This is a genomic window from Hymenobacter wooponensis, from assembly GCF_004745865.1.
Classification (GTDB): domain Bacteria; phylum Bacteroidota; class Bacteroidia; order Cytophagales; family Hymenobacteraceae; genus Hymenobacter; species Hymenobacter wooponensis.
In genome coordinates, this window is record NZ_SRKZ01000001.1 from 922,530 (window position 1) to 980,200 (window position 57,671).

Consider the following 57,671-nt stretch of genomic DNA (forward strand, 5'->3'; position numbering starts at 1 on the left):
TTTTGCCGCCGAGCTGCTCCTGGGCACCGCTGAACAGCTTCTCCAGGTCTTCCATGGAGGTAGCATCGGCCGGAATGATGGGCGCGTTGCACTGCTCCGAAAGCTTATTGATTTCGCCCATACGCATGGCCAGGGGCGCGTTGGTGAGTACAAAGCGGGCACCTTCGGCGTGAGCCTTCAGGGCTACTTTCCAGGCAATGGATTCTTCGTTAAGAGCACCAGAAATGATGCCGACCTTGCCAGCGAGTAGGTTATTGGACATTGGAATCTGAGTAGATGACGAGTGCTAAGATAACGGAGCTACACCAATTAGCCTTACAGAGCCATTCCCTTGCTTATGCAAATAGACACCACCAAATAGAGAGCCCCACTCCTGTTGCCATCAACCCAACGAGAAGAAGCAAAAGACTTGTCTGCCTCTTCATAAATAGGACGTAAGCGTTCAACAGATTCAAAATCAAGCCACCTGCTACAACTGCTTGGTCCTGTCGGTTGGAAAGCAGATTCAACGGCCGCCCTGTAAACATGTAGACTAGACAGAAAAATGGGTACAGCTTGGCAATCGGCCTCAGCACGCGCAGTATACCTGTTGCTGCCGCAGAATTTATCACTGTCTGACTCATAGAAGGCAATATAACCATTACCTCTCTAGCTCATAGCAGCCCTATCCCACCAACTCCTCCCCACGCATGGCGAGCAACTCGCGGGCACTCTGGAATGCGTTCTGGCTGGGGTTGGCGCCGGAAATCATCTGGGCAATTTCCTGGATGCGCTCGTTTAATTCCAGGGTCCGGATGCGGCTCACGGTGCGGTCGGCGCGGTCTTCCTTGTACACGAAGTAATGCGCGTCGCCGGCGGCGGCCATCTGGGGCAAGTGACTAATGGCAATAAGCTGGTGCTTTTTGGCCATTTGCTGCATCATGCGGCCTACTTTCACGGCAATTTCCCCACTGATACCGGTGTCAATCTCATCGAACACGATAGTCGGCAGGGCAGTTTTGTCGGCCAGCATGTATTTGATGCACAGCATGAGGCGCGAGAACTCACCGCCTGAGGCCGCTTTGCTCAGCGTCTGGGGCTGGGCACCTTTGTTGGCCGTGAATAGGATACTGATGATATCAGTACCACTAGCAGCGGGTGCGCCGGCTTGGTGCTGCACCACAATGCGCGAGTGCGGCATGCCCAGTTCGGCCAACAGGCCTACCAACTCCTTCTCAAACTTGGGGAATACCTTACGGCGCGACTCTGACAAGCGGGCGGCCTGCTTGGTAACAGTAGCTAGAGCAGCTTCGGCGTCGCGGCGGAGGCGAGAAATTTGCTTGTCCAGGTTAAGCACCGACCCTACTTTGTCGCGCAGTTCTGAGCGCACGGCCAAAAGGGCTACCACGTCGCGCACCTGGTGCTTACGCTGCAGGCTGTAGAGCACGTTCAGGCGACCCTGCAGCTCGTCAATGCGGGCGGGGTCGCCCTCGGTGCGGCGCTCGGCGGCCTCTATCTCATCAGAGATGTCATGAATTTCGATCAGGCAGCTATCTAAGCGCTCCTTCAACTCCTTAAACGAGTCAGAATAAGCGGCTACCTGGCCTAAGAGTGTAGCCGTTTCTTTTAAGGAGCTCGTGGCGCAATACTCGCTTTCTGTTAGGCTTTGCAGGGCTTGGGTCAGTTTGTACTTGATTTCCTCGGCGTGCTCCAGCTGCTTTACCTCCTGCTCAACTTCCTCCTGGTTTTCGTTGTCGAGGCGCGCATCTTCCAGCTCATTGAGCAGGAATGTGTGGTAGTCGAGCTCCTTGTTAGCCTGGGCTACTTGGTCTTCCAGCGCTTTCAGGTCGGCCTCCAGCTTGCGGTATTGGCGGTAGGCGTTGCTGTACTGCGCCCGGGTGGGCACTAGGCCAGCGTACAAATCCAGTAGGTTTAGCTGGAACACGGCATCACCCAGCAGCAGCGTGTCGTGCTGGGAGTGAATGTCCATCAGGTTGGCGCCAATGTTTCGCAGCGTTTCCAGCGTGACCGGCGTATCGTTCACAAAGGCCCGGGATTTACCGGCCGGACTTATCTCGCGCCGCAGAATGCACTGGGTATCGTAGTCGAGGTCTTCGGATTCGAAGATATCTTGAAGCTGATAGTTGGAGATATCGAACTGGCCTTCAATCACGCATTTCTTCTCGGTATCGAAGAGCATGCGCGAGTCGGCGCGGTTGCCGAGCAGTAGGCCTATAGCGCCGAGCATGATGGACTTGCCCGCGCCGGTTTCACCGGTGATGATATTAAGTAAAGCCGAGGGTCGCAGCTCCAGCTGCTCAATCAGGGCGTAATTGCGAATGCGAAGGTCAACCAGCATAGCAAACCAAATGAGGGCCGGGCATACGGCCGTAGCTGACAAAGAGAAAAGCTACTACGCCAGCCAAAACAAAGCGGGCGTAGTAGCTTTACAAAGCTACTAACTCATTTAGCTAATTACCAATTAAATTCGCAACAGAATTTTTCAACGGCTTACAGCTGCTGCATAATTGCCTGATACTTTGCGGAGTTAGTCGGGTCAACTTCCGTTAGCATGGTTGCTACCTGTACCTTCTGCTGCTGGTCGGGGCTGCTGCGAAATACGTTAGCTATTTCGTCGGATTTTGTGGTGAAAAAGGCCCGGGCCAGCAAAGTACCTGGCCTACGCTGCACGGCTTGCTGCACTCCTTGTAGCGCCGTAGCAATGTTAGCGCGGGCTTCTTCGGGCTTGGTGATGAAGATGTCCATACCCTGCCGGTAGTAAGCGTACATGCCACTCCGGAAAGCTTCCAGCTGCGGGTCCTGCAGATTATTCAGCAGCCAGTAACGGTTGCCCGACTCAGTATCTTTCCAGCCAGCATCCTGCTCATTGGTGGAGTTCTGCGAAGCGGCATTGGTAAGCACAATCCGGGCCCGGTCGTAATAGGGGGAGCCGCCGAGGGGTGAGAAGCTGTCTTGGTCCATACCGATAATGGTAAAGGCATAGAAAGTCAGCAGCGAGGACAAGTTACCGACGAACGTATTCTCGGAATAGTCAATCGGGTTTTGCGGTGTGTAATTGAAGATCCAGCCTTTATCGGCGTAGCTCAGCAGGTTGGTCTCGTAGCCGGTACCATACACAGGGCGCGTGCTTAGCACCCGCACGGTAGCGCGGTAGGTGCCGTTCTGCGGAATCTCGGTAATACCGACAAAAAAGCGGCACCGGATTTTTTCCTGAGGGCGGTAGGTCTGCCGGGTGAAGGAGCGCGTGTTGAGGAACGTCTGCATGTCGTTCTGCATCTGCTGCACCAGCTGGCGGTCGGCAATGGTCACGTTTTCAGTCGTGACGCGCACCTCGGCCAGGAGTTCTTGGGCGCGGGCCGGGGCAGCCAGCAGCAGCGGTAACAGAAGGAGTAGCAGAGAAAACTTACGCATGATGGGAGTAGCGGGCAAGAACAGTCTGAACAATGTCGCGGGCCACGGCAACTTTGGGCTTTAACTCAAAGATAGTCATTTGCCCTCCGGCTTCCAGCAGCGTTACCTTGTTGGTATCGTGGCGGAAGCCCGCTCCGGCATCACGCAAGGAGTTCAACACCACGAGGTCGAAATTCTTGCGCCGGAGCTTGTCGAGGGCGTAGGCCTGCTCGTTATTCGTCTCCAACGCAAAACCCACAGAATATTGTTCAGGGCGCTTGGTGTGGCCTAGCGTACCGGCAATATCTACGTTCTTCACCAGCTCCAGCGTGAGGGTGTCTCCCTCCTTCTTAATCTTGTTTTCAGCGATATGACGCGGCTTGTAATCGGCCACGGCCGCCGCAAACACCCATATGTCTGCCTGCGGCGCCACGGCAGCGGCGGCGGCGTACATCTCATCGGCGGTTTGTACGCGCTGGATGGCGATGCGCGGGTGCGCGGGATCAGGCAAACTAGTTGGCCCACTCACCAGCGTTACTTCTGCCCCTTCTGCAGCAAACGCCTCGGCTAGCGCGTAGCCCATTTTGCCAGTGCTATGGTTGCCGATGAACCGAACGGGGTCAAGGGGTTCATACGTGGGGCCAGCCGTGATAAGGACGCGCATTATGGTGGGTAAGAAGTAAAATAGCACGTCATCCTGAGTGCCGGATGGATCTTGTCACGTCAGCACGAGATACTAGGCCACTCGCTCAATCGTAACTGTATCCATCCGGCACTCAGAATGACGTGCTTTGCGATAGAAAAAATTGCTCCAGCTCAGCCTGGATTTCTTCCGGCTCCAGCATGCGGCCGGGCCCGGCTAGGCCACTTGCTAGCTCACCGGCAGGCGAATCCCAAACGGTATTGCCGTACTGGCGCAGGCGCGCTATGTTAGCCTGAGTGGCGGGGTGTTGGTACATATCCAGATCCATGGCGGGAGCCAGAAACACGGGGCAGCGAGCCGATAGATACACCGCATCAAGCAGGGTATCGCAGAGGCCGTTGGCCAGGTGGCCTAGGGTATTGGCCGAAGTGGGCGCTATCACCAAGGCATCGGCCCAGAGGCCGAGGTGCACGTGGTTGTGCCACTCTCCCGCTCGCTCATCCTTCAGGAAGCCCTGCAGTACTGGGTTCTTGGACAGCGTACCCAACGTTAAGGGCGTGACAAAGGCCGGGGCCGAGGGTGTCAGGATAACCTGTACCTCCGCCCCGGCCTTCACCAGGAGCCGCACCAAAAACGCCGATTTGTAGGCCGCTATGCTTCCGCAAACGCCCAGCAAAATCTTACGCCCGTGCAGCGACGACATATGTGCTTGTGTAGAAACCGTGCAGACTACTCAGCCCGACGAGCTTCTGGCAGCTGGGCCACTTCCTCTTCGGTGCGGTACATCACTTTGCCTTCCAGGAACTCCTCAATGGCCAGGTTAGTAGGCTTGGGCAGGCGCTCGTAGTGCTTCGAAATCTCGATTTGCTCGCGATTTTCAAATACTTCTTCTAGGTTATCAACAGTAGTGGCAAACTCGGCCAGCTTGCCGTTCAACTCCTCTTTCAGCTTCACAGCCAGTTGGTTGGCGCGCTTCGAGATAATGGCGATGCTCTCGTATACGTTGCCGGTATCGTTAGCGAATTCCGACATGTTGCGGGTCACGATGGAAGCGGAGACGTTGTTAGGAGTTTTCATATGACTTGATCTTCTGATGTGCTGATGATTGATGTGGGGGTGCTAATGTGCTGATTTTTGAGAATCTACTAGTGTTTACCTAACAGCTCCCAACACCAGTGCATTTACTTGGCCGCAGTGGTTTCGGCGGGCTTCAGCTTGTCTACTTCAGCGCGGGCGGTGGTGTACATCCGCTCGGCGTCTTTGAGGTTTTTGCTTTGCGGATACGTGTCAATGAAGCTCTGGTAGAAGGCAATAGCCTCCAGGTATCGCTCACGTTGCTTTTCCGGTACGCTTTCCTTAGCCAGATCGTACTGAGCACTCAGCTTGTAATAAGCAGCCTGCTCATTCAAGGCCGAGGCAGGAAACTGCTGCTGGAAGCCGGTGAAAGCCGTTACGGCCGACTGGTAGTAGCGCAGGTCGTAGTAGAGGCGGGCGCTGAGGAAAGCCTTGCTCTCCAGCTTCTTCTGTAGCTCCTGCGACATGCTTTCCGTTTCCTGCCGGAACTTGCTCTCGGGGTAGCGGTTCAGGAATTCCTGAATGCCCTCCAGCGCCGTGAACGTGTTGGTCTGATCGAGCTGAAACTCCGGCGAGTCGCGGAACAACGACTTAGCGTGCAGGAACATGGCCTCCTCCGTTAGGGGCGAGTTCGGGTACGTCTCGTAGAAGGTCTTAAAGTAGTAAGCGCCCAGCGTGTAGTTGCGCTGCTTGAAGTTGGTATTGGCGAAGTAGAACTGGGCCTTTTCTGCCTCGGGGCGGCCTTTCAACAGCGGAATCAGCTCTTCGAGCAGCGTGCCAGCCTTGAAATAGTCGCCTTTATCGTAGTACTGAATAGCGGCTTCGTACTTCTTGTTCACGTCGCTGCTCTTGAGCAGCTTCTGATAGCCCGTGCAAGAGCCGAGCAGCAACGCGCTCAATAACAGAACAAAGAAGGTAGGGCGAAAAGAGAGCATAAGGGGCGCAAAGGTAACGAAATGGTCTTAATTCACAGATAGTCGGAAGGAGCCCACCGGAGCAGACATCGGATAAACCGGCTATTCGTCAATTTACTTTTTTAGCGTAACCGCTTTTGGAGCGGGAGTAGCAGGTTTTGGCTGTTTCTTATTGGACTTAACAGGTGCTTTTTTCTTAGCGGGGGCTTTCTTGGCCGGAGCCTTTTTCTTGGGCGGAGCGGCAAAGTGCTTTCCTAACGTTTGGCGGCGGGTGGGGCGTTCCTTAGGTCGCCACCGAAAGCCGGGAAGCTTGCTGTCCTCTGGTTTCAGCTCATTAGGAGGAATGAAGCTGGCATCCGGATTGGTGAGAAAGGTAATGGTCTGCAGCTTGCTTTCGGCAAACCGCATAGCCATAGTGGCGGAAAGTGCCCGGTTAACGCCCGACACAGCCGTGTCACCTTCAAGAGCATAGTAGAGGCTCTCGGCGTTGCCAAGCACGTCAATTTTTTTTATGGCCTTCTCCCCGAAGTAGGCCACCATGTTGCGGCCTTTCACCTGGTTGAAGTTTAGCAGGGTGTCTTGGCCAATACTGAAAGCGTGGCCGTAGAGGCGCATCTGGTCAATCTTGCCCTTCCGCTGCTGAATCTCCATGCTGTCGGCGGTGAGCTGGTTCTTATTGTTCCAGAGCACCGGGTCATGGCTCAGATAGATGATGGAGTCCTGCCGGTCGTAGGTCAGCGAGTCGCAAATACCCTGCAGGTCGGCGCGAAAAATGCGGACTTTCCGGTAGGCATAGATTACGCCGGCCTTGTTTAGAGGTGGCCTACCTTCCAGGCTCACCAGCGTATCGGCGGCCAGGTACAGCGTATCTTTTTCGTTAATGTTGCGCATCACTGGGGTGCCATAAATCTTGGCTCTCCCCTGCCCCCGCCAGTAGCGCCCCACGTCGCCGCGAATCACAATGTTGTCCTTCTTGGCCGTCATAGAGACGTTGCCGGTGGCTACGCCGTACTGCCGGGCTTCGTCGTAGAACAGCTTGTCGCCGCCCAGCAGGTAGTTGGGCGTTTCAATTTTAGCGTTGCGGGCGAAGTTCGAGACTTTGGTTACGGTGTTGTAATTACCATTCTCGGCGTAAAGGTTACCCTGGGGCCCCTTGATGCGCGTGGGCCCGAAGAAGTAGGCCACCTTGGTAATGGTGTTGTACTGCAGCGTATCGGTATCGATGGTGTTTTCCTTGGTAATCAGCTTTACGTCGCGCTTGAAGCTGAATACTTTTGTGGCGGTGCTGTAGTAGCCAAACTGACTATCGAGCGTGTTCTCGGGGTCTTGGAGGTGTCCGCCGGTGCTGTAGTAGGCCAGGTTGCGGTTCAGGTCGTAATCGAGGAGCTGGGTGGTGAGCGTCATGCGCGGGTCGCGCAGCGTCACGTTACCGGTCATGCGGGCCTTGCGGGTATCACCATCGTAAAAGCCCCGGTCGCCGGTAATGGTGATGGTGTCGTTCTGGATGATGCGCACATTGCTGAACGCCTCCAGAGCGTTGCGTTCGGTGTACTGGTAGGCCGAGTCGCAGTAGAGCAGCGTGGTGCCCTGCCTCAGGCTTACATTGCCGAGCAGTTTCCGGATCTGGACGCCGTTGAACGAACCACCCTGCAGCTGGCCAGCACTAATCAGATCAATCGGCTGCCCTTTAGGCAGTGGCGAAGCTTGACCGCTGGTACGGTTCGCGGGCCGATTTTGGGCCATTGCCAGCAACGGCAGCAGCGCGAAAAACAGAAGAAAAAGTGACTTCGGGAATGACATTTCGGGGCAAAGGTACAGAAGGCCCGTCGGTAACGGTTTTCTTTGTGGAATAGTACAGGCCTAGGCCAGTTCGTAGCAACTCTGGCTGGCCTCTAAAGCTAGAGACTAAAGGCTAGTTCCCCTCCTCAGATGAGGAGAGGTTAGGGAAGGTCGACCGTAGCGTCAAACATCCTCTAGCAACTAGCTCTAGTCATCGTTCTAGGCCACCTATACCACCCCTAGCCCCTCCTCGTCAAGGAGAGGAACTAGCTTTTAGTCTTTAGCAGCCCAAACCTCCCCATGCTCGACCGCATTCAACATTTCATACAAGAACAAGACCTCTTCTCCCCTACTGATACCCTGCTGGTAGCCGTTAGCGGCGGCATGGACTCGGTGGTGCTGGCCGATGTGCTGCACCGGTTAGGCCAGCCGTTTGCCATAGCCCACTGCCACTTTGGGCTGCGCGGCGAGGAGGCCGACGCCGACGAGCAGTTCGTGCGCAAGCTGGCCAAGAAGTACGATGTGCCCTACTTCGCCGAGTTCTTCCAGACCAAGCAGTTTGCCGAGCAAGAAGGCATCTCCACGCAGATGGCGGCCCGCGCCCTGCGCTACGAGTGGTTTGAGCGCCTGCGCCAGACCCAGGGGCTGGCCTACATTGCCACCGCCCACCACCAGCGCGACGCCGCCGAGACCATACTGCTCAACCTGACCCACGGCACTGGCCTAGCCGGCCTGCACGGCATCCGGCCCAAGAACGGCTACCTAGTACGTCCCCTGCTGCCCATCGGCAAAATGGAGCTGTACGACTACCTGGTGGAGCACCACCTGATGTGGCGCGAAGATGCCAGCAACGACAGCCCCGTGTACCAGCGCAACCGCCTGCGCCTGGAGGTGCTGCCCGTGCTGCGCGACATTAACCCCAACCTCGACCAGACCCTGCAGATTACCGCCGAGCGGGTGGGCGGGGCCGAGGAAATTGTGCGCCGTTACGTAGAGGACACCGCCGCCCAGGCCCAGCGCGAGGAAGCCGACGCCACCTACCTGGACATCCGGATGCTACAGAAAACGGCCGCTACCACCCTGGTGCTGCACGAGCTGCTGCGCCCCTTCGGCTTCTCCTACATCATGACCAAGGACATCGTGCAGAGCTTCGGGGCCGAGCCGGGCCGCCGCTTTGAGTCGCCGACGCACCGGCTGGTGAAGGACCGGGAGCAGCTGGTTATCACGCGCCGCAACCTCACGAAGTTCGGCACCCACCAGTTGGTGCTAGGCCAGGAAGCACTCAAGATTGACGGCCTGCACCTGCGCACCGAGCTGCACGAGGTGGCGGAAGGCTTCGACATTCCGCGCGGCAAAGCCGTAGCCGCCCTGGATGCCGATGTGCTGAAGTTTCCCCTCATTGTGCGGGCCTGGCAGGAAGGTGACTGGTTTATGCCCATCGGCATGAAAGGCAAGAAGAAGCTCTCCGACTTCCTCATCGACCAGAAGGTGCCACTCAACCTCAAAGACAACGTGCAGGTGCTCTGCTCCGCCGATGGCAAGATTGCCTGGGTTATCGGCTTCCGCCCCGACGAGCGGTTCAAAGTGACCGAGGAAACCGAGCGCGTGTTGGTAGTTAAGCGGATGTAGTGGCCTAGGCCTAGTGGGTACTATATGCTCATAAGAACGGTCATGCTTAGTTTGTCTGAGCATGACCGTTTTTGGTTAGTATACACTCATGAGTAAGTCGTAGCGCTTTGGCTACTTAGCTTCCTTAGTGGCGCGGAGGCGCAAGAGCAACTCGCTTAGCCAGAATAGCACCACCGCGATGCCGGCGCCCAGCAGGGTATCCAGCACGCGCCCTTCTACTGTGACTAGCGTGTTACCGGCGTGGCCTGCAGTGGCGTTTAGCAGGGCAATGGGCGTGATGAAAAGCAGCGCAAAGGCATAATTCCGGGCTACCACTACTTCAGTGGCGCCTTGCAGCAACATCAGCGCGGCCACTAGGCCTAGGCCCGTCGGGTGTACTAAGGAGAGTAACTCAAACAGCCCTATTCCCAGCAGCGTGCCCACTACCCGGTGTGCCGCCCGCAGGCCGGTGAGCTGCCGCGAAGGACTGGATTGCAGCACCGCTACGGCCGCCAACACCACCCAGTACACCCGGTGCGCGCCTAGTGGCCTAGCTACCACGCTGGCAATTAATACGGCCGCCACTACCCGCAGCGCAACGGTCGCGGTATCTTTGTCAAAACCCAACCGCGGCAGTAACACGCGTAGCCCCACCGATGCAGGATAGTGCCTCCCTGGCAGCAACAGCGGCGTTATAACTACTAGGTAGGCCAGTCCGGCTCCTGCGGCCACCAGCCCCAATAGCCGTAGGCCAGGTTGGGCAGCCCCATCTAGCTCTACCGGTGCAGCAATGTGGCCGCTCACGGCAGCTACCAACACAAACATCATCGGGCCGGGCGGCCCTAGCCGAAAGCCTAGTACTAGTGTAGAGGCCAGCGCGCTTACCAGCACCAAGCAAGCTACGGTCAGCCATTCATGGCCAGCACATGCAATGCCCAGCGCTGCGACCAGCACCAGGCCCGCCGCAACAAAAGGCAGTAGCCGGGCTCGGTCTTGGCGGCCTAGTGAGGCCCCATAAAGTGACGTGAAGCTTCCTAGCGCCGCCTGCAAGCCCCATGACTGGTAACCTGCCAAGGTAAACGCCGCCACAGGTAAGCCAATGGCCAAGCTGGCCTCTAGGCCTACTTTCCAGCGCCATGGCGCATCGTGGAGCGTAAGTAAACTACCAACTGCTCGTCGGGTGCGGGGAACGTAACGGTCTACAGGCAATTTCATACGTGCGTAAACAGGCTAGGCCACCATGAGTACGCGGTTCTCCTGCGGATGGGATACGTTGTTTACTACTCCTGTCTAACGCAAGAAGCCCGAGCTACACGTAGCCCGGGCTTCATTCAGTACGCTTTTATAGGAATCTATACTTAATAGTCCGTTTGCTGCGGATCGAAGTTGGTCCAGTTAGCCATCCAGTTGTCTGAGGAAGCGCCCGAACCCGAGAAGGCACCTACGAAGTTTACTTTCGTGAAGAAGCTATCCGTCACTTTGCTGTCGGTGAAGTCAGGCGCGATACCACCGGTTGCTGCTACAATTGGCGAAGCACTACGCGGGATGAAGCTCGGCGTCGTCAAGCTGAAGGGATTCAGCAGTTGCACGTTATCTGACGTGGTGTAGCGCTTGTTGCCGTTCGCTTTCAGCCAAGTCAGCGGACCTACGGCACTGCCCCAAGCCGATGAGTCGGAGCCCATGACGTTGTTGGTCGTTAAGCTACCTCCACCACCGGTACCGGGGATGTAGATAATGCTGCGCTGGCCGCTGGCAGAGTTCGAATTTGTGAGGCTGCCAGCCACAATGTTGTTCTTAAAGCGCAGGTTGCCGTTGGCAGCATTGCCCGCCGTCATAGCGTTATCGATCAGCACGTTGGTGGGGTAGCCCATAATCACCGAGTTCAGAATGCTGATGCTCGAGTTACGACGGATATGGGCGCCAGCCGTATACTGCGGGCTATAGTTGCCGCCGCTTGCGTTGATGATGGGACCAACAGCAGTAATATTGGAGAATACTGCCGAAGTCTGGGGAGTAACAGGGTTTGACTTGCTGTCGTTGTCCGACTCAAAGGCTTTGGAGCCCGACTGGTCAGCCTGCAATGGGTCACGCAGAGAAACGGCGAACTGCACTTTGCCCGAGAAGCCGTTGTCGGTATCAAAGTCGTCGTCGAACGTGCGGTGCGACACTAGATATTTAGCGTTTACAGTACCGCCAAACCACTCGAAAGCATCATCGCCACTGAATGACACCTGAACGTGGTCGATGGTAGTACCGCTGCCTACGCCGGCTAGGGTCAGGCCGTTCACTTCGTTGTCGGGCGAGAAAGCCACGCCGCCAAACTCAATGCGCACGTACTGCAGTGTACCAGAGTTATCGTTGGCAACGTCACCGCCGTATTTGGTGTCTACGCCGCCTTCTACCACTGGCTGCGCAGTTGGAGTAACGGCGTTGTGCGGAGCGTTACCGGCAATGATAACGCCACCCCAGTCGCCGTAGTTGCGCGAGCCTTTGGGCTGATTAGAGGTGAAAACAATCGGCTTGTCGGCCGTGCCTACTGCCATAATTTTTGCACCGGGCTCAATAATCAGGGCGCCTTTGGTGTCTTTATCGCCTTTAATGATAGTGCCTGCCTCGATAGTAAGCGTAGCTCCAGATTTCACATATACAAACCCCTTGAGTAGGTACTTGTTGCTGGCCGACCACGTGGTGTTGGTAGTGATGGAGGTTTTGCCGCTACCACCTACGGTAACCAGCTGGCCCGTGCTAGGAGTAGTTGGGCCGCCGGGTGTGGTAGTACCTCCGCCTTGTACATTAGGAGCGGGCGTGGTGTTTTCCTTGCTGCACGATGCCAGGCCAGCTAGCAGAGTAGCTGCCAGGGCAAGGGAAAGGGTATTCTTTTTCATACGAAGGGGTGAAATGAAAAGCAGACTAGGAAGTGTGTTGGAAAGAAGAAGGTGTGCAGATTATGGAAGCGGGGTAAGCTGACGGGCGCGGGGCTCCAGGTTGAAGCGCAGGCCTAGGGTGTAATAAGTGCCCCGGCGGTAGCTGCTAAGCGAGGGGTCGTTCTTGGCTTCGTACTTTTTATCGCGGTTGAAGTCCTGCACCAGGTTTACTTTCTGGTTCAGCAAGTCCTGAATACCCGCGTTCAGGGTCAGGCGGTTAGATACCGTCTTAGTCAATGACAGGTCTACCGTGTGGCGGGGCATTTCTACCACGTCGGGGTAATCATTGCTACCAGCAAACAGGATGCGGGGGCCAAACACGTTGTAGAGGGCTGTTACCTGCCAGCTGTTATCCGGAGTGTTGTAGTACAGACCACCGTTCAGCACGTAGGGCGACTGACCTTGCAGAGCGCGTTTGTTGTCCCAGGCCACAAACTTGTCGCCGAGCTGTACTTGGCTCTTGATCAGTGAGGCATTGAATACAGCCGAGATGTTGCGCAGACCCGTCGTACCGAAGGCATCATCTAGGAAGTTCAGGCTCTTCTTCAGGTCCAACTCAAGTCCGTAGGCGTAAGCGCTAGGGGCATTGGCAAAAGTGTAGGCCAGGTTGGTGGTGAGAACTACCGTATTTTCAATGGGGTTGGTGAAGTTCTTATAGAACGCTCCGATGTGAATCAGTTCTCCACTTGAAGGGTACAGCTCATAGCGCAGATCGAAGTTATCGATGGTGGCGACTTTCAGCGGTGCTCCGGGGTTCAGGTATAGCGACCCGTAGTTGAGTACGCTAAAGTCAAAATCATAGTAGAAGAAGGGAGCCGCTTCGCGGAACTCGGGGCGGTTGAGGCTGCGGCCGTAGGAGGCGCGAAGCAGATTCTTCTCGTTGAAGTTGTAGCTGAAGTTGGCCGAGGGTAATACGAAGTTGGTGGTCACATCTTGCTGTACCGGCTCACCGTTGATGCCGGTGGAGATAGACTGCACGTTACGCTCGTAGCGGGCACCCGTAACCAGCTTTAGTCGCTCGGTCAGAGGGATGTTGAAGGACAGATAAGCAGCCTCGAGTTCGTTGGTAGCGTTGTAGCGGTAGGTCGAGTTCAAATCTTCCGTCAGGCGGAAACCGTCGGTGCCAATGTTTTGCGGATCGAAAATGTTACCCACGGCTTCATTACGCAGGCCCTGTAGGCCACCAGCGTTGAGGGAGTAGCCGAAGGCGCGGGCGCGGAAGTCGCGCTTGCGGTACTCTAAGTAGGTACCAGCGCCAATTTCTACTTGCCGCTCTCCTACTTTAACCTTCTGCTTCAGGTTAGCATTAATAGTGTAGCTGTACTCGTTCAGCTTCTGGTACAGACGGCCAGCGTTGTTTACGTCTACTTGGCCGCTGCCAGGAGTCAAAACCGTTTCAGTGGGTGCACCACCTTCCGTAGCCGCCGGAATCGACTGATATGACACGCGACGCAGGTCGGGCTCGTTTCGGTTAGAATAGCCATAACCCGCTACCCAGTCAAAGTTCGTTTTATCCTCGTTGAAGGCATGCTGGCCGGCAAGCTGGCCCGTGTACGTGGTACGACCCTGGTAGCCCAGCTGGTAGCTGTTGCGCACTGGGCGGCCATCGTTGTCGAAGCCCCGGCGAGTGGTTACCTGGTTGCGCGACTGTTGATTGAACAGGTTACGAAACTCCAGTCGGCCACCATTATCCAGCACCACGTTGAAGTTCTGGATAGCCCCTAGCCGGATGTTGTTCGACGACTGATCATCTTTAAGAGCATCCGTACGCTGACCTGCTCCGTCGTAGAGGTTGCGGTCGATGTGGAAGCGGGTGAAGGTGTTGGTGTAGTTCACCGACGTGATGCTACCGATAGACAGATTCTTGAGGTTGATCTGGTCCATGTAGGCCGCGTTGAAGCGGATGTCGGGCATGGCCTTCAGCTTGTAGATCGGGAAGGTGTTCTCGATTTGCCGGGCGTAGAAGTCACGCTCGTACTGCTGATAGGCCGTGCTCAGCTCGGGGAAGCCGCCGGGCAGCTGGCGCTTAACGGCCCCAAAGCCGAAGGCGTCGCCGGCCTGCGTTTTATCAGTGAAGAAGTCTTTCCCCGTAGTACCGTTGCGGTAGCCGGATGAATAGTTGGCCGTGAACAGTCGCTCGTTCTGAGCGGGCTTGCGCAGGTATACCTTTACTAGGCCACCCGCGAAGTCGCCGGGCAATTCTGGCGAGGGGTCTTTAAACACCAGCACGCGGTCGAGCAGAGAGCTGGGTACAATGTCAAAGGAGAAGGACTTACGGTCGGTTTCCGAGCTGGGTGCCGATACATCGTTCAGCCACACGGCGTTATACCGGTCGCTGAGGCCCCGAATCTGGATGAAGCGGTTATCCACGATGGTTACGCCCGGTATGCGGCGCACTACTTCGGCCGCGTCGCGGTCCTGAGTCTTTACAATCTGCTCCGAGGAAACCCCGCTAACTACTACGTTAGCCTGCTTGATTTCCGAGATAACCGAGACTTCGGTGTTAGTGCGCCGCACACCCGTTACCACAACCTCGTTCAGCTGCTGCTGATCTGACTCTAGTTTATAGTTAACGGTGGTGGTTTGACCGGCTTTCACCGCTACCTTTTGGATGGTAGCTGTCTTGTATGACACCGAGGACACGATAAGCGTGTACTCGCCCACTGGCACCTTTTCTAACGAAAAGCGGCCATCCACATTGGTGGGGCCGCCAATTGTTGATTTGTCCAGATGTACCGTGCCACCTACAATTCCCTCCTGGGTTTGGGCATCGGTGATGGTTCCTTTAATGCTGCCCGTACTCTGCGCCACTACCGACGACAGGGCCCCGAAAAACAGCAGAAAAACGAGTGTGATTTTGGTAATTGTGTCCTGCATAGTGGCGGCAAAGGTAGATCCGCCTTATTACCACAATGTGCCGCTTTGTTTACTGAATTGTTACGTCCAACTACCTGATTCGCAGAGTACTATTAGGGGGGCAAGCAAGCCAAAATTGTCTTATTTTCAATAAGTTAAACCTGTATTATCCCTATTTTAACATGCCGGTTCATGTAACGCCCAGGTTCTCTATTGTAGCCATATTGTTACGAGGCACAGGGCCCCTTATGGTCTCGCGCTAAACCATATTAGAGCTAATACGTATGGCCCCATCCTTAGTATAGCTATGAGATTCTAGTTAGGTCTTCTGCCCTCAGCATACTAAGAGCTAGTCCCCCTCCGTGAGCTCTTTGCTGGAAGCTAGGCCAGTATTTTTTTCGCTTTCTAAAGAGGAGGTTATGGGCTAGAGGCGAACTTTCGCCGGCTCTAACTTTACCAGAACCGGTTTTCGGTTAGCTTTACGGTCTAACCCACATCTCACACCCATATTCCATCCCAATGAAAGTTACCGTAGTTGGAGCTGGCAACGTAGGCGCAACCTGCGCTGATGTACTGGCCACCCGCGAAATTGCTAATGAGATTGTACTGGTAGACATCAAAGAAGGCTTCGCTGAAGGCAAGGCCCTCGATATCTGGCAGAAAGCCCCCATCATTGGGTACGATTCCCGCACCGTAGGCGTAACCGGCGACTACAGCCGCACCGCTGGCTCGGACGTGGTAGTAATTACCTCAGGCCTGCCCCGCAAGCCCGGCATGAGCCGCGACGACCTGATTTCTACCAATGCAGGCATCGTGAAGACGGTAACTGAGCAGGTGGTAAAATACTCGCCCAACGCCATCATCATTGTGGTTTCAAACCCACTGGACGTGATGACCTACCAAGCGCACCTCACTTCGGGTCTGCCCCGCGAGAAGGTGTTTGGCATGGCCGGCATCCTCGACACGGCTCGTTACCGCGCGTTCCTGGCTGAGGCGCTTAACGTAAGCCCCAAAGACATTCAGGCCGTACTTATGGGTGGCCACGGCGACACCATGGTACCCCTCCCCCGCTATACTACGGTAGGCGGTATCCCCGTAACTGAACTCATTGGCAAAGAAGAGCTCGACGCTATTGTGCAGCGCACGGCCGTAGGTGGCGGTGAGCTAGTAAAGCTGATGGGCACCTCGGCGTGGTACGCTCCGGGCGCAGCTGCTGCTCAGATGGTAGAAGCCATTGTGCGCGACCAGCGTCGCGTGTTCCCCGTGTGCATTGAGCTGCAGGGCGAGTATGGCATCAACGGCGTGTACCTGGGCGCACCCGTTATCCTCGGCAAAAATGGCATCGAGAAAGTTATCGAGCTGCAGCTGAACGACGAGGAGAAGGCGCTGCTGGAAACTTCGCGCGGCCACGTAAAAGAAGTAATGGACGCCCTCGACAACATGAGCAAGGCAACTGCTTAAGCTCCTTGCTTTTCCCGAAGGCTCTGAACCGGCCGTCTCACTCTCGTGGGACGGCCGGTTTTTTAGTAGCTATCTATTCTCACTTTGCTGATAGGCCTAGAAACATAAAAGCCAGCAGAACAAAATTCCGCTGGCTTTTATGTTTCTAATTTTTAATCACCCTACAGGCCTCTATTTCTGACTAGCCCGGAAAAGCTTCTGCTTTTCGTCTTTGGACAGGCTTTCATAGCCGGAGCGGGAAATCTTATCCAGAATTACGTCTATTTCATCCTGCTCGGGTTTGGGCATAGTGCCTTTCTTCACAGGCGCCGCGACGGGTGCCGCTTGGCTACGGTGCGTCACGCGCAGGCGAGGGCGGCCGCTCAGTAGGCCACCTACGAACTCACCCACGGCCTGGACAGGCCGGCCTAGGTCGCGGCCTGCCTGAAGCTGTTTGATGAACAGGAAGCCGACCAATGCTCCTCCGATGTGCGCAATGCCACCCCCAGGGTTGCCCTGGTTAATGGCAATAACTGAAAGCAGAATCACAACGGCCGCAATGTATTTAATACGTACCGGCCCAATTAGGATGAGATTGAAGGTATATTCTGGTAGCAATGTGGCGGCGGCCATGATAATGGCCGTTACTGCCGCCGACGCCCCCAACAGCGGAATGCCCAAGTGCATGCGTAGGGCCGGAATCAGGTTGAAGGCCAGCAGAAACAGAACAGCTCCGGCCAGTGCGCCCAGCACATAAAGGCTTACTAAACGCTTATCACCCAGATACTCGCGTACTAGCGCACCAAACCAGTACAGGTTCAGCAGGTTGAAGAGAATATGGAAAAAGCTCTCGTGGGTGAAAGCATAAGTCAGCAGCGTCCAGGGGTGCCGGAGCAGGGCGGGCATATCCGAGGGCAGCTGAAACTGCCGAATGACGTTGGGGTAGTACTCTAGGTAAGTACCAGTCAAACGCATTACGGCCTCAATCAGCACCAGCCCTACAAACACCAGCACATTAATCAGCAGCAGCTGATTGAGCGCATTGTCGCGGCGGCTGAAGGCAGTGCGGATGTCATTGGCAATACTCATAGGTGGACAAAGAGGGTTAGAACGGAAGAACTAGGCAGGCCACTACATAACGGCCCGCTATTCCGGATGATACGAGCAGATGCCGCAATTTTCAGGCAACCTTTCGGCGGGCGCAGTCTTCCTGCCAAGCTGACGGTAAGACTGGCAAGTATAGCACTAGGTTTTAGATATTGAGCAGTTGCCTGGCCTAGTACATCCGGTTGCGGTTGCGCTGCCAGATTAATAACACCACTAGCCCCACTAATAATCCCCCGAGGTGCGCGAAGTGCGCCACGTTGTCGCCTGGGGCCCGGTGCACGCCTTGGTAGAATTCATACAGACCGTACAGAAACACCAAATACTTGGCCTTTATGGGCACCGGCAGCGGAAAGATGATGAGCGGCGTATTCGGGAAATAGAAGGCAAAGGCTATCATAATACCAAACAACGCCCCAGAAGCACCCACCATGGGCCCGCTCAGGCTTCGCTCATACATGTACTCCATACTATCCAGGGCACTCTTGATTAAGCCCGGATCATCGGGGGTGGCATGTAGCTGGCGAGCTACCACGGCATATTGGTCGCGGTAATCAGACGCATTATGGTCCACGAAATCCATCAGGTTAACGTCGGTCGGTTCCGCCCGAAACGCCTCAATATCGTGGCGCATTTGCTTTACCTCATAGGTGCGCAGGCCGTTGTACAGCACGCCGGCTCCTAGGCCACAGATCAGCCAGTACGTCAGTAAGCGGTTTGCGCCCCACCGTTGCTCTAGCATGGGGCCAAACACCACTAAACCTAACATATTGGAGAAGATGTGTCCAAGGTTGGCGTGCATGAACATATAGGTCAGGAACTGCCAGGGCTGAAACAGCGGCGAGCCGATAGGGTAAAGAGCCAGAAACCCAAGCGGAGTTACTTGCATCGCAACGAAGAACACCACCACGTTGGCGATGAGCAAGTTGCGGACCATTGGAGTCAGTTGAAACATATATCGCGGAATTGCGCTGAGTGGTCGTGAGGCGCAGGTTTAATGAACAGTCGTTTTTGCTGCTCTTGCTGATTACGGCCCCACCCAACTTTTGGCCAGAACAGGCCTACATGGTAAAGCTAGAAAGTTAAACGGACGTCATGCTTCCCCTCTGTTCAGCATGGCGTCCGTTTATGACTTCAGTACTCTATTACCTGAGTGGCCTAGGATACTCAGCGGGTGAAGAAGGCCTGCAGTTCGCTGAGCTCTAAGAGCACCAGGGTGCGGCGACCATCGGGTGTGTAATTCGGAATTGAACAAGCAAAGAGCTTGTCTACCAACGCAGTCATTTCAAACTCAGAGAGGCGGCTGCCCGCGGCACTGGTAGCCACCCGCCGGGCCAGGGCGCGCGCCATTTGCTCTCGCCGGTCGAGCTTCACCGGGCCGGCGTGGGTCCGGAACTGTTCAATCAGGCCTTCCAGCAGTTCCTTCTCATCGCGGGCCGGCACATCCGCCGGGATGCCCTCCACTGCAATAGTATACTTACCGAAATCAGTGAAGCGGAAACCCAGCGCTTTCAAGGGCTCCTCCACCTCGCGCAGAATAGCAAAGTCCTGGGGCGTGAACGTAACCGTGCGCGGGAACAGTAGCGTTTGCGAAGCGCTGGTGTCTCGCTCGAGTGCCTGCGCGTACTGCTCAAACAAAATCCGCTCGCGGGCCGCTACTTGGTCAATCAGCATTACCCCCGATTTCACGGGCACCAGCAAATACTGCTGGTGCAGTTGCAGCACCTTGTTACCGGGCGCTGTGCTAGATGACGACTCCCGCAAGGGCAGTTCAGGGGATGCGGCCGACGGAGCCGGCAGCACAAAAGGCGCGGCCACCTGGCCTACTGGCTCCGTAGGCGTGGCTAGGCCACTCACAAAGCTACTCGGAAGCTCCGGTGCTGGCTGCTGGGCTGCCTCCTCGGCCTGGCGCGCGGCGGTGATGGCCGCAGCCGACGGCACAGGCACCCCAACAGCCGTGGCTTCCCGCTCAATGTCGGGCACCTTCACTTGCTGCAGGCTCTTGTAGAACTCCTCCAGCTCACGTTTGGCTTGGTCGGTGGGGCGGGGCGGCAGCTGGCGCTCATAGGCATCGGAGCGCCCCGGCTTCGATTCGGTCTTGCTAGGCGTGCTGGCGGCGCGGGCGGCGGCTGAGGCTAGTGCGTCGGGCTTGAAGTCGCCGGCGAAGGGGTTCTGCTCGTTGCCCGAAAGGCGTAGGGGCTGAATGGGTGCAAAGTTCACGTCCCCCTCAAAGTCCAGCGACGGCGCCATGTTATGCAGGCCTAGGCTCTGCTTCACAGCGGCCCGCACAATGGCGTACACGGTTTTCTCGTCCTCAAACTTGATTTCAGTTTTCGTGGGGTGCACGTTGATGTCGATGGTCTTGGGGTCGAGCTCCAGGAACAGCACGTAGAACGGGTGCGTATCTTTGGGCAGCAGGCCCTCGTAGGCCGTCAGCACGGCATGGTTGAGGTAGGCCGAGCGGATGAAGCGGTTGTTGACGAAGAAAAACTGGTCGCCGCGGCTCTTCTTCGCCGACTCGGGCTTGCCGATATATCCTTTCACCGATATAAAAGGCGTCACCTCTTCCACCTGAGCCAGTTGCTCTTTATACCCATTGCCCAGCAAGGCCACAATACGCTGGCTCAGCTTGCCGGCCGGCAGGTTAAACACCTCCAGATCATTCTGGAACAGCGAGAAGCTGATCTGCGGATTAGCCAGCGCCACGTGCTGAAACTCGTCGAGGATGTGGCGCATTTCTACCGCATTGCTCTTGAGAAAGTTGCGACGGGCAGGCACGTTGAAGAACAGGTTCTTCACGCTGATGCTCGTGCCATCGGGGCAAGCTACGGGTTGCTGGCTGGCAATCTGGGAGCCTTCTACCAGCAGCAGGCTGCCGGTATCCTGGCCGCGCTGCTTGGTGCGCAACTCCACTTGGGCCACGGCCGCAATACTGGCCAGAGCCTCGCCCCGGAAGCCCAAAGTGCGAATCCGAAACAGGTCGTCGGTAGTGCGGATTTTACTGGTGGCGTGGCGCTCTAGGCTCATGCGCGCATCAGTAGCCGACATGCCAGTGCCATTGTCCACTACCTGCACCAGTTGCTTGCCGGCTTCTTTAATGATGAGCTGCACTTGGGTTGCACCGGCATCTACGGCATTTTCCAGCAGTTCTTTCACCGCCGAAGCCGGGCGCTGCACTACTTCACCGGCGGCAATTTGGTTGGCTAAATATTCGGGAAGCAGCTGAATAATATCCGCCATAAACAACTAAAATCAGAAGAAAAAAGAGGTGAAGCGCTGGCCTGAAATTGACAGCTATCCGCCTGATAACAACCGGCGTCGGGAAAATATCCGTAAGTTTGCGGCCAACTTTTGTGTGTGCTGCATGGGACGGATTCTTCCGCGCATACGTTAGGAGCTTGGGAAGGCAAGGCACGAGGGCCAGTAAAAAGGGCTCCTCACCTAGCCGGAACACTCTCCTCACACGCTTCTAGGAGGAGGCAAAAGTAGGGCTTTTGCCTCGCTTTTCACCTTATATTAACCTCAGCACGAACTACGGGAGCCGATGCTCAAAGACTTTCGGATTGGACTCTTCTTGCTCCTCCTGGCCATCACGGGTCTAATCATCTCCTCCTCCGCTCCTCGGGTAGAAGAGGTACGCCCTATGTCGGTGGCGGAGCAAAACTGGGTCGATAGTGTATTCAACTCCCTGACGCCCGACCAGCGCCTGGGGCAGCTGTTTATGGTGGCGGCGTACTCCAACAAGGACCGCAAGCATGCTCAGTACATCGACTTCCTGGTAAAGAACTATAACATCGGCGGACTGATGTTCTTGCAGGGGGGGCCGCGCCGGCAGGCTCTTCTGGTTAACCGTTACCAGGCCAGTGCCAAGGTGCCCTTGCTGGTTGCTATGGATGCTGAGTGGGGCCTGGATATGCGCCTCGACAGCTCTATGCATTTCGCCAAGGGTATGACTCTGGGTGCCATGGACGACGACCAGTACGTGTATCAGATGGGCCGCGAAATTGCCCTGAAGATGAAGACCTTGGGGGTGCACGTGAGCTTCTCGCCCGTTATCGACGTCAATTCGAACCCCAGCAACCCAGTTATTGGTAACCGCTCTTTTGGCGAGAACAAGGAGCAGGTAGCTAAACGTGGAGTGGCCTACATCCGAGGACTACAAGACCACGGCATCATGGCCGTAGTGAAGCACTTCCCCGGTCACGGCGACACCGACGTGGACTCGCACGTGGCTCTGCCAGTTATCAACTCTGATATGGCCCGCCTGACCAGCGTGGATTTATACCCCTTCCAGAAGTCGTTTGAGGCGGGCGTGATGGGCGTGATGGTAGGCCACCTCTACATGCCCCTGTTCGACACTGTCCGGACTCTCTCGGCCACCATCTCCAAAAACTTGGTGACTGGCCTACTGAAGGATAAGATGGCTTACCGCGGCTTGGTGTTTACGGATGCGCTGAACATGAAGAGCGTATCCAACCTCTACAAGCCTGGTGAGCTAGATGCCCTGGCCTTAGCTGCCGGGAACGACGTGCTTCTGTTTTCGGAAGACGTACCGATGGCTATCCAGAAGATCAAGGACATACTAGCCGCTGGCAAAATTGAGCAGGCCGATGTAGATGCGCGGGTACGCAAGATCCTGCGCGCCAAGTACTGGGCGGGCCTCAACCGCTACCGCCCCGTTGATGTGCCTAATCTGATGACCAACCTCAACCGGCCCACTAGCCGCACGGTGCAGCAGCAGATTTATGAGCACGCTACCACGGTAGTTAAAAACGACGACGACCTCCTCCCCTTCCTGCGCCTTGATACGCTGCGCATCGCCGCCGTAACCATCGGCTCCGACGCCCCGACCTACAAGGAGATTATGGGCAAGTACCAAAGCGGCCCCGTATACGCCGTGCCCAACCGCTACGCCCCCGACTCGTCGTTTGCCCGTTTGCTCAACCGCCTCACGCCCTATAATGTGGTGGTGGTGAGCTTACACAACATGAACAACACGCCCACCCATAACTATGGTATTGGGGATGGGGCACTGAAGTTTTTAAAAGACCTCCAGGCTAACCCACGCATCAAAACGGTGGTAGTGGCCTTCGGCAACGCATATGCTCTAAAAAGCCTCGCCGACGCCCGGACCTTGGTGTGCGGCTATGAGGATAATTACGCTTCGCAGCTGGTGATGCCGCAGATTTTGTTTGGGGCTCTTCCCGCCAAGGGTAGGCTGCCCGTTACGGTATCAGAAACTCTGAAAGCAGGCCAAGGCCTTCCTACTCCGGATTACAAACGCCTGCGCTACGGAACGCCCGAAGCGGCCGGTCTGGACTCGCGGGTGCTGGCCCAGATTGATAACGTAGCACTGGAGTCGGTGGCCTACGCGGCCGCACCGGGCTGCCAGGTTCTGGTGGCCAAAGACGGGATGGTGGTCTTTGATAAGAGCTATGGCTACTGCACGTACGATAAGTCGCAGCCAGTAAACAGCAGCACCCTCTACGACTTGGCGTCGGTGACGAAAGTGGCCGGCACGCTACAGGCTATCATGTACCTGAAAGATCAGGGCAAGCTCAGCCTGGATGAGCGTGTATCGGCCTATTTGCCAGAACTGAAGAGCACAAACAAGCGCGAGATGACTGTGCGGGAAGTGCTCATGCACCAGGCAGGACTTAAGCCTGGCATCACTACTTGGGAGAAGACGGTAACGAAGAATGGCCCGAAGCCTACCTTCTATGCCAGCACTGCCTCCCCCGATTTCCCCCGGGAGGTAACGCCTGAGATGTACAGCCTAAAAACGGCCGATGACTCTGTGTGGGTGTGGGTGCAGCGCTCTAGCTTACTGCCAAAGGTGAAAGGCAAGTACCCCGTAGAGTACAGCGACCTGAGCTTTATTGTACTGAAGCGCGTGGCAGAAAAGCTGCTCCAGCAGCCAATTGACGCTTTCTTGCAGAAGAGCTTCTATCAGCCTCTTGGCTTGGGCACCATGACGTACAACCCACTGGAGAAATTCCCGAAGTCGTGCATTGCCCCTACCGAGAATGATACGTATTACCGCCATACCTTGCTCCAAGGCAACGTGCACGACCAAACGGCCGCTATGCTCGGCGGCGTTGGGGGCCACGCGGGCTTGTTCTCGAATGCCAACGACTTAGCCATTCTCATGCAGATGAACCTGCAGAATGGTCGCTACGGTGGGCAGAAATTCTTCCAGACTCCGGTAGTATCGGAGTTTGCCAACAGCAAAGAGGGCGGCAACCGCCGGGGCCTAGGCTGGGACCGGGGCGACCCATCGAAGCCAGAAGGCCCGACCAGCAACCTCTCGCCGGCCAGCACTTTTGGCCATACGGGCTTCACGGGAACCTGCGTGTGGATGGACCCCGAAAACAAAATCCTCTACATCTTTCTTTCTAACCGAGTGTACCCCGACGCTGGCAACAACAAGCTGCGTCAGTTCAACATCCGCACCCGTATCCACGACGTGATTTACAAGTCGTTGCAGAAAACATGATCTGTTGTCAGACTCTTTTGCTTCTCTGATCTGCCCCGGCGGCAAGGCATCCAAGCGGGATGACTTGCCGCCGGTTTTTTGTGCCGCCTACATTTCTGGGGTAGGTACGTAACCAAAATTTAATGCGGAGCTTCCTTTAGCTGCCGCAACGGTCCGGCTCCGGCTGTGTCCGTTGCACGTTGAGGTTACCCCGTTTCACTTTCTCACTCCCCTCTTCGCCCATACCCGCCGCGGTAGGGCGCTAGCTGAAGCTCCCATGAATATCGGCATTGTCTGTTACCCTACTTTCGGCGGCTCCGGCGTCGTGGCAACTGAACTGGGCAAGGCCCTAGCCCTAAAAGGGCATCGCGTCCATTTTATTACTTACAGCCAACCCGTTCGCCTCGATTTCTTTAACGAGAACCTGTTCTACCACGAGGTATATATTCCCCCGTACCCACTGTTCCAGTTCCCGCCCTATGAGCTGGCGCTGGCCAGCAAAATGGTAGACATTGTGCAGAATGAGAAGCTGGATGTATTGCACGTGCACTACGCCATTCCGCACGCTTCGGCGGCATACATGGCCAAGCAAATCCTCATTACCAAGGGCATTCGGGTGCCCGTTATTACCACCCTGCACGGCACCGATATTACGCTGGTGGGGAAAGACGCCAGCTACGAGCCGGTGGTTACCTTCAGCATCAACCAGTCAGATGGCGTGACGGCGGTTTCGGCGGACCTGCGCCGCGAAACGTACGAGTACTTCGCCATTGAGAAGGATATTGAAGTTATCCCCAACTTTATCAATCTAGAGCGCTTTAAGAAGCAGAATAAGGGGCACTTTAAGGCAGCCATTGCCCCCGATGGGGAAAAGCTGCTGGTACACACCAGCAACTTCCGCTCGGTGAAGCGTGTGGAGGATGTAGTACACATCTTCGACGGAGTGCGCAAGCAAATTCCAGCCAAGCTCCTGCTGGTAGGTGACGGCCCCGACCGGCCCCGCATTGAGAAGATCTGCCGCGACCTAGGCCTCTTGAGCAACGATGTGCGCTTCCTGGGCAAGCTGGAAGCCGTGGAAGAGGTGCTGAGCATTGCCGACTTGTTCCTGATGCCTTCGGAGAAAGAAAGCTTTGGCCTGGCGGCTTTGGAAGCTATGTCGTGCGAGGTGCCAGTTATCAGCACCAACGCCGGTGGCATCCCCGAGCTGAACGTGCACGGAGTAACCGGCATGGTCAGCAACGTAGGTGATGTGGCTGATATGGTAAAAAACTCGCTTTACGTTCTCGATGACGACAACCTGCCTCGGTTCAAGGAAGCCGCCCGCGCCCGCGCGGAGGAGTTTGCAGTCGATAATATCGTTCCTCGCTATGAAGCTTGCTACCAGCGCGCTATCGATGCTCAGTTAGCAACAGTATAGGCACAAGTTGAAGTTATTGTTGAGCCCGGAGGCCCAGCGAGGCTCTCTGGGCTCATTTATTATACTTTATTTGCATCATGGTATTCCGACGGGATACCACTCTATCCGTTTCCGGTGGGTTTGCTGCCGTATTTTACTTGCTTATGAAATTTCTCTCCGTAGCTATTTGCCTACTCACAGTGCCAGTGGCCGCCGCCATGGCCCAAGACAGCGCACCAAGCCTACAGACTCTCGATGAAACCTACGGGTTTCAGGGAGCCCGCTTCGAAACCCCGGTTTCTAGCTACAAGGATATGGTGCTGGCCGAAAAGGCTGGTAAAACGCAATACTACCGGCGCACCGGCGAGCAAAAGAAGCTTGGCAGCGGTGAGGTAGCCGATATCACGTATGGGTTTTATCAAGGCAAGCTTGCCGTGGTAATGCTGAAGACCCACGGTCAGATAAACAGCCAAAGTGTACTGGAAGCCTTGCAGGAGCAGGCTGGCCCCGGCGTGCAAAACAACCGCTTCGCTCAGCGCTACGCCTGGAATGCGAAACGGGTGCACATGAGCTATGACGAAAACGCCATGAGCGGCGACGCCCTCGTTCTCATCACCTGCAAAAAACTCAAGGAGCAGGAAATGAAGCAAGACCTTCGTTCCCGCCCTACTGCCCCCATGGGCAGCCGGTAAGATAGAAGCTGGTCTAACACAGTCATTCCGAGCGAAACGAGGAATCTGGATAGCCTCTCTAGGCAAGTCCCAGATTCCTCGTTTCGCTCGGAATGACTGTGTTAACGGGTGTTAAAACATGGCTACAGCCTCGCGCTTCACAGCCAGCAGGGCCTGTGCCGTGGGGTCGGCTTCATCGGTCATCAGGCTTTCTAAGATGCGCTTAGCTAGCTCGGGGCCACGCGCTTGCTGCGCGTTGGGGAGGCCACGAAACTGGTTATTGATCAGGTTTACCACATTTTCCTGGCCTTGCTTCACGTAGGCCCACGTTTCGGGCTGCATGTATAATTGTTGGCTCAGGTTGTGCTCTACCTCCGCCCGAATTTCCTGGAGTAACAGGCGGTGGTAGTCTACGGCCGAAATGCCGGCGCTGCTCACGCGCACCAGTAAGTTGCTGGGTGTAATACGCTCTAGCAACATTGTCACGCGCTCAAGGGCCTGCAGCCGCAGCGGCAGGGTGGTTTTGCTGGCTTCCATGCGCAGCTCAACCAAGCGGCGTTGCTGCTCTTTTTCGAGAAACTGCTGAAAGAGGAAGTAAATGATGCCAGCTACAATGAGTGCCGGCAGAATAATCTTGAGCAGGTCGAAGAAGTACGCGGTAGAATCCATGAGGGGCTATAGATGTAGAGGAGGCTGGAGAAATCAGAAAGATGCCTAGAAAAATTTCAGTGAGCAATGGCTGGCAACCTATAGTAACGGTAGCTGCCGCAGTATTCATGAATACGCTGAATAGTGGCCTAGGGCTGCACAAATATAGATGGTGAACCGTAGGCCCCTGTTTGTTGTTAAGGTCTCAAACGAAGTACGTACTCCGGTAGTGCCCCGCTCGTCCTCGACGAAGCATGTTGCTACTGCCGCCGTCTTTGTATCTTTGTCGCCTTACTTCTCTAACGACGAACACACTATGGCAACGGCCGTCTCCACGAAACTTGCTCCCATTACCCTCACCTCGCGCGCCTTGGTGGAGGTCCGGAATATTCTCACCGAGAAAAACGTGCCCGCCGAATACGGTCTGCGCGTAGGCGTTCAGGGCGGCGGCTGTTCCGGCCTGAGCTATCTGCTCGGCTTCGATAAAGCCAAAGACCAGGACGAAACCTTCGACCTCGACGGCGTTAAGCTCATCATGGATAAGAAGCACGCCATGTACGTTATGGGCATGGAAGTTGACTTCCAGGATGGCCTGAACGCTCGCGGCTTTGTCTTCAACAATCCCCAAGCTAAGAGCACCTGCGGCTGCGGCTCCTCGTTCTCGGCTTAATCAGCACTTGCATAAAAAACAAACAGGCCTGCCCTATCCGGGGCAGGCCTGTTTGTTTTCCACGGGCCCATTTAGTCACCATACAGGCTGATAGGCCTAGGCTGCCAGAAACATCTCCATGGCCGAGAGCGTTTGGGCGGGGGCACTTAGCTGTGGGCAGTGCCCCGTTACGGGCAACGTTACCAGTAAAGCATCGGGCAAGGCTCCTTCCAAGTACTCACCTACTTCTGGGGGAGCAATGAGATCTTCCTCACACTGCACTACTAAGCAGGGCTGTTGTAAGTTCATAACATCGATCCGGTTATCAGACAAGAACGTGACTCGGGCGAACTGCCGGGCAATGGCGGGGTTAGTCTGGCAAAAGCTATGCGTGAGCTCAGCAGCTAACGAAGGCCGATCTGGGTTACCCATAATAAAGGGGCCAAACGTATCGGCCCACCCTACGTAGTCCGTTTCCATGAACTTTAGCATAGATTCGATATCTGCCCGATCGAATCCGCCATGGTACCCTGCCTGATTAACGTAGCAAGGGGAAGGGCATAGCATCAGTAGTTGTTTGAAGAGGTTAGGCGTAGTGATTGCGGCCAGCATCCCAATCATACTGCCCACGGAGTGCCCAACCAGAATTACGTCATTCAAGTCTAAGTACTCGCAGATTTCAATGAGGTCCTGCGCATAGCCTTGCAGAGAGGCATACTTACTGGGCTCATACGCAGCCGCGGCAGACTGCCCGGCCCCAACGTGGTCGTAGAGCACGAGGGTAAACTGCTCCGGATTGGAAAAGGCCGGGGTGATATAGCGCCATATACTCTGATCACAGCCAAACCCATTCACGAATACCATTGTCTGCGGGCCTTGGCCTAACACGTGCACATTATTCCGTTGTAAAACCTGCATATAATTCCACTGAACATTAAGATCAACCAGCGAAATAGTTACAAATTTTATAACAAAAATTCTAGCGCGTATCAAAACAGGACACCTATACTCCTGCTGCTATCTGGTTTCGCGTATTAGCTCTGTACTCTCTCAATTTGAGAAGTGAACAGTACTACACTTTGGTGGGGCTTAGCAGCTCGATAACAGCCGTAGGGTTTTCTACCTCAATTATCAGTTCATCATATTCGTCGTGTTCAAGCTCGATAATCAGGGCATTTTCAGCGTGGTGCACGTCCCAGAAAATGCGTTTGTCTTGCTGCAAGAAAGTGCCCGCCGCAATGATGCCCGGAATGTGTGTGCCGGGAGCTCGAAAGCCTTTCCACCACCCTTTCAGAACCTCTGGGTCTTGGCGGATGCTCTTGATGTGGCCTAGCGGAATCTGCAGTTGATTTTTGAACGCCCAAAGCTTGTGCAAGCCCTTTACTTGGAACAAGACGTTGTCGCCGTCCTTGGCTACTTCGACCATGATACTTTGTTGTATTGAAGCGATAAAAGATATTGGCGGTAAGTTAGTGTTTCGGCCCGATCAGCTAGCATCTCTTGTGGCTGCTGAATATGCAGAAGCTCGAAATGCTACTTCCACTCTTCTTTCTTCCGATGCGTTCCTTCTTACCCCTAGGCCTCTTGCTGACAGCAGTAGGCGCGCAAGCCCAAACGTTTACTCCCACTGAAATAGCCCGCTGGCAGCAGCAAGCCAAGCAGGTCATCATTACCCGCGACAACTGGGGTGTGCCGCACGTGCAGGGCAAAACCGACGCCGACGCGGTATTCGGCCTGCTCTACGCGCAGTGTGAAGACGATTTCCCGCGGGTAGAAACGAACTACCTCGACGCCATTGGGAGGCTGGCGGAAGTAGAAGGCGAATCAGCCATTTACCATGACTTGCGGGCCCGCCTGTTCATGGACAGCACCCAGGCCATCAGCATCTACCAGAAAAGCCCGGCTTGGATGAAGCAGTTGCTGAATGCCTTCGCGGATGGCACCAACTACTACCTCTACTCCCACCCCACCGTGAAGCCCCGGTTGCTGCGCCGCTTTCAGCCCTGGATGCCGCTCATGTTCAGTGAAGGCAGCATTGGCGGCAATATCAGCGTGGTACCCTTGGAGCGGCTAAAGAACTTCTACGCCAACCGTAAGTCTACCTCCTGGCAGCGGCCCGACTTCGAGCAGGCCGAGCGGGAGCCGGTGGGCTCCAACGGGTTTGCCATTGCCCCGGCCAAAAGTGCCAGCGGCCACGCCCTGCTACTTATTAACCCACACACCTCGTTCTACTTTCGTCCCGAGGTGCAGGTAACCAGCGAGGCCGGCCTGAACACCTACGGCGCCGTGACCTGGGGGCAGTTTTTTGTGTACCAGGGCTTCAACCAAACCTGCGGCTGGATGCACACCTCCAGCCAGGCCGACTCCATGGATGAGTACCTGGAGACCATTGAGAAGAAAGATGGGAAGTACTACTACCGGTATGGCAAGAAGCTGCGCCCGGTGCAGGTGACTACCGTCTCGATTCCTTACCTGCAGGATGGTAAAATGGTGCGAAAAGAGTTTACCACCTACCGCACCCACCACGGCCCTGTGGTAGGCCAGCAGAGCGACAATAAGTGGGTGACCGTGCGTATGATGGATACGCCGCTGGAAGCCCTGGAGCAGTCGTACTTGCGCACTAAGGCCACCGACTACGCCAGCTTCAAGAAGACCCTTAAGCTCAACGGTAACGCCTCTAATAACACGGTATTTGCCGACAACAAAGGCACCATTGCCTACTGGCACGGCAACTTTATGCCCCGCCGCGACCCGCAGTTTGACTGGAGCCAGCCGGTAGATGGCAGCAACCCCAAAACCGACTGGAAAGGCCTGCATAAGCCCAACGACATAGTGCAGGTGATGAACCCAGCCAGCGGCTTCATTCAGAACTGCAATTCTACTCCTTACACCGTATCGGGGCCTAGCAGCCCTAGCAAAGCCAAGTACCCCACCTACATGGCCCCCGATGCGGAGAACTACCGCGGCATCAACGCTGTGCGTGTGCTCAGCCGCAAACCCATGTTCACGCTTGATACGCTGATTGCCGCCGCTAAAGACCCTTACTTGGCAGGTTTTGAGGAGCTGATTCCAGCGCTAGGCAAGGACTTCCAAAGCGTGACCGATGGCCCCAACCCGCCACAGGGGGAGTTGCTAGAAGCTATGAAGCAACTGCAGGCCTGGGATAAGCGCTACAGCAAAACCTCGGTAGCCCAGACACTGGCTACGTATTGGGGAGAGCGAATATTGCGCCTGAGCCGTCCCCGGGTGCCCGCCAACCAGGTGCTGGACTACATCAGCCTTGTCAAGTTCACCATCGCCAATACCACACCTCAGGAGAAGGTAGCGGCCCTGCAGGAAACCCTCGATGAGCTTACCCGCGACTTCGGCACCTGGCAAAAGCCTTGGGGCGATGTGAATCGCTTCCAGCGCCTCACCGGCAACATCCAGGAAACCTACGATGACCAGAAGCCCAGCCTGCCGGTAGCCTTCACCTCCTCTGCCTGGGGCTCGTTGGCCGCCTTTGGCTCCCGCTCCTACCCTGGCACCAAGAAGCGCTACGGCAGCGTAGGGAACAGCTTTATTGCAGTGGTGGAGTTTGGCCCACGGGTTAAAGCCCGCTCCGTACTAGCCGGCGGTAACAGCAACCAGCCCTCTTCTCCGCACTTCACCGACCAAGCAGGCCTATATGCCGAGGAAAACTTTAAGGATGTGCTCTTCTACCCCGAAGACGTGAAGCAGCATGCCGAGCGAACGTACTCGCCGGGGCAATAGTGGCCTAGGGTCAATAGAAGCAAGAAGCCCCAGCCATACGGCTGGGGCTTCTTGCTTTACCGGCTGCTCCAAACAGGGCTATACAACTGGCTTTTTTATTTTTTCAACACCCTATAGCTATAGGCAGGCAAGGTCATCCGGTTGCTTAGCGTTACGGAGCCGCCTTGCAGCGCATCCGTCCAGGTAGCATTCGCTAGTGCGGGAGGCACGTTGTATTGGGTGGCGCTGTTGCGCACATTTACCAGTACTAACACCTGCTCATTGCCAGCAGTTTTGGTGAATGCGCACACATCGGGGGCGTTATAATCGGTGGTGGTGCCGTGCTGCAGAGCGGGGCTTTTGGCCCTGATGGCCAGCAATTGCTTGTAGGCCTTCGTCACGCCGGGCTTCGCGCCCCAATTGATTTTCACGGAAGTAAATGGAAACGGAATAGCTGTGGTCATGCCTGCTTCCTGCCCGTTGTAAATCATCGGCACGCCTTTGTAGAGAGAGGCAATAACGAAGGCGGACATAGCCCCAGCCTCGCCGCCGAACAAGTATTCAGGAGTACCGTCGGAGCCGTTGACGTCGTGGTTGGTGGTAAAGCGCACCACTTGCTGAGTACCGTCGGCGCCTACGTATTCTTTGTTGTTGAGCCCATTGAAGGAGGACACGGGCTTGCCGCGGCGGTATACATCCCAGAACCCACCGTAAAACTCTGAGCCGAAGTTATAGTCAAAGCCGGCGGAGAAGTTGGCGTTGCGGGCACCTTCGGCCAGTAACAGCAGCTTGTGCGTTTTGATGTTGCGCAGAGAATCTACCGTCTGCTTCCAAAAGCCAACCGGCGGTCCATCGGCGTAATCGAACCGGAATCCATCCACGTTGGCCGTGTACACCCACGACTTGATAGCGTCAATCATGGCTAGGCGCATGGGGGGGCTGGCAAAATCCAGTTGGGCCACATCCGTGTAGTTCGTATTGGGCGGGCTCTGAATAGCGCCGGCAGCATTACGCAAGTACCAATCGGGGTGCTGGGTAATCCAGGCGTTGTCCCAGCTGGTGTGGTTGGCTACCCAATCCAGCATTACGCTCAGGCCCCGACTGTGCGCCCCGTCTACTAAAGCTCTTAGGTCGGTGAGGGTACCAAACTCTGGATTCACGGCCAGATAATCCTTCACGGCGTAGGGCGAGTTGACTCCCTTCACCGTCCCAATCGGGTAGATTGGCATCAGGTACACCACATTCGCGCCCAGCGCTTTAATGGAGTCGAGCCGGGCCGTTACGCCCGCAAAGTTGCCGCCTTGGCTAAAGGCCCGCATGTTTACCTGATAAATCACTGCATCCTCGCGGTTGGGCACGCCGGTAAACGGAGTACCATATTGCGTAGGCCTAGCGGGGGCCGGCGTCGGCGTTGGGTCTACCTGAGGGTCAGACTTGCAGTTAGTGAGCAGCCCAACCGCCAGAACCGCCATCAGGCCTTTTTGAAAAGCACTTTTAAGGAAATACACGTTGTAAGATTAGGTAGAAATGATAGGTAGGAAACGATGTTGTGGCCTAGGGCAGTAGTGTAAGTTACTTAAGCGGCTTAATGCTTACCGCCGCACCACCGCCGGGAGCAAGCTGCAACTTCAGTGTGGTTTTGCTATCTACTTTCTGCTTGCGGATCTGGTAGGCCTGCGGGTTCTTGTCCCAGGAGGCGCCTTTACCGTCGGCGTAGATGGTGGCTTCGTACTTGGTGCCGGGCGTTAGGAAGTCGAGCTTAACGGTTTGGGTGCGGGCGTTTTCGTCGGTGATGGAGCCCAGGTACCACTCCTCCTTGCCTTTAGCTTTGCGGGCGGTGGTAATGTAGTCGCCGGGTTCGGCTAGCAAAATGCGCGTGTCGTCCCAATCCACGGCTACATCCTTGATGAACTGGAAAGCGTCGGGGCGCTGCTCGTAGGCCTCAGGCAAGTCGGCGGCCATTTGCACGGGGCTATACATCGTCACGTAGAGGGCGAGCTGCTTAGCAAGCGTAGTGTGTACCTGCTTGCCCTGGTTGCGCTCGGGGTTCCAGCCTTCCAGCTTGATCTGGAAGATGCCGGGCGTGTAGTCCATGGGGCCGCCCATGAGGCGGGTGAAGGGCAGAATGGTTTCGTGCTCGGGCGGGTTACCGGTGCTCCAGGCGTTGAACTCGTTGCCGCGGGCCGCTTCCGAGGCTAGCCAGTTCGGGTAGGTTCGGTGTAGGCCAGTCGGGCGCACCGACTCGTGCATGTCCACCATGATCTGGTTTTCGCCGGTTTTCTGGGCGGTGCGGTTGTAGTGGTTCACCATCCACTGGCCATCGTGGTGCTCCCCGCGCGGGATGATCCGGCCCACGTAGCCAGTTTTCACGGCGTCGTAGCCATACTGCTTCATGAAGCGGTAGGCAGCATCCTGCCGGCGCTCGTAGTTGGTGACCGAGGAGCTGGTTTCGTGGTGCATCATCAGCTTCACGCCCTTGCTGGCGGCGTAGGCCTGTAGCTCCGGCACGTTGAAATCGGGGTACGGCGTCACGAAGTCGAACACCTCTTCCTTCCAGTTATTGGCCCAGTCTTCCCAGCCCACGTTCCAGCCTTCTACCAACACGCTGGCTAGGCCATGCTTGGCGGCGAAGTCGATGTAGCGCTTCACGTTGGCGGTATTGGCGCCGTGGTGGCCGTTGGATTTCAGCTTGCTCCAGTAGGTGCCGGCCAGCTTGATGTTGCTGGTATCTGCGTAGTTCCAGCTGGCTTTGTTCACGTGCATCTCCCACCACACGCCCACAAACTTCTGGGGCTTAATCCAGTCGGTGGTGGCGAAGGCAGTAGGCTCGTTCAGGTTCAAGATGAGTTTGCTGGCCAGCACTTCGGGTGCTTTGTCGCTGACCACGATGGTGCGCCAGGGCGTGTGCTCGGGCGCCTGCAGGTAGGCAGCCGCGCCAGTGGCGGAGGGCACCAGTTGGCTGCTCAGCCCAAAACTCTTGGTGTCCACGTTCAGCATCATAGCCGGGTAGTTCACCAGCGCCGCCTCGTGAATATTCACGTATAGCCCGTCGTCGGACTTGAGCATGAGTGGCGTTTGGATGCGCTGGGGGGCGGCCTTTAGCTGAATAGGCTCAATGGGCGTGGTATTTACCTCGCTCAGGCGCGTGGTGCTGTAGGCGTATTCATTAGAGTCATAGTCGCCCGGAATCCAGAAAGCTTTGTGGTTGGCGGGCAGGTTGAACTCGGTTTTCTCCTCCTGCACCACGAAGTAGGTCAGGCCGGGCTGCTGGGGAAACTCGTAGCGGAAGCCTAGGCCATCGTCGTAGAGGCGGAAGCGCACCACCAGGCGGCGGCCGTTGTTGGCAGGTTGCTGCAGCGTTACGGCCAGTTCCTTATAGCGGTTCCGAATCTGCTTCACCTCACCCCACACGGGCACCCAGGTATCGTCGTGCTGACTGGAATCGATTTTCGCAATGGTCAGGCCCTTGTCAAGTGCCGGCTGGCCCTGCAGCAACATGCCGAGGCGGCTGGGCTTCAGTACTGGCCTAGCGCCAAAGCGGAGCTGGTAGGTTGGCTCGCCGCTGGGGCTGAGTTGGAAGCTGAGGGTGAGCTTGTTGCTAGGTGAGTGAACGGTTTGCGCCTGGGCACCAACACCCAGTAAACCAGCCAACAGCAGAAAAGAAAGTTGTTTCATAAACGGGGCAGGAATGAATAAGGAAAGATACGCTGCCACTTTCCACGCCTGCTAGGCCAGTGTTGCCCGCTACTAGTTTTGTATTACCCAATGCCGAGCCCCTATTTCGCCTTCTTATACAGCGTTTCAAACGCTTTGTATACCGCCCTGTGCAGAATAGTAGCATGCGTTTCCTCGGGCAATGGGACGTACTCTATGCGGCTCACTCTGGCGGGAGTAGCACGTAGGGTCGCAACCATAGTCTCCGTGGCTTTCTTCATTTCAGGGCCTTCGTTACCGAGGGCTACGAACACGTTGGCGGGCGCGGCCTTGGAGGATTGCTTGAGCAACCCGGGAGCCTGCGCTACCAGCGATTCATCGTCCCACCACAAGCTGGGGCTGGCAATGATGTACGTATTGAACAGCGTGGGCTTTTTCAGTAGCACTTCCATCGCAAACAACCCGCCCAACGACTGGCCTATGATGGTCTTTTGCCCATTGGTGCGGTAGGTTTTCTCCACGTAGGGCTGCAAATCCTGCTCAATAAAGCGCATAAAGGCCGCCGACTTACCGGTAGTTGGATAGTCCTTTAGATCCTTTGCATTGTGGGTTGGAAAGGTAAAGTCGCGCCGTCTATCCACGGTTGCAATGCCGACTACGATGGACTTCGGCAGCACATCAATCCAAGGAAAAGTCAGGTACTGCACTAGGCCTACAATGTGAATGAAGTCTTCATCGGCAGAGCCATCCAGCAGGTAAATCACGGGGTACTTCACTTTCGGATCGGCATCATACCCCTCCGGCAGATAGATATTGAGCACCCGCTCTTCGTTTAGCTGCACCGATTTAATACGGTCGATGTGGCCTAGCACGAAGGGCTCGCGCTTCGGCGGCTGACTTTGCGCGTGAGCTGATGGTGCTGTGAGAAGTAGCAAGAGCAGCACGCTATAGCTCAGAGCTGATTTGCAGAGGTTGGATAAAAGCATGCGGCTAAGCTAGTGCAGAAACAATTCTGAACGTCATGTATCAACTAGTTCCCCATGATGTTCTGTTACTATCCCCTATCTCACAAACCACTTCAAAATTCCAACCGTCGCCCCTGCTCCGGAAAGACCAATTTCACTTGAAGCTTATTCTCCTCAGTGAGCTGCTTGTTGATGAGGGCCTCGTTGCCGGGGGAGGGCTTGAGGTGAGTGATGACAACGGGCAGCCCGCGCAACGCGGCCGGACCGGCCAACTGGCCTAGCGCCTCTAGTTCCTGCATCAATAGGGCCGGCGTAAGGTGGCCGAACAGCTGCTTCTCCGGCTGGGAGTTGGGGTAGGAAGCTTCGATGAAAATGGCCTTTAGCTGTCGCGCTTTAAGCAGCGGCTGCACGGCCTGCCACACCGTGCGCAGGTTCTGGCTTTGCTCCACGGCATCGGCGCCAGTATCGCCGAGATAGAGCAGATAGCTGCTGCCGCTGCGCACCAGGAAAGCCGCGCTTTGGTAGGGCTTGCCGTGGCTGAGCGCAAACGCCTGCACCTGGAGGGGCGTGTTTTCGATCGTTGTTTCTTGTTGGGGCACCAGCTCCCGCAGCTGGTATTTCTTCAGAGCTGGCGGGTTGCCACCATCGCCGAAGTTCGGCCAGGCCCGCCAGTTGAAGTAATCGTTTTGAATAGTGGTGAGGCAACTCTGAAGGCCATATATGCTTTTCGGCGTATCATCGGGGGCATTGAGGAGCAGACCAGCCACATGATCGAGGTGAGCGTGGGAAATCAGGTAGGCCTTAATCTGATTGCGTACTACCTCCCCAGCGGGCCCTGAAAATACTTTGTTGCTGATGGCCTTTTCGACGCCGCTGTACACGGTTCCCGCATCGAGGCAAACATAGGAACTGCTAGCCGCTGGAGCTACCAGATAGGCCGAGAGGTTGCTTTCCTGTAGGCCACCTTTCACGCCCAGCGGCACGACGGTAAAGCTGGGCTGGGCGACGGCGGGTAAGGCAAGCAGCCACACCCAACACAACATGAGCACCCTTTTAACTACTACTTGCTTCATCTAGGATACTATTACCTCATCGGAATTAAGCCGGCTGTATAGTAAGCACCAGCCGATCTGGCGCTACCATAGAATCCTGTCGTTCACATTTCCACTTAGAACCTTGCTGCAACCCCTGGATTGTGCTTCCATCGGTAATCACGTCTCCTTTGTTATACGTGTAGTACGCATAACTCCAAAGCAGCGACCCTACCGCTGATGGGTCCAGATCAGTAAAACGAATCTGAAAATCGGGAAGGCCTAGCAGGTGCATTCCAACGGTATCCATCACAGTCTCACCTGCTGAACCATTGCTGACATTGAACAACCGCACGTTTACTAAACTGTGCAGTGTACTCCTACCATTGGCTTCCCAAGAATCCATCAAATCGTTAGGTGCAATGAGTTTCTGTGCCCCAACTGAGTGAATAGCCTGCGGCCGTGTTGCTTTGGTTACGGCTACGAGGAACTGCATGAATAACTCAAGCCTGGATTTATAATCCAGTTGCCGAGTCATAAAATCAGAAAGTAGTACCTCGTAGCGGCAGGCAGCAGCAGTTTCAGCAGCTTCTTCCCAATGCCAGTTTTGCTGCAGTGCTTCTTCAGGCATTTTTACACCCGCCTTGTCTTTATCAGGAAAGAATATGGTGCATTGGGCGGCCACTTCTCCATCCGTAAAAGAAACCTTCGTGTTGGGAAAGAAGAACAACATCGATCCATCTAGATCTGGACTGTCTACGCTTTGAAAGGATTTTTTAAGCTCTGTTACTATGGCCTGCTTGTCGAACACAGGCGCCTCCGCAAATAGCAACTTAGCCGTGAGCATTTGTGGAAAGTTGGCGTCTTGCGGCTCTGGCTCTGAACGCTGGCCTTTCGCTTTCAAAAAATCGAAGATTCCCATCTCTATTCTGTGTTAGTCGTATTTATTCGCCCTTAATCAGCTAGCCTCTTTTTGCCTTTCCACTCTCCTACCGTCATTTCAAATCGGGCTTCCCCGCTCTTGGTCCGGCCGGTATCCTGCCAGCCTTGGCGGCGGTAGAATTCTTCGGCGTGGGTACCGGGGGCGGTACTGAGCCAGATGGTTTCGGAGGTTTGATCGAAATACCAGTCGAGCATCAGATCATGCAGCCGTTTGCCGATACCCTGCCCGGCAAACTCAGGGTGCACGAAAAGCGCCCAGATGCTGTGGCCTAGCACATCGGCAATGGCAAAGCCTACGATAGTGCCATTCACTTCGCATACCCAACCTTTGCCGCGCTGGGTAAGGTAGTTGATGTAGTCTTGTTCCGTTACCTTATTAGGGTTAGACAATCGGTTTTCCTGCACCGAGAGCCTCACTATGCTGAGCTGCGGAATATCTGCTACCTGTGCCTCGCGGAATAGCATGAGAAGTGCGTTCATACGACGTTGTTGCAGCTTGCCAGCTACTGAAAACGGCTGAAATTATCTATTTCCGCGGCAATCCGTTGAGGTAGTAGAGTGACTTAGGCCATTGAGCCGGGTTTACTACCTCATCTATGCAGCAAGCCCCACCCGAACTTCATTTCCAGCGCGAGCACCTTCTGCAGCAGCTTAGCACGCAACCCCTCTGGGATCTTCTCGTGATTGGCGGTGGCGCCACTGGCCTAGGCATAGCCCTCGACGGCGCTAGCCGAGGGTACACAACGCTACTGCTAGAGCAGGTAGACTACGCCAAGGGTACCAGCAGCCGCAGCACCAAGCTGGTACACGGAGGCGTCCGCTACCTCGCCCAAGGCGACGTAGGACTAGTGCGCGAGGCGTTGTATGAGCGGGGCCTGCTCCTAAAGAATGCGCCCCACCTCGTCAAGAACCAGGACTTTATCATTCCGAACTACGACTGGTGGGGTGGCCCATTCTACACCATCGGGCTTAAGATGTACGATCTGCTGGCCGGCGAACTGAGCCTGGGAGCCTCGGTGCACCTGAGCAAGGAAGAAACTCTGCAGCGCCTAAGTAATATCAAAGCCCAAGGCCTGCGCGGCGGCGTGCTCTACCACGATGGGCAGTTTGATGATGCCCGCCTGGCTATCAACCTGGCGCAAACAGCCATTGAGCAGGGTGCAGTATTGCTTAACCACTTCGGGGTGCACGGGCTAGTGAAAGACGCACTAGGCCAGGTTACGGGCGTAACAGCTACCGACGAAGAAACCGGTGCTACGTACGAGCTGCGAGCAAAAGCCGTGGTTAATGCCACTGGCATTTTTGTAGATGACATCCTGCAGATGGATCAGCCGGGTGCCCGCAAGCTGGTGCGGCCCAGCCAGGGCGTGCATATAGTGGTGGAGAAGTCGTTTCTGCCCGGCGACGATGCGCTGATGATTCCTAAGACCGAAGATGGTCGGGTGTTGTTTGCAGTACCGTGGCACGGCCGCGTGGTATTGGGCACCACGGATACTCCACTCAACGAACACAGCCCGGAGCCCCAAGCTCTGGAGGAAGAAATCGAGTTCATTCTGCGCACCACGGCCCAATACCTCACCCGCGCCCCCCAACGCAGCGACGCGCTCAGCATCTTCGCAGGTCTGCGGCCTCTGGCGGCACCACAAGGCGGCTCTGAGAAGACCAAGGAGATTTCGCGCAGCCACAAAATCCTCGTTTCAGAAGCTGGTCTTATTACCATCACGGGCGGTAAATGGACGACCTACCGCCGCATGGCCCAGGATACGGTAGATCGGGCTATTGCCCTCAGTAAGCTGCCCCTCGCCCCCAGCCCAACCGCCCACCTGCCCATCCACGGCGCCCAGCCCACCCCCGACCACAGCAGCCATCTCTACGTGTACGGCTCTGACCTACCAGCCCTGCAGCAACTCATAACCGAGCGCCCCGAGCTAGGCCAGAAGCTGGATAAAACCCTAGAATTCCTGCAAGCTGAAGTAGTATGGGCTGCCCGCCACGAAATGGCCCGCACCGTGGAAGACGTACTAGCCCGGCGCGTGCGCGTGCTGTTCCTAGATGCCCGCGCCGCTCTGCGTATGGCTCCAACAGTAGCCGCGTTGTTAGCCCAGGAACTCGGTAAAGACCAGCAGTGGCAACAGCAGCAAATAGATGCGTTTACCGCGGTGGCTCAACATTATATCTTGAAAGATAAACCGGCAGGCAAGCTAGGACTGGCCTAGCTCGATTACTCTTGAACGTCATGCTTCAGACGTGCGGACGATGTAGAGACACATACTTGTGTCTCGGCGCGTGCTGATGTTGTTTAGCTAGCGTCGTTCTAGGCCAGTAGTTCCAGCGTTATCGTTCAACGACGAGACACAAGTATGTGTCTCTACATAGTCAGTATGCGAGATGTCTCGACAAGCTCGAGATGACGGCTACTGTTAACAATTTCTCCACCTCTACCCCATTTCCTAATGCCGCAATACATCCTTGCTCTCGACCAAGGTACGACCAGTTCCCGCGCTATTCTGTTCGATAAGAAAGGCCGCATCGTGGCGCAGGCGCAGAAGGAGTTCACCCAACTATTTCCCAAGCCGGGCTGGGTAGAGCACGACCCACTGGAAATCTGGTCGACGCAGGCGGGCGTGGCGGCGGAGGCGACGGTGAAGGCCGGCAAGAATGGCAAGAGCATTGCCGCCATCGGCATTACCAACCAGCGCGAGACGGTTGTAGTCTGGAATCGCAAAACCGGCAAGCCCCTCTACAACGCCATTGTGTGGCAAGACCGCCGCACTGCCGAGTATTGCGACCAGCTGCGCGCCGAAGGCCGCGAAGAACTGATCAGAAGCAAGACTGGCCTACTACTGGATGCGTACTTCTCGGCCAGTAAAGTGAAGTGGATCTTGGATAATGTGCGCGGAGCCCGCAAAAAGGCTGCGGCTGGTGAGTTGGCGTTTGGCACCGTGGATAGCTGGCTGATCTGGAACTTCACCCAAGGCGAGCTGCACGTCACGGATGTTACCAATGCCTCCCGCACCATGCTCTTCAACATTCATACGCTGCAGTGGGACGAGGGGCTGCTAGGCCTGTTCGATATTCCGCGGAGCATGCTGCCCGAGGTGCGGCAGTCGAGCGAGGTATACGGCGAAACCAAAACCACCGTCTTCGCCTCCAAAATCCCGATTGCGGGCATTGCCGGCGACCAGCAGGCGGCCTTGTTTGGGCAGCTGTGTACGCACCCCGGCATGGTCAAAAACACTTACGGCACCGGCTGCTTCATGCTGATGAACACCGGCTCAACGCCCAAAGCCTCGCACAACAACCTCCTGACTACGGTGGCCTGGCAACGCAACGGGCAGGTAGAGTATGCCCTGGAGGGTAGCATTTTCATGGCGGGGGCCGTGGTGCAGTGGCTGCGTGATAACCTCGGCATCATTAAAACCTCAGCGGAGGTAGAACAGCTGGCTAAGCAGGTCAGCAGCACGGAAGGGGTGTACTTCGTGCCGGCCTTTGCTGGGTTGGGAGCTCCCTACTGGGACCCCTATGCCCGAGCCACCATCTTTGGGATGAGCCGGGCCACCACGGCGGCGCACATAGCGCGGGCCGCCGTGGAGTCAATCGCCTTTCAAACCATGGACGTGCTCAATGCCATGAAAGCCGACTCTGGCCTGCCCATTGCGGAGCTGCGCGTAGACGGGGGTGCCTCGGCTAATAACCTGCTCATGCAGTTTCAGGCCGATGTGCTCAATACGAAAGTTACTCGCCCGCGCATGACCGAAACTACGGCGCTGGGCGCTGCTTACTTGGCCGGCTTAGCGGTGGGCTACTGGGAAAGTGTGGAGGGGCTGCAGGCCCTAGGCCAGTCCGACACCTCGTTTAGCCCCAAAGCCACCCAGCCTGGCGTTCAAGCCAGGATTGAGAGCTGGCACCGGGCGGTGCAGGCGTTACGGGTGTGGTCTCAAGCGCCACCCGCCACTGCTGAGCCTTCTACGCCCTAATAAACGCAAGTGGGCACTGCCAATCTCATTGACAGTGCCCAGCAAATAGCTCAGAAAGACCGCCCTACGGACGCGTTATTTGATGAAGCGTTGCGTGAGCTGCTGCTTATCAGTGGTAGTAAGCGTAATTTGATACACCCCCTTCTTGAGCGCCGATACGTCAATGCTTTCCGACTGCAGCTGACCGCTGCTGACGGTCCGCCCAACGGCATCTACAATCTGGTAGTGGCTGCCCGCTACTTGCGCGTTAGTTTGAATGCGCAGGTTGCCATTTTCCACGGGGTTTGGGTACACCTGTAGGCCAGTAGCCCGCTGGTTAGCCGACTCTGTGCTCACCACCGATGCCGTTTGGGTGGCAGTCAGGGCAGTAGTAGCGGCCTTGATAATCCGAATCCAGTTTAGGTTCCAGCCGCCGGTTTGGGCAAACACCCCGAAGTTGTAGGTGCCGGCATTCACATTTACCGTCTTGGAAACGGTAGTCCAGTTTTGCCAGCCGCCGGTGGCGGGAATGGCCGTATTGCCGAGCTGAATGGCGCCCGCGTTCAAATCCGACGACAGGGTGCCGCCGCTGGGGCTAGCCACGCGGTACTCTATGGTATAAGCGCCCGAGGTGGGGAAATTGATGTTGCTGTAGGCCATCCAGTCGCCGGCATCAACGTAGGCCACGTTCTGGCCGCCGCCCGTGTCAGAGCAGGCTTCGGTTTGCACGCCGTTCATGGAGCTGTACGACTCGGCCTGAATGGTGGTGGACGAGGTAGTAGGAGGTGGCGTAGAGGTCAGCTGGTACACCCGCACGTAATCGACGTACATGGTAGCAGGCAGCTTGCTTTCATCCACGGTCTGGCCAGGCCAGTTGCCAGCAACAGCCAGGTTCAGCAGCAGGAAAAAGGGGCGCTGGAACTCCTCGGTGCTACCCGTGCCGTTGGCAATGCTGATTTCATGGTACTTGGTGCCATCCACAAACCACTTGATGGCGTTGGCATCCCACTCAATGGAATACACGTGGTAGTCTTGGGGCGTGGTGATGATGTTGCCGCCGTACTCAGCATGGCCGTTGCTGTCCCAGTGCACGGTGCCGTACACCTTGTTTTCAGCGTTGATGTGCTCCATCACGTCAATCTCGCCGCAGGCCGGCCAGCTTACAGTGTTAATGTTGGAGCCCAGCATCCAGAAGGCGGGCCACAGCCCCTGGCCTAGCGGGAGCTTCATACGGGCCTCAATTTTGCCGTATTTAAACTCCTTTAGGCCCTGCGTTTTCATGCGGGAGGAAGTGTAGGGCATGCCGCCCACATTTTCCTTCTTGGCCGTAATCTGCAGAATACCATTTACCACAGTAGCGTTGGCGCGCTGGTAGTACTGCTTCTCATTGTTGCCCCAGCCGCCTCCGCCGGTTTCAAATACCCAGCTGGAACTGATGCCTGTGTTAAACTCATCGGCCCATACCTGCTGATAGGTTTGGGCGTCGGCCTTGTGGTGGCCTAGCAGTGCCAGGGCGGCTGCGCCCAGCGTAGTTAGTAAGAACTTTTTCATGGTGTTTTGGTGGGTATTGGTGGAAAGAACTAGAGCGGGGCAAAGCAATAGGCAAGGGCAGAAACGACAACGGCCACCCCTGGGGGCAGCCGCTTTTCGCTTCATTAGTCCATACCACAACTACTCTCGGATGAGCCTCCTCAATCAAAACTGAAATACGGCGGAGCAGTAGAAGTAGAGTTCGGACGATAGGCAGACGAAAGGCGGTTAGAATACCCTAACATACGCACTTTGTTGCCCTGAGTCTAGTTGCAAAACCCTTGTAAATGCCTGCAAACGACTTTTTCAGCTACTGCCAATACACTTAGCACACACGTAACCCTAAGCTTAATCAGGCAATCAGCTTTGCTCACTAGCCTGAAAGCTTAGAGGTAGCAACGGTTAAAAAACACTGAAAAAAGTTATGCCTTACTGGTTATTTCCTATGATATATAGGCAACCGGCTACCTAAGCTCAACCGTTTTTTAGTCGAAGCTGAAGGGATACTGAATTGCCGTGAGGTCTTGCCGGAGCTGTTCCCAGTCAGGTACGTGTTTGGTTATAGCCAGCACCAATTCACGGCTGAGCGTTTCGCCGGCATATACCTGCCGGACGGCCTCCAGGGAGATGCCGCTTTCCGGTAGGGTTTCTGGCTCATAATACTCCTGGGCCCAGGCTATATAAGTTTGCGGGTCGCCGTCGAAAATGCCCAGCATCTCATCGGAGCCGTCTTCGTCGGTGGTAAGCTCGCCAGTTTGCCACTCGCCTTGCTCATTCGTCCAGAGGCAGAAGGTGGTGCCGATGGAGTTCACCGGCTCCCCAAAGATGAACTCATGGTAGATAGCCGGTAACCCACGGGTTACGTCCTCTATCACTGGCTCATCGAACCCTTCGCCGTACCCGTTAATCACGCAGCCATCGGGGCGGAAGAGCACCAGCATTTGGTCGCCTTCTCCATCGTTCATTTCAAACGACTCTTCCCCCTCCCCCCATTCTGGGTTGTATGAGTAATAGCGGTATTCCCATTCCGGCGAAACAATAGCATCGAGAGCGGCTACGGCCTTGGCAATGCGCTGCAAGGTCTCTCTATCTGGAAGGTCGGCGTAATTCTGCGTCGAAAGCATGGTGATGAAGATTGGTAAGGGATACTTTCTACGCCTAGGCCACTTGAATTGGTACAGTGGCGTATGGTGCTACTCTGGGTGCTACCTAAAAAGGCTTGCTGTTATTCCGAGCATGTGGCGCATCAAGCCAGGGACGAGGAACCTGCGGAGTGGCCTAGAAGCCCCGCCAGCTTACTCCTTCGTCGGAATAACAGTAACTCCGTCTCGCTCTTTAACTACTGCTAATACGTCCGGGTCATGTCCTGGGGCACTGCCAGCACGAAATCAGCCTTTTGCTCATTCTCTTTGTCCAGCTTCCCTAGTTGCTCCTGCAGCACGGTGCTGATGGTGAGTACGCGAAGCTTCGGATTGATTTGGCGCAAGTAGGCTAGAATACCATCGTGGTTATCGGAGTGGTAGCTGCCGTTGAGGTGGAGCAGGAGATGCCCTTCCGGACGGCCCTGGTTTAGGAAGTGAGCCATGGTGGCATCTTTAAGGGCCTGGGCCTGAATGATGTTCTGGACGCCTGCGGCGTGGGCAGCATCACCCCCAAACATTTTCGCCATGTTCTTATAACCGGGTAGCTCATAGTCAACGGTGAGGGGCAACGGCATCAACCAAGCCTTTTCTTCCGCGGGTAAGTCATTTAACGCCGTGAGGCTGCCCTTTGCCACCTGCGTGGCGTAGCGGCGCGGCACGTTGGTGCCTATCACTCGGAACTTCTGCTGTTTGGCCAGCTGCACCAGGGGCTTATAGTCGGTGGTGTAGTTAGGCCAGGGGCGGCTCTGCTCCTCAAACTCCTTATCGGTTAACTCGCCGGTGGTGTATTGGTCTACCAGCGGCTGCACGTCGCGCTCAAACATCTCTAGGCCTAGTACCACCTGCCCCTGCTTCAGGCGCAGCAAATCTTTGGTGAGCTGCAGCTCCAGCCAATGGGCAATGGGGTCATTGTGCTGCTCGCCAAAGAACACCACATCGGCCGCGGCCAGCTCCTTCAGCATCTTGTCGTAGGCCACCGCTTTGCCGGCGGCCGTGAACAGGCGGTAGGCAGGTTTATCATCCTTCATCGTAAAGCTGAGCAGCAGGGAAAGCAACGGGAGCAGCAGGAATTTTCTGATCATCTGGCAAAAAGCAAAGCATACCGGCCTTGTAAACCGGCGGCGAAAGGTAGCACAAAGCCCTGGCGGCTGCAGTACAACAGCTACCAGGGCTTTCTGCGTTCAGTACTCAATCAGTCGGATACTGGCCTAGCCTTTATAGAAAAGCCACTTCGAGAGCTCCCCATACGTTACTTTCTTGCCGTACATCAGAATACCCACGCGGTAGATGCGGCCGGCCAGCCAAATGGTACCCAAGAACCCGGCAATCAGCAAGAGCATCGACAGGCCTAGCTGCCACATGGGCACTCCCCCGAAGGGCAAGCGCATCATCATGGCAATGGGCGAGGTAAACGGAATCATCGACATCCAGAATGCTACCTGTCCGTTGGGGTTGGTGGTGAGGGTAGCCTGGGCCACCACGAAAGTGAGGACAAGGGGCATGGTCACGGGCATCATGAACTGCTGAGTATCCGTTTCGCTATCCACGGCCGAGCCGATGGCCCCGAACAAGGCACCGTAGAACAGGTAGCCGCCCAGGAAGTAGAACAGGAAACAGCCGGCAATCAACCCGAAGTTAAGGTCAGCTTCTTTGAATGCCTTCACAATTTCGTTGCCCTCCGATTTGGTGCTTTTGGCTTGCACCGTGGCAGTGGCACCAGCAGCGGCATTCACCCGCTCCACGCGATTCTGCACAATTTTGTCGGGGCTGACAGAGCCTGCAATGGCAGAAGTGATGCCAAACGACAGAACAACCCATAAGGCTAGTTGCGTGAATCCTACTCCGGCAATGCCCAGCACTTTACCCATCATCAGCTGGAAGGGTTTAACTGAAGAAATAACCACTTCCACAATGCGGTTGGTCTTCTCCTCCATCACCCCGCGCATAATCTGAATGCCGTAGATGAAGATGAACATGTAAATCAGGAAACCGCATGCGTAGGCCACTCCGGTGCTTACACCAGTGCTGGAGCTCCGCTCTCCATCTTCACTCAAACTAATGGTTTTCAGGCTCACGTCGGCCTTCATAGTCTTCAGCACGGCTTGGTCGAGGCCGGCGTTTTTAAGGCGCTGGGCCTCTACTGCATTTTCAACGGAACGCTCAATATCCCGTTGCAATGACATGCCCAGGCCCTTGCGCGAGAATACCTGAAACCCATCGGGCTTAGCTATATCCAGCTTAGGCACGTACAGCAGGGCGTCGTACTTAGCTTTGTTGAACTCAGCCTTAGCAGTAGGCAAGTCCGCCGACACACGCTTAAACGTGATATCGTTCTGGGCTTCGGGCAGCTTGTCGGCGAACAACCCACCGGCGTCGGCCACGGCCACCACCTTGTCCTTGTCCGACAGGGTAGCGATGAGCACGGGCACGGCAAAAATGCCGGCCGTGAGCAGCGGCCCCAGCAACGACATAATCAGAAAGCTCTTTTTGCGCACCCGGGTCAGGTACTCGCGCTGCGCAATCAACCAAATTTTAGACATGGTAAAGGATAGTTTCAGATGCAGAAGGAAAAGTGGCTCGCGCTAGGCCAGGGCGGTATCGGTTTCGGGCACGTAGTCAGGCTGAGTTTCGCGCACCCGCCGGATAAAGATGTCGTTGATGCTGGGCACTAACTCCCGGAAGGCATGCACCTCCACACTGCCGGCCCCAATGAGGTAGCGCAACAGGTCATTGGGGGTGGTGCCGCCGTGCAAGCGAATAATGTCGTAGAAGTGGCCGTTTTCGCGCTCTTGGTGCTTGAGCACTTCAAAATCGGGGTGCATCACCATCAGGCGGCCCTGGCCTTCTACCTCGTAGGTCTGGGCACGGTAGGCGTCGCGGACCTCGCGTACGGAGCCATCGAGCACCTTGCGGCTGCGGTTGATAAGGGCAATATGGTCGCACATTTCCTCCACCGACTCCATGCGGTGGGTTGAGAAGATGATGCTGGTGCCCCTGCTGCGCATGGCCAGAATCTCGTCCTTGAGCAAGTTGGCGTTGATGGGGTCAAAGCCAGAGAAGGGCTCGTCGAGAATCACCAACTCAGGATCATGCACCACGGTGGCAATAAACTGCACCTTCTGCTGCATGCCTTTGCTTAGATCCTCAATGTTCTTTTCCGACCAAGATTTGATATCGAAGCGCTCCAGCCAGCCCTTGATTTTCTGCCGGGCTTCGTCCTTGCTCAAGCCTTTGAGCTGGGCCAGGTACATGAGCTGCTCCCCTACCTTCATTTTCTTGTAGAGGCCGCGCTCCTCAGGCAGGTAGCCGATGCGCCCAATGTGAGAGGGGTTCAGCCGCTCGCCCCGGAACAATACCTCGCCCGCGTCGGCCCCGGTTATTTGGGTGATGATGCGGATTAGGGAAGTTTTACCGGCGCCGTTGGGGCCCAGCAGCCCGAAAATGGAGCCCTCTGGCACAGACAGGCTCACGCCGTCGAGGGCGGTATGGGCGGCGTACTGCTTGCGCACGTCGCGCACTTCGAGGATAGGTGGTTTCACAGCGGAAAGGCGAATTAGTTGTGTATGTAATATTACAGGAACCCGATAAAGCAGGCATACAAATTCCAACCAACCGGCAGAATACTAGCCTGAACTGTCATAAACCTGGCCTGAACGGCTTTCTCTAGGCCTCTAGCTCGCGTAGGGCTCCTTCCAGTTGGTCGAGGTAGCGGCCGTAGCGGCGCTGCTGCTTGGCCTTGCCCACGGCAAACAGCGCCATTAGCAAAAGCGCAAGCCCAATGCAGCCCAAAACGAACACCGTAACGCTCCGGCCCCAATGTTCGGCTCCAGGACTCAGGTAAGCCAGCAGCTCTGCGTGCGTCTTGTACAAAAACAATACGCACACCACTAGCAGTACCCCAATGCCCATCATCCAACTCGTGCGCAACACTTGACGCAGCTTATGGGAAGTAGTTTTCAGCTGATTGTAGAGGTCAGTGCTGCTGTCTTCCATTTGTCGCACCAGCTGCAGGCGCCGGTACATAGACGCCGCCAGCATTACCAGCAACGCCGCTACTAGTCCCACAAACATGAAGCGTGTTTCGGTAGTGAGGCTCTTCCGGTTGACGATGTTGAGAACGTTGAAAAGATTCAGAAACAGAATAGGAATGCTAAGCTTCATATCCCGCTGAACATTTTGCTTTAGTTGGGCAATAGGTCCGGTGGTGCGTTGGGCTAACATAGCGCGTAAAATCTGTTCAGTGGTTTCGGGAGTAGGTACCGGGTCCGATGGCTGCTCCTGCCAGCGGCGGCGGAAATTATCGAGTTCCATTAGGCAGGTTGGGTTAGCAAGTGGCGAAGCTTGTCTTGCACGCGGTGCATTTTCACGCGCACATTGTTTTGGGTGATACCCAGGATGTCGGCCATTTCTTCGTAGGTGCGCTCTTCCAGGTACAGCAGTACGAAGGCTTTTTCCACATCCGAGAGCCGCTCAATGGCTTGGTACAACTGGCCTAGATCTTCGGCATCGGGGCCCGTGTCGAGCGGCGGGGCCACATCCGGTACGGTATCACCGAAGCGCTCAGCTACTGGCCGGCGAGTGCGCTGGCGCAGGTTGGAAATGGCCACGTTCAGGGCTACGCGGTAGAGCCAGGTGCTGAACTTGGCGCGGGCCTCGTACTGCGGATAAGCCCGCCACAATTGCAGCACAATCTCTTGGTACAGGTCCTGGCGGTCGTCGGGATCAGCGCAGTACATCCGGCAGATGCGCTGCAGCATCGGCTGGTGCGCTTTTACCTGGGACACGAACGGCTCGGCAGAGGATAGCGTTGGCACGGCGAGGAGGAGAGGAAGGCAAAGTACACTCCATATGTCGGCAGTCTAGGCCAGTCATTACAGCCGCGCCAGAAATTATTTTTACTGTTCTGTAGCAACACTTTTTCATTGGCCTAGCGCCAACTAATTTTCCTGGGCCAGCCAACTGTCTCTGCTGGTTGCGCATCTCACTACCAGATGCAGTTACACGTATTCATCCAGCCTATTTTTATGCCCATTTTTTCGCGAGCAGGCCTACTCAGTGGCCTAGGTATGCTGCTAAGTCTGGCAGCTCAGGCGCAAACCCCGGCAGCCCCTAAGGAGGCCCCCGTTTACAAGGCTTCGCTTGACACTGCATTCCAGAAAGGCTCCGGACTTGTCTTATCTAAACTAACAGCCCAGCAGCTCGAAAACCTGACAGCGCTAGGCCAGGTGTGGGGCTTCGTGAAGTACTATCATCCGGTGGTGGCCGCAGGACAAGTTGACTGGGACAAAGAGTTGTTTCGGGTGTTGCCAGCCGCCTTGGCTAGCCGTACTACAGCCGAGCGAAGTGCCTTGTTAGGGCAGTGGATTGCGAAGCTTGGTCCCGCTGCGCCGTGCGCTACCTGCGCCAAACGACCCGCATTACCGGTGCGCCAGGAGCCCGATTTAGTGTGGCTAACAGATAACAGGCTCTACACCGCTGAACTTCAACAGCAACTAGACTACCTAAAACACAACCGGAACCAAGGCTCCCATTACTATGTGGCTGAAGGCAATGTCTTGAGCCCTGGTTTCACGCACGAAGAGGCCTACGCCACGCACACCTACCCCGATGCTGGTTTACGCATTCTGGCCTTGTTCCGCTACTGGAACATGATTCAGTATTTCTTTCCATACAAATATGCCATCGGAGAAAACTGGCAACAGGTGCTACCCGAGTTTCTGCCGCAATTCGTGGAAGCCCCCAATGCGCTCCAGTATCGATTAGTAACTCTACGTTTGTTGGCCCGCATCCACGATGGCCATGCCACCCTCAACCCCGATGCTACACTGGACCAGTACATGGGCGCTTATATTGTGCCGGCTGCGGTCAAGTTCATCGATAGGCAAGCTGTGGTGCTCCGGGTGCGACAGGATGGCCTGTTACCTCGTCCTCCGCTGGAACCCGGCGACATTCTCACGCATATTGATGGGGTATCGGTAGTAGATATCGTGAAGCAACGCCTACCTCTCACGCCTGGCTCCAATGAAGCGGGCCAGTTGCGAATGCTAGCCTCTGACCTACTCCGTGGCAACACCGACCAAACGCAGCTACAACTCTTGCGCGCCGGAAAGCCACTGACGGTGTCGGCCCCACGGTATTTGCTGGATAAGCTGCCCCCGGTGCGCCCTCAGCCCGCTGATAGTGCTTACCGCTTCTTGAAGCCAGATATCGGGTACCTGACGATGGCGAAAACCAAGCAGCAACAACTACCTACCATCTTCCGCACATTCAAGAACACCAAAGGCTTGGTGGTTGACATCCGGAATTATCCCACGGATTTTTCTGCAACGCAGCAGCTGCCGGGCTATTTTCTTACAAAGCCCAAGGCATTCGCGAAGTTTGCCAAATTTGATATCAGCTACCCCGGCCGCTTCCTGCGGTTCTCGAGCAAATTCCTGAAACCAATTGGCACACCATATACGGGCAAGCTGATAGTCCTCGTAGATGAGACCTCTATTAGCTTGGCTGAGTATACGGCAATGGCCTTACGCGCTACTCCACATGCCATTATTCTGGGTAGCCCTACTGCTGGTGCCGATGGAGATGTATCTCGCATTGTACTGCCTGGTAATTTGGTAACCCGCATCAGTGGTACCGGCGTGTATTACCCCGATGGCCGCGAAACCCAACGTATCGGCATTGTCCCCGATGTTCAGCTGCGCCCCACTGTGCAAGGCATCAGAGAAGGCCGTGATGAACTGTTAGAGAAAGCACTTGAACTGATTGATAAGGGCTAGGCCACTCCGCACTAAGGCGTTTGGCTTACAAGCAAATAGCCCGCTTTCCTCTGTTGGAAAGCGGGCTGTTTTTTCTTGAAACGAAATCCGATGAATCCGTCTAGTTCCGTGATTATTGGAAGTACTCCTTCACTTTCTCGAAGAAGCCTTTCTCATTCTTACCGGGGTTCGGAGTGAAGTTCTGGGCATTGCGCAGCTTCTCCAGCAGCTCCCGCTCCTCGCCGGTCACGTTCTTGGGGGTCCAAACGCTGAGGTGAATGAGCTGGTCGCCGCGGCCATAGCCGTTAATGTCTTTGATGCCTTTGCCGCGCAGGCGCAGGATCTTGCCAGGCTGGGTACCGGGCTCCACTTTGATCTTCACCTTGCCTTCGATAGTCGGCACCTCAATGCTCGCGCCTAATGCCGCATCCACGAACGAAATGTACTGCTCGAACATGATGTTGTTGCCATCGCGCTTGAGCAGTTCGTGGGGCTCCTCCTCAATCTGAATGAGCAGGTCGCCGGCCACGCCACCACGCTCGGGGTAGTTGCCCTTGCCGTTCATGGAAAGCTGCATGCCTTCCGCAACCCCGGCCGGGATATTGATCGGAATTACCTCCTCGTGGAGCTGGCGGCCTTCGCCGTTGCAGACATCACACTTGCTGGTTACCACTTTGCCTTCTCCATTACAGGTGGGGCACGTAGCCGTGCTCACCATCTGGCCTAGCATGGTGTTCACCACACGCTTCACCTGACCTTGGCCGTGGCAGGTGCCACAGTCGCGCATGTCGGTGCCGTTTTTGGCGCCTGTACCCGAGCAGGTGTTGCAGGCCACGTAGCGCTTCACCTTAATCTTCTTCTCGACGCCGTTGGCTACCTCCTCCAAATCAAGCTTCAGCTTGATGCGCAGGTTGGAGCCCTTACGTACGCGCCGGCCACCCTGGCCACGACCTCCGCCGCCAAAGAAGCCTTCGAAGCCGCCGCCCCCGAAGATGTCGCCGAACTGCGAGAAGATATCTTCCATGTTCGGGCCACCGCCGTTGCCGCCCATGCCTTGATGGCCGTACTGGTCGTAGCGGGCGCGCTTGTTCTGGTCCGACAATACCTCGTAGGCCTCGGCAGCTTCCTTGAACTTGTCTTCGGCCGTGGGGTCGTCGGGGTTTTTATCGGGGTGAAACTTGATGGCCACCTTGCGGTACGCCTTCTTAATTTCATCGCCCGACGCGTTTTTGGCTACGCCTAGCACCTCATAATAATCTCGCTTCGTTGCCATGGCAATAGAAATGCGCGTCGTTTATGGTTACTGGCCCAGCACCACCTTGGCGTGGCGGATTACCTTGTCGCCGAGGTAGTAGCCCTTCTCAATCTCGTCTACAATCTTGCCTTTCAGGTCTTCCGACGGGGCCGGAATCTGGGTAATGGCTTCGTGCAGCTCGGGGTCGAAAGAACCACCCTTGGCTTCCATTGGGGCCAGGCCCTTCTGGCTCAAGGTTTTCTGGAGCTTATTGGAAATAATATCAATGCTTTCGCGCACGGCGTTAGCATCCTCGGTGTCTTTAGTATGATGGCGGGCCCGGTCAAAATCATCGAGCACGGGCAGCAGGGCCACCATCAACTCCTGATTCGCAGTCTTGAACAAGTCAGCGCGCTCCTTGGTGGTGCGGCGCTTGTAGTTTTCAAACTCGGCGGCCAGGCGCAGGTATTTGTCCTTCAGGGCACTCAACTCGGCATCGGCGCCAGAGCCAGTCGCTTGGGCATCGCCGTCAGTGGCTTCTACTTCCCCAATCTCGGGGGCGTTAGGCTCCTGGGGCAGCTCGCCAGTTACGTGGTCAGCCGTTTGGTTGAATTGAGTTTCTTCGGATTGTGGAGTTTTATCGTCAGCCATTTTCGCTTGAAATCGTCGGAATGGGTTGAATCTTGAGGACATAGGTGGAACCATAGGGCGCAAGGAGTTTGCCAAAGCCACAATGGCTGCCATTGTGGCACGGAAACCACAGATGTTTAGTAGTTAGTTCAGACGTGGTGGCGTAACTGCACCGTTCTGGTAGTTTAGGTCCGACATATCTGCTTCACCATGACCATCAGCCTTACGCGTGACAGTGTAGCCGCCGGCGACGACGCAAACGCACCGCACACTTACCGCTTCATAGTCCCTGACCACACTTCAGTGGCTGAAATACTCCGGCTTATCCTTGCGCAGTCGTACTTAGCTACCATTAGCGGCGGCAAAGCAACGTGGTCGGTAGAATCTGGTAGGCCAGTAGCAGTAGTTGCGCAGCAGTGGACAGAAGCAAAGCTTCTTTGCTGGCAAGCACCTACTCTCACCCACCTGGATTTTGCCGCCAACACGCTCTATCTGCATTTCAATTATCATGCGCAGATAGAGCCCGAAGTCGTGTACCAGGTTTTGTCACGCTTAAAGCTAGCCAGTAGCAGATAATGCCTACTCTGCGTGCAGCGCCTCCCAAATCATATCCTTCAGCTTCTGGATATTTTTGTTGGTAAGGCTAGAGATAAACACCGACGGCAGATCTGTGGGTAGCGTCCCGCGGATTTCGTCCTCTAGCTCCTCATCAAGCATATCAGATTTCGAAATGGCTAGCAGCCGCTTCTTATCCAGCAGTTCTGGGTTAAACTGTTCCAGTTCGCTCAGCAACACCTGGTACTCGGCGGCAATATCGGGCGAGTCGCAGCTGATCATGAACAGCAGGATGGAATTGCGCTCAATGTGGCGCAGAAAGCGCGTGCCCAAGCCTTTGCCCTCAGCCGCTCCTTCAATGATGCCCGGAATATCGGCCATCACAAACGACTTATAGTCGCGGTAGGCCACTACGCCCAGGTTAGGCGTGAGCGTGGTAAAGGCGTAGTCAGCAATCTTGGGCTTAGCGGCCGATACTACGGAGAGCAGCGTGCTTTTGCCGGCATTCGGAAACCCCACCAGGCCTACGTCAGCCAGCAGCTTCAGCTCCAGAACCACCCACTCGTCAATACCCGGTTCGCCGGGTTGGGCGTAGCTGGGCGCTTGGTTGGTAGCCGATTTGAAGTGGTCGTTGCCGAGGCCACCGCGCCCGCCGGGAGTCAGAATCAGGCGCTGCCCATCTTCCGTTATTTCCAGCTTCTTCTCGCCAGTTTCGGCATCGCGGGCCACCGTACCCAGCGGCACCTGAATAATGATATCCTCGCCCTGGGCCCCTGTGCGCAGGTTTTCGCCGCCGTTTTCGCCGGGCTTGGCAATCAGGTGCTTTTGGTATTGCAGGTGCAGCAGCGTCCAAAGCTGGGAGCTGCCTTCCAGAATAATATGACCGCCCCGGCCGCCGTCGCCCCCATCAGGGCCACCATTAGGTAAGCCTTTGGCCCGGAAGAAGTGGTGCGAACCAGCCCCTCCTTTCCCGGAACGGCAGTTGATTTTAACGTAATCGATGAAATTATTGGAAGCCATGCTGCTGCGCGTACTTAAAAAAAGTCATCCTGACTATTCCGCTTATCGTGCGGAATAGTCAGGATGACAGAGGATTCTGCCACTACCCAAGCGGGTAGTAACTGCAAAGTTACGCTTTTACTTCGTCGGTTGCCTGCCGGCTATCTTGGGCCGTGGCAGGCTGGTGCTTATCCAGGATGCCGCAGATCTGACCGTAGATGTCTTCAATCGCGCCAATGCCATTTAGGGAGTGAAATTTGCCCTGTTTAGCATAGTAACCGGCCACCTGCGCTGTTTCCGTATTGTACACGGTCACGCGCTTGCGGATTTTGGTTTCATCCTGGTCATCGGGCCGACCAGAAGTCTTACCGCGCTCCAGCAGACGCTTCACTAGCTCTTCTTCCGCTACCTCTAGCGCCACCATGCACGATACGCCCGTGTCATGGATAGATAGCAGTTGGTCGAGGCTTTCGGCTTGAGGCACTGTGCGTGGGAAGCCATCGAAAATAAAGCCGGCTGCTTGCTTATTATTCTTGAGCGCGTGGTCGATCATGCCGATTACCACTTCATCGGGCACTAGCAGACCTTCGTCCATGAGCTTTTTTGCCCGTAGGCCTAGTTCTGTGCCCTGCGCAATTTGCGCGCGAAGCAGGTCGCCGGTGGAAAGATGTACCAGATTATATTGAGCAATGAGCTTCTGGCTTTGCGTTCCTTTACCGGCACCGGGAGGGCCGAAGAGCACGAGGTTCAGCATGGCAAGCGGGTATTTCGCGAGGGAAGGGAAAAACAGGTGGTTGGGAAAGATAAGCAATGCGGAGGTAAGCCGCTGTACGCAGCCCAGCGAATTTTAGCTGGACGGCGCCTTATACTGCTTTATAGACGTCGGGCAGGTTGCGCCCTAGGCCATCATAATCAAGGCCGTAGCCCACAATGAAGTCGTTGGGAATACTGAGCCCCACGTACCGAATGGGTAACTCATGCTGCAGGCACTCTGGCTTCAGGAATAGCGTGGCTACTTCAAGGGAAGCTGGCTGCTTATCGTTGAACGTGTCCAGCAGCATCCGCATGGTATGGCCAGTATCTACAATATCCTCCAGAATGATGACGTGCCGATCTTTGATCTCCTCAGACAGGCCTAGCACTTCTTTTACCGTACCGGTGCTGCTGGTGCCTTGGTAAGAAGCCACCTTGACGAACGACACCTCGCAATCGAGCTGTATGTATTTCATCAAATCAGCCACAAACATGAAGGAGCCATTGAGCACCGCAACAAACAGCGGCGTTTGACCAGCGTAGTCTTGGTTGATTTTGGCAGCCAGCTCCTGAATGGCAGTAGTAAGCTTTGCTGCCGGCAGGTATGGCTCGAACTGCTTGTTGTGCAGCGATATATGATCCGGATTCATCCGTGTGGGGTTATTGCCCTGAGCTAACATGAGCTCAAAGGTAGTAGAAAAAGCCGCCCCGCTCGTCTGGCCAGGCGGCTTAATCCAGGAGCCTTCCTCCTTACTCGGTCTCGGGGAGGCGCAGCCTACTCTCTTCTACTGGCTTAGTAACCAGCATACTTACCTCAAGATCTAGAGCTGACGCATGAGCACAAAAATGGCATTAGTTGCCTTGGGTGCTAGGTCGGCGTACTTGACGTTGGGGCGCGCTTGCAACTCCGTATTAGCCGGCTGCCTTTCTGCCACTGCTCTACTAGGAGCCGCAATGTGCGGCGCAATTACCAAGGACACGATGCTCATGAGCTTGATTAGAATGTTCATGGAAGGTCCGGAGGTGTCCTTGAAAGGGTCGCCCACGGTGTCGCCGGTAACGGAGGCTTTGTGCGCATCGGAGCCTTTGAACTCCATCTTGCCATCAATCATTACCCCCTTTTCAAACGACTTCTTCGCGTTGTCCCAGGCGCCACCGGCATTACTCTGGAACATGGCCATCAGCACACCCGAAACTGTCACGCCAGCTAATGTGCCGCCTAGTACCTCAGGCCCAAAGCTAAAGCCAATGATAATGGGCACAATCAATGCAATTGCGCCCGGCAGCATCATTTCGCGGATAGCTGCCTGGGTAGAAATAGCTACGCACTTCTCATATTCCGGCCGACCCGTTCCTTCCATAATGCCCGGTATCTCCCGGAACTGCCGACGCACCTCCTGTACCATGGCCATGGCCGCCCGCCCTACCGCCGAAATTGCCAGCGCCGAGAAGATGAACGGAATCATGGCTCCCACAAACAGACCGGCCAGTACCCGCGCATTGCTAATATCGATGGAGGAGATGTTGGCGGTGCCCATGAATGCCGCAAACAAGGCTAGCGATGTGAGGGCCGCCGAGGCAATAGCAAAGCCTTTGCCGGTAGCGGCAGTGGTGTTGCCTACGGCATCCAGAATGTCGGTGCGTTCCCGCACTTCCTTGGGTAGCTCGCTCATCTCGGCAATACCCCCAGCATTGTCGGCAATAGGCCCAAAAGCATCAATGGCTAGCTGCATGGCCGTAGTGGCCATCATACCCGCCGCCGCAATAGCCACTCCATACAAGCCGGCGCACTCGTAGCTGAGCACAATGCCCGCCGCCAGCACTATAATTGGCAGCACCGTTGACTCCATGCCCACAGCTAGGCCACCTATTACGGTGGTAGCATGCCCGGTGCTGCTCTGCCGCACAATGCTTAGCACCGGTCGCTTGCCCATAGCAGTGTAATACTCCGTGATGATGCTCATGAGAGTGCCTACTACTAGGCCTACTAGCACGGCATAAAACACGTTCATGGCGCTGAAAGTGATGCCACGGATAGTCAGGTCCTCGGTTGGCAGCATCCAGCGTATAATGAAGAAGGAAGCCACCGCCGATACCAGCACTGAGATATAGTTACCCAGGTTGAGGGCTCCCTGCACGTTTCCATTTTCTTTCACCCGCACCATCAGAATTCCGACCAACGAGGCCAGAATGCCCATCCCCGCAATGACCATGGGTAGCAG

General features: G+C 55.8%; 47 protein-coding genes (2 of these 47 cut by a window edge). 11 read left to right on the forward strand and 36 right to left on the reverse strand.

Annotated elements, in window-relative coordinates; translation table 11 throughout:
* From EU557_RS03900 to EU557_RS03935, 8 genes are all read right to left on the reverse strand, one after another.
* Positions 1–262 carry the 5' end (the start) of an enoyl-ACP reductase FabI gene (locus EU557_RS03900; protein WP_135529089.1) on the reverse strand. Its footprint begins 560 nt before the window's first position, so 262 of the gene's 822 nt are visible here — the first part of the coding sequence; its start codon is at positions 260–262; the stop codon falls past the left edge of the window.
* Positions 263–664: 402 nt separating this feature from the next.
* A complete protein-coding gene (gene recN / locus EU557_RS03905) occupies positions 665–2,338 on the reverse strand; it encodes a DNA repair protein RecN (RefSeq protein ID WP_135529090.1) in 1,674 nt (557 codons plus the stop codon).
* 152 nt (positions 2,339–2,490) lie between these two features.
* Positions 2,491–3,411 carry a type IX secretion system protein PorD gene (gene porD, locus EU557_RS03910; protein WP_135529091.1) on the reverse strand — a complete coding sequence of 307 codons (921 nt, stop codon included), beginning with the start codon at positions 3,409–3,411 and terminating at the stop codon, positions 2,491–2,493.
* Positions 3,404–4,054 carry a phosphopantothenoylcysteine decarboxylase domain-containing protein gene (locus EU557_RS03915; protein ID WP_135529092.1) on the reverse strand — a complete coding sequence of 217 codons (651 nt, stop codon included), beginning with the start codon at positions 4,052–4,054 and terminating at the stop codon, positions 3,404–3,406. Before EU557_RS03915 ends, porD begins: the two co-directional genes overlap by 8 nt.
* Positions 4,055–4,166: 112 nt before the next feature.
* Positions 4,167–4,736 (reverse strand): flavoprotein, encoded by a 570-nt coding sequence (locus EU557_RS03920; RefSeq protein ID WP_135529093.1) that lies wholly within the window; start codon positions 4,734–4,736, stop codon positions 4,167–4,169.
* Between the two features lie 26 nt (positions 4,737–4,762).
* Positions 4,763–5,110, reverse strand: coding sequence for a DNA-directed RNA polymerase subunit omega (locus tag EU557_RS03925; RefSeq protein WP_135529094.1), 348 nt, complete (start codon positions 5,108–5,110; stop codon positions 4,763–4,765).
* A gap of 104 nt (positions 5,111–5,214) precedes the next feature.
* Positions 5,215–6,042 carry an outer membrane protein assembly factor BamD gene (locus EU557_RS03930; RefSeq protein ID WP_135529095.1) on the reverse strand — a complete coding sequence of 276 codons (828 nt, stop codon included), beginning with the start codon at positions 6,040–6,042 and terminating at the stop codon, positions 5,215–5,217.
* Between the two features lie 93 nt (positions 6,043–6,135).
* Positions 6,136–7,821 carry an OstA-like protein gene (locus tag EU557_RS03935; RefSeq protein WP_135529096.1) on the reverse strand — a complete coding sequence of 562 codons (1,686 nt, stop codon included), beginning with the start codon at positions 7,819–7,821 and terminating at the stop codon, positions 6,136–6,138.
* 279 nt (positions 7,822–8,100) lie between these two features.
* Between EU557_RS03935 and tilS the strand changes: the two genes are divergently transcribed.
* On the forward strand, positions 8,101–9,429 hold the full coding sequence (gene tilS / locus EU557_RS03940) for a tRNA lysidine(34) synthetase TilS (RefSeq protein WP_135529097.1): 1,329 nt from the start codon (positions 8,101–8,103) through the stop codon (positions 9,427–9,429).
* Between the two features lie 111 nt (positions 9,430–9,540).
* Here tilS and EU557_RS03945 read toward each other — a convergent pair whose 3' ends face one another.
* From EU557_RS03945 to EU557_RS03955, 3 genes are all read right to left on the reverse strand, one after another.
* Positions 9,541–10,623, reverse strand: a complete 1,083-nt coding sequence (locus EU557_RS03945; RefSeq protein WP_135529098.1) for an FUSC family protein — start codon at positions 10,621–10,623, stop codon at positions 9,541–9,543.
* Positions 10,624–10,766: 143 nt separating this feature from the next.
* A complete protein-coding gene (locus EU557_RS03950; protein ID WP_135529099.1) occupies positions 10,767–12,293 on the reverse strand; it encodes a T9SS C-terminal target domain-containing protein in 1,527 nt (508 codons plus the stop codon).
* Positions 12,294–12,353: 60 nt separating this feature from the next.
* Positions 12,354–15,209, reverse strand: coding sequence for a TonB-dependent receptor (locus EU557_RS03955; RefSeq protein WP_135529100.1), 2,856 nt, complete (start codon positions 15,207–15,209; stop codon positions 12,354–12,356).
* A 498-nt stretch (positions 15,210–15,707) separates the two neighbouring features.
* Here EU557_RS03955 and mdh point away from each other — a divergent pair, with 498 nt between their 5' ends.
* Positions 15,708–16,649 (forward strand): malate dehydrogenase, encoded by a 942-nt coding sequence (mdh, locus tag EU557_RS03960; protein ID WP_135529101.1) that lies wholly within the window; start codon positions 15,708–15,710, stop codon positions 16,647–16,649.
* A gap of 171 nt (positions 16,650–16,820) precedes the next feature.
* On the opposite strand, the gene EU557_RS03965 is transcribed toward mdh, so the two are convergent.
* The 3 genes from EU557_RS03965 to mutL form a co-directional block, all read right to left on the reverse strand.
* Positions 16,821–17,717, reverse strand: coding sequence for a rhomboid family intramembrane serine protease (locus tag EU557_RS03965; protein ID WP_135529102.1), 897 nt, complete (start codon positions 17,715–17,717; stop codon positions 16,821–16,823).
* Between the two features lie 187 nt (positions 17,718–17,904).
* Positions 17,905–18,687, reverse strand: a complete 783-nt coding sequence (locus tag EU557_RS03970; protein WP_135529103.1) for a rhomboid family intramembrane serine protease — start codon at positions 18,685–18,687, stop codon at positions 17,905–17,907.
* Between the two features lie 212 nt (positions 18,688–18,899).
* Complete coding sequence (gene mutL / locus EU557_RS03975) at positions 18,900–20,972, reverse strand: DNA mismatch repair endonuclease MutL (RefSeq protein WP_135529104.1); 2,073 nt, start codon at positions 20,970–20,972, stop codon at positions 18,900–18,902.
* Between the two features lie 304 nt (positions 20,973–21,276).
* Here mutL and EU557_RS03980 point away from each other — a divergent pair, with 304 nt between their 5' ends.
* The 3 genes from EU557_RS03980 to EU557_RS03990 all read left to right on the forward strand — a co-directional run bounded on the left by EU557_RS03980 (position 21,277) and on the right by EU557_RS03990 (position 26,295).
* Entirely contained in the window at positions 21,277–24,228 is a 2,952-nt protein-coding gene (locus EU557_RS03980; protein ID WP_135529105.1) for a serine hydrolase domain-containing protein, read from the forward strand.
* A 256-nt stretch (positions 24,229–24,484) separates the two neighbouring features.
* Entirely contained in the window at positions 24,485–25,624 is a 1,140-nt protein-coding gene (bshA, locus tag EU557_RS03985) for an N-acetyl-alpha-D-glucosaminyl L-malate synthase BshA (RefSeq protein WP_135529106.1), read from the forward strand.
* 143 nt (positions 25,625–25,767) lie between these two features.
* On the forward strand, positions 25,768–26,295 hold the full coding sequence (locus EU557_RS03990) for a hypothetical protein (protein ID WP_135529107.1): 528 nt from the start codon (positions 25,768–25,770) through the stop codon (positions 26,293–26,295).
* Between the two features lie 111 nt (positions 26,296–26,406).
* On the opposite strand, the gene EU557_RS03995 is transcribed toward EU557_RS03990, so the two are convergent.
* Positions 26,407–26,943, reverse strand: coding sequence for a DUF7935 family protein (locus EU557_RS03995; protein WP_135529108.1), 537 nt, complete (start codon positions 26,941–26,943; stop codon positions 26,407–26,409).
* Positions 26,944–27,238: 295 nt separating this feature from the next.
* On the opposite strand from EU557_RS03995, the gene EU557_RS04000 reads away from it, so the two are divergent.
* A complete protein-coding gene (locus EU557_RS04000) occupies positions 27,239–27,592 on the forward strand; it encodes a HesB/IscA family protein (protein WP_135529109.1) in 354 nt (117 codons plus the stop codon).
* 96 nt (positions 27,593–27,688) lie between these two features.
* Here EU557_RS04000 and EU557_RS04005 read toward each other — a convergent pair whose 3' ends face one another.
* A complete protein-coding gene (locus EU557_RS04005; RefSeq protein ID WP_135529110.1) occupies positions 27,689–28,489 on the reverse strand; it encodes an alpha/beta fold hydrolase in 801 nt (266 codons plus the stop codon).
* Between the two features lie 154 nt (positions 28,490–28,643).
* Positions 28,644–28,997 (reverse strand): hypothetical protein, encoded by a 354-nt coding sequence (locus tag EU557_RS04010; protein WP_135529111.1) that lies wholly within the window; start codon positions 28,995–28,997, stop codon positions 28,644–28,646.
* A 131-nt stretch (positions 28,998–29,128) separates the two neighbouring features.
* On the opposite strand from EU557_RS04010, the gene EU557_RS04015 reads away from it, so the two are divergent.
* The gene (locus EU557_RS04015; RefSeq protein WP_135529112.1) at positions 29,129–31,324 is read left to right on the forward strand and encodes a penicillin acylase family protein; all 2,196 of its coding nucleotides are present in this window, start codon (positions 29,129–29,131) and stop codon (positions 31,322–31,324) included.
* A 95-nt stretch (positions 31,325–31,419) separates the two neighbouring features.
* Here the strand turns inward: EU557_RS04015 and EU557_RS04020 are convergent, their stop codons facing one another.
* From EU557_RS04020 to EU557_RS04045, 6 genes are all read right to left on the reverse strand, one after another.
* Positions 31,420–32,811, reverse strand: a complete 1,392-nt coding sequence (locus EU557_RS04020) for an alpha-amylase family glycosyl hydrolase (RefSeq protein WP_245326157.1) — start codon at positions 32,809–32,811, stop codon at positions 31,420–31,422.
* Positions 32,812–32,875: 64 nt separating this feature from the next.
* Positions 32,876–34,978 (reverse strand): glycoside hydrolase family 97 protein, encoded by a 2,103-nt coding sequence (locus tag EU557_RS04025; protein ID WP_135529113.1) that lies wholly within the window; start codon positions 34,976–34,978, stop codon positions 32,876–32,878.
* A gap of 101 nt (positions 34,979–35,079) precedes the next feature.
* Positions 35,080–35,943 carry an alpha/beta hydrolase gene (locus EU557_RS04030; protein WP_135529114.1) on the reverse strand — a complete coding sequence of 288 codons (864 nt, stop codon included), beginning with the start codon at positions 35,941–35,943 and terminating at the stop codon, positions 35,080–35,082.
* 92 nt (positions 35,944–36,035) lie between these two features.
* The gene (locus EU557_RS04035; protein WP_135529115.1) at positions 36,036–36,995 is read right to left on the reverse strand and encodes an MBL fold metallo-hydrolase; all 960 of its coding nucleotides are present in this window, start codon (positions 36,993–36,995) and stop codon (positions 36,036–36,038) included.
* A gap of 25 nt (positions 36,996–37,020) precedes the next feature.
* Positions 37,021–37,875: a DUF4261 domain-containing protein gene (locus tag EU557_RS04040; protein WP_135529116.1), complete on the reverse strand. Its 855-nt coding sequence runs from the start codon at positions 37,873–37,875 to the stop codon at positions 37,021–37,023.
* A gap of 32 nt (positions 37,876–37,907) precedes the next feature.
* On the reverse strand, positions 37,908–38,375 hold the full coding sequence (locus tag EU557_RS04045; RefSeq protein WP_245326158.1) for a GNAT family N-acetyltransferase: 468 nt from the start codon (positions 38,373–38,375) through the stop codon (positions 37,908–37,910).
* Positions 38,376–38,491: 116 nt separating this feature from the next.
* Between EU557_RS04045 and EU557_RS04050 the strand changes: the two genes are divergently transcribed.
* Together EU557_RS04050 and glpK are read left to right on the forward strand one after the other, a co-directional pair.
* Positions 38,492–40,111: a glycerol-3-phosphate dehydrogenase/oxidase gene (locus EU557_RS04050; protein ID WP_135529117.1), complete on the forward strand. Its 1,620-nt coding sequence runs from the start codon at positions 38,492–38,494 to the stop codon at positions 40,109–40,111.
* 237 nt (positions 40,112–40,348) lie between these two features.
* Positions 40,349–41,872 carry a glycerol kinase GlpK gene (gene glpK / locus EU557_RS04055; protein WP_135529118.1) on the forward strand — a complete coding sequence of 508 codons (1,524 nt, stop codon included), beginning with the start codon at positions 40,349–40,351 and terminating at the stop codon, positions 41,870–41,872.
* Between the two features lie 75 nt (positions 41,873–41,947).
* Here glpK and EU557_RS04060 read toward each other — a convergent pair whose 3' ends face one another.
* The 7 genes from EU557_RS04060 to EU557_RS04090 form a co-directional block, all read right to left on the reverse strand.
* A complete protein-coding gene (locus EU557_RS04060; RefSeq protein WP_135529119.1) occupies positions 41,948–43,402 on the reverse strand; it encodes a carbohydrate-binding protein in 1,455 nt (484 codons plus the stop codon).
* Between the two features lie 464 nt (positions 43,403–43,866).
* Positions 43,867–44,505 (reverse strand): hypothetical protein, encoded by a 639-nt coding sequence (locus EU557_RS04065; RefSeq protein WP_135529120.1) that lies wholly within the window; start codon positions 44,503–44,505, stop codon positions 43,867–43,869.
* 221 nt (positions 44,506–44,726) lie between these two features.
* Entirely contained in the window at positions 44,727–45,605 is an 879-nt protein-coding gene (locus EU557_RS04070) for a ChaN family lipoprotein (RefSeq protein WP_167855081.1), read from the reverse strand.
* A 126-nt stretch (positions 45,606–45,731) separates the two neighbouring features.
* The gene (locus EU557_RS04075; RefSeq protein ID WP_135529121.1) at positions 45,732–47,063 is read right to left on the reverse strand and encodes an ABC transporter permease; all 1,332 of its coding nucleotides are present in this window, start codon (positions 47,061–47,063) and stop codon (positions 45,732–45,734) included.
* A gap of 42 nt (positions 47,064–47,105) precedes the next feature.
* Positions 47,106–48,062 carry an ABC transporter ATP-binding protein gene (locus EU557_RS04080; RefSeq protein ID WP_135529122.1) on the reverse strand — a complete coding sequence of 319 codons (957 nt, stop codon included), beginning with the start codon at positions 48,060–48,062 and terminating at the stop codon, positions 47,106–47,108.
* A gap of 124 nt (positions 48,063–48,186) precedes the next feature.
* The gene (locus EU557_RS04085) at positions 48,187–48,834 is read right to left on the reverse strand and encodes a hypothetical protein (protein WP_135529123.1); all 648 of its coding nucleotides are present in this window, start codon (positions 48,832–48,834) and stop codon (positions 48,187–48,189) included.
* Positions 48,834–49,337, reverse strand: a complete 504-nt coding sequence (locus EU557_RS04090) for an RNA polymerase sigma factor (RefSeq protein ID WP_245326159.1) — start codon at positions 49,335–49,337, stop codon at positions 48,834–48,836. The genes EU557_RS04085 and EU557_RS04090 overlap by 1 nt, the downstream gene beginning before the upstream one ends.
* Before the next feature lie 210 nt (positions 49,338–49,547).
* On the opposite strand from EU557_RS04090, the gene EU557_RS04095 reads away from it, so the two are divergent.
* Positions 49,548–51,299 carry a S41 family peptidase gene (locus EU557_RS04095; protein WP_167855082.1) on the forward strand — a complete coding sequence of 584 codons (1,752 nt, stop codon included), beginning with the start codon at positions 49,548–49,550 and terminating at the stop codon, positions 51,297–51,299.
* Positions 51,300–51,411: 112 nt separating this feature from the next.
* Here EU557_RS04095 and dnaJ read toward each other — a convergent pair whose 3' ends face one another.
* Together dnaJ and EU557_RS04105 are read right to left on the reverse strand one after the other, a co-directional pair.
* Positions 51,412–52,551, reverse strand: coding sequence for a molecular chaperone DnaJ (gene dnaJ, locus EU557_RS04100; protein ID WP_135529125.1), 1,140 nt, complete (start codon positions 52,549–52,551; stop codon positions 51,412–51,414).
* 27 nt (positions 52,552–52,578) lie between these two features.
* Positions 52,579–53,205 (reverse strand): nucleotide exchange factor GrpE, encoded by a 627-nt coding sequence (locus tag EU557_RS04105; protein WP_245326160.1) that lies wholly within the window; start codon positions 53,203–53,205, stop codon positions 52,579–52,581.
* A gap of 147 nt (positions 53,206–53,352) precedes the next feature.
* On the opposite strand from EU557_RS04105, the gene EU557_RS04110 reads away from it, so the two are divergent.
* Positions 53,353–53,718, forward strand: coding sequence for a hypothetical protein (locus tag EU557_RS04110; RefSeq protein WP_135529126.1), 366 nt, complete (start codon positions 53,353–53,355; stop codon positions 53,716–53,718).
* A gap of 3 nt (positions 53,719–53,721) precedes the next feature.
* Here the strand turns inward: EU557_RS04110 and obgE are convergent, their stop codons facing one another.
* From obgE to EU557_RS04130, 4 genes are all read right to left on the reverse strand, one after another.
* The gene (gene obgE / locus EU557_RS04115; protein WP_135529127.1) at positions 53,722–54,717 is read right to left on the reverse strand and encodes a GTPase ObgE; all 996 of its coding nucleotides are present in this window, start codon (positions 54,715–54,717) and stop codon (positions 53,722–53,724) included.
* Between the two features lie 109 nt (positions 54,718–54,826).
* Positions 54,827–55,450 carry an adenylate kinase gene (locus tag EU557_RS04120; protein ID WP_135529549.1) on the reverse strand — a complete coding sequence of 208 codons (624 nt, stop codon included), beginning with the start codon at positions 55,448–55,450 and terminating at the stop codon, positions 54,827–54,829.
* Between the two features lie 109 nt (positions 55,451–55,559).
* The gene (gene hpt / locus EU557_RS04125; protein WP_135529128.1) at positions 55,560–56,099 is read right to left on the reverse strand and encodes a hypoxanthine phosphoribosyltransferase; all 540 of its coding nucleotides are present in this window, start codon (positions 56,097–56,099) and stop codon (positions 55,560–55,562) included.
* 171 nt (positions 56,100–56,270) lie between these two features.
* On the reverse strand, positions 56,271–57,671 hold the 3' portion of the coding sequence (locus EU557_RS04130; protein WP_135529129.1) for a sodium-translocating pyrophosphatase. It continues 828 nt past the right edge of the window; only the last 1,401 of its 2,229 coding nucleotides appear in the window; the start codon falls outside the window, past its right edge; it ends in the stop codon at positions 56,271–56,273.

Excerpts from the sequence above, each read along its gene's own strand:
- EU557_RS04110 (WP_135529126.1), top strand. The coding sequence starts at position 53,353 with ATGACCATCAGCCTTACGCGTGACAGTGTAGCCGCCGGCGACGACGCA.
- EU557_RS04060 (WP_135529119.1), bottom strand. The coding sequence starts at position 43,402 with ATGAAAAAGTTCTTACTAACTACGCTGGGCGCAGCCGCCCTGGCACTG.
- EU557_RS04095 (WP_167855082.1), top strand. The coding sequence starts at position 49,548 with ATGCCCATTTTTTCGCGAGCAGGCCTACTCAGTGGCCTAGGTATGCTG.
- EU557_RS03930 (WP_135529095.1), bottom strand. The coding sequence starts at position 6,042 with ATGCTCTCTTTTCGCCCTACCTTCTTTGTTCTGTTATTGAGCGCGTTG.
- porD (WP_135529091.1), bottom strand. The coding sequence starts at position 3,411 with ATGCGTAAGTTTTCTCTGCTACTCCTTCTGTTACCGCTGCTGCTGGCT.
- EU557_RS03970 (WP_135529103.1), bottom strand. The coding sequence starts at position 18,687 with ATGTTTCAACTGACTCCAATGGTCCGCAACTTGCTCATCGCCAACGTG.
- EU557_RS04025 (WP_135529113.1), bottom strand. The coding sequence starts at position 34,978 with ATGAAACAACTTTCTTTTCTGCTGTTGGCTGGTTTACTGGGTGTTGGT.
- EU557_RS04120 (WP_135529549.1), bottom strand. The coding sequence starts at position 55,450 with ATGCTGAACCTCGTGCTCTTCGGCCCTCCCGGTGCCGGTAAAGGAACG.
- EU557_RS04005 (WP_135529110.1), bottom strand. The coding sequence starts at position 28,489 with ATGCAGGTTTTACAACGGAATAATGTGCACGTGTTAGGCCAAGGCCCG.
- EU557_RS03915 (WP_135529092.1), bottom strand. The coding sequence starts at position 4,054 with ATGCGCGTCCTTATCACGGCTGGCCCCACGTATGAACCCCTTGACCCC.
- dnaJ (WP_135529125.1), bottom strand. The coding sequence starts at position 52,551 with ATGGCAACGAAGCGAGATTATTATGAGGTGCTAGGCGTAGCCAAAAAC.
- EU557_RS04045 (WP_245326158.1), bottom strand. The coding sequence starts at position 38,375 with ATGAACGCACTTCTCATGCTATTCCGCGAGGCACAGGTAGCAGATATT.
- EU557_RS04085 (WP_135529123.1), bottom strand. The coding sequence starts at position 48,834 with ATGGAACTCGATAATTTCCGCCGCCGCTGGCAGGAGCAGCCATCGGAC.
- mdh (WP_135529101.1), top strand. The coding sequence starts at position 15,708 with ATGAAAGTTACCGTAGTTGGAGCTGGCAACGTAGGCGCAACCTGCGCT.
- bshA (WP_135529106.1), top strand. The coding sequence starts at position 24,485 with ATGAATATCGGCATTGTCTGTTACCCTACTTTCGGCGGCTCCGGCGTC.
- tilS (WP_135529097.1), top strand. The coding sequence starts at position 8,101 with ATGCTCGACCGCATTCAACATTTCATACAAGAACAAGACCTCTTCTCC.
- EU557_RS04035 (WP_135529115.1), bottom strand. The coding sequence starts at position 36,995 with ATGAAGCAAGTAGTAGTTAAAAGGGTGCTCATGTTGTGTTGGGTGTGG.
- EU557_RS03995 (WP_135529108.1), bottom strand. The coding sequence starts at position 26,943 with ATGGATTCTACCGCGTACTTCTTCGACCTGCTCAAGATTATTCTGCCG.
- EU557_RS04065 (WP_135529120.1), bottom strand. The coding sequence starts at position 44,505 with ATGCTTTCGACGCAGAATTACGCCGACCTTCCAGATAGAGAGACCTTG.
- EU557_RS04050 (WP_135529117.1), top strand. The coding sequence starts at position 38,492 with ATGCAGCAAGCCCCACCCGAACTTCATTTCCAGCGCGAGCACCTTCTG.
- EU557_RS04015 (WP_135529112.1), top strand. The coding sequence starts at position 29,129 with ATGCGTTCCTTCTTACCCCTAGGCCTCTTGCTGACAGCAGTAGGCGCG.
- EU557_RS04040 (WP_135529116.1), bottom strand. The coding sequence starts at position 37,875 with ATGGGAATCTTCGATTTTTTGAAAGCGAAAGGCCAGCGTTCAGAGCCA.
- EU557_RS04030 (WP_135529114.1), bottom strand. The coding sequence starts at position 35,943 with ATGCTTTTATCCAACCTCTGCAAATCAGCTCTGAGCTATAGCGTGCTG.
- EU557_RS04000 (WP_135529109.1), top strand. The coding sequence starts at position 27,239 with ATGGCAACGGCCGTCTCCACGAAACTTGCTCCCATTACCCTCACCTCG.
- glpK (WP_135529118.1), top strand. The coding sequence starts at position 40,349 with ATGCCGCAATACATCCTTGCTCTCGACCAAGGTACGACCAGTTCCCGC.
- EU557_RS04070 (WP_167855081.1), bottom strand. The coding sequence starts at position 45,605 with ATGATCAGAAAATTCCTGCTGCTCCCGTTGCTTTCCCTGCTGCTCAGC.
- recN (WP_135529090.1), bottom strand. The coding sequence starts at position 2,338 with ATGCTGGTTGACCTTCGCATTCGCAATTACGCCCTGATTGAGCAGCTG.
- EU557_RS03935 (WP_135529096.1), bottom strand. The coding sequence starts at position 7,821 with ATGTCATTCCCGAAGTCACTTTTTCTTCTGTTTTTCGCGCTGCTGCCG.
- obgE (WP_135529127.1), bottom strand. The coding sequence starts at position 54,717 with ATGGCTTCCAATAATTTCATCGATTACGTTAAAATCAACTGCCGTTCC.
- EU557_RS03945 (WP_135529098.1), bottom strand. The coding sequence starts at position 10,623 with ATGAAATTGCCTGTAGACCGTTACGTTCCCCGCACCCGACGAGCAGTT.
- EU557_RS03990 (WP_135529107.1), top strand. The coding sequence starts at position 25,768 with ATGAAATTTCTCTCCGTAGCTATTTGCCTACTCACAGTGCCAGTGGCC.
- EU557_RS03980 (WP_135529105.1), top strand. The coding sequence starts at position 21,277 with ATGCTCAAAGACTTTCGGATTGGACTCTTCTTGCTCCTCCTGGCCATC.
- EU557_RS04075 (WP_135529121.1), bottom strand. The coding sequence starts at position 47,063 with ATGTCTAAAATTTGGTTGATTGCGCAGCGCGAGTACCTGACCCGGGTG.
- EU557_RS03925 (WP_135529094.1), bottom strand. The coding sequence starts at position 5,110 with ATGAAAACTCCTAACAACGTCTCCGCTTCCATCGTGACCCGCAACATG.
- EU557_RS03950 (WP_135529099.1), bottom strand. The coding sequence starts at position 12,293 with ATGAAAAAGAATACCCTTTCCCTTGCCCTGGCAGCTACTCTGCTAGCT.
- EU557_RS03920 (WP_135529093.1), bottom strand. The coding sequence starts at position 4,736 with ATGTCGTCGCTGCACGGGCGTAAGATTTTGCTGGGCGTTTGCGGAAGC.
- mutL (WP_135529104.1), bottom strand. The coding sequence starts at position 20,972 with ATGGCGGATATTATTCAGCTGCTTCCCGAATATTTAGCCAACCAAATT.
- EU557_RS03965 (WP_135529102.1), bottom strand. The coding sequence starts at position 17,717 with ATGAGTATTGCCAATGACATCCGCACTGCCTTCAGCCGCCGCGACAAT.
- EU557_RS03955 (WP_135529100.1), bottom strand. The coding sequence starts at position 15,209 with ATGCAGGACACAATTACCAAAATCACACTCGTTTTTCTGCTGTTTTTC.
- hpt (WP_135529128.1), bottom strand. The coding sequence starts at position 56,099 with ATGAATCCGGATCATATATCGCTGCACAACAAGCAGTTCGAGCCATAC.
- EU557_RS04010 (WP_135529111.1), bottom strand. The coding sequence starts at position 28,997 with ATGGTCGAAGTAGCCAAGGACGGCGACAACGTCTTGTTCCAAGTAAAG.
- EU557_RS04105 (WP_245326160.1), bottom strand. The coding sequence starts at position 53,205 with ATGTCCTCAAGATTCAACCCATTCCGACGATTTCAAGCGAAAATGGCT.